Source organism: Anaerosporobacter mobilis DSM 15930, assembly GCF_900142955.1.
In the GTDB taxonomy this organism is placed as follows: domain Bacteria; phylum Bacillota; class Clostridia; order Lachnospirales; family Lachnospiraceae; genus Anaerosporobacter; species Anaerosporobacter mobilis.
This window is the reverse complement of sequence record NZ_FRCP01000024.1, coordinates 1-57671: the sequence shown is the minus strand read 5'-3', so window position 1 is coordinate 57671 and position 57671 is coordinate 1. Positions and strand designations below refer to the sequence as shown.

General features: G+C 34.1%; 45 protein-coding genes and 1 pseudogene. 3 read left to right on the top strand and 43 right to left on the bottom strand.

All coding sequences use genetic code 11. The annotated features are described in order from the left end of the window. Positions 1 to 6: 6 nt before the first annotated feature. The 30 genes and pseudogenes from BUB90_RS20565 to mgrA all read right to left on the bottom strand — a co-directional run bounded on the left by BUB90_RS20565 (position 7) and on the right by mgrA (position 38403). Positions 7 to 480 (bottom strand): zinc ribbon domain-containing protein, encoded by a 474-nt coding sequence (locus tag BUB90_RS20565; RefSeq protein ID WP_073290992.1) that lies wholly within the window; start codon positions 478 to 480, stop codon positions 7 to 9. A gap of 566 nt (positions 481 to 1046) precedes the next feature. Beyond that, complete coding sequence (locus BUB90_RS20560) at positions 1047 to 3626, bottom strand: DUF4268 domain-containing protein (RefSeq protein WP_073290990.1); 2580 nt, start codon at positions 3624 to 3626, stop codon at positions 1047 to 1049. A 521-nt stretch (positions 3627 to 4147) separates the two neighbouring features. Further along, a complete protein-coding gene (locus BUB90_RS20555) occupies positions 4148 to 6562 on the bottom strand; it encodes a dynamin family protein (RefSeq protein WP_073290988.1) in 2415 nt (804 codons plus the stop codon). A 168-nt stretch (positions 6563 to 6730) separates the two neighbouring features. Further along, positions 6731 to 7111, bottom strand: a complete 381-nt coding sequence (locus BUB90_RS20550) for an immunity protein YezG family protein (protein WP_073290986.1) — start codon at positions 7109 to 7111, stop codon at positions 6731 to 6733. Further along, a complete protein-coding gene (locus tag BUB90_RS20545) occupies positions 7111 to 7779 on the bottom strand; it encodes a DNA/RNA non-specific endonuclease (protein WP_073290984.1) in 669 nt (222 codons plus the stop codon). Before BUB90_RS20545 ends, BUB90_RS20550 begins: the two co-directional genes overlap by 1 nt. An 11-nt stretch (positions 7780 to 7790) precedes the next feature. Further along, positions 7791 to 10910: an ATP-binding protein gene (locus BUB90_RS20540; protein WP_084139406.1), complete on the bottom strand. Its 3120-nt coding sequence runs from the start codon at positions 10908 to 10910 to the stop codon at positions 7791 to 7793. Between the two features lie 85 nt (positions 10911 to 10995). Then, entirely contained in the window at positions 10996 to 11466 is a 471-nt protein-coding gene (locus BUB90_RS20535; protein WP_073290982.1) for a hypothetical protein, read from the bottom strand. 6 nt (positions 11467 to 11472) lie between these two features. Continuing rightward, the gene (locus BUB90_RS20530; protein ID WP_139241827.1) at positions 11473 to 11934 is read right to left on the bottom strand and encodes a hypothetical protein; all 462 of its coding nucleotides are present in this window, start codon (positions 11932 to 11934) and stop codon (positions 11473 to 11475) included. A gap of 13 nt (positions 11935 to 11947) precedes the next feature. Then, positions 11948 to 14218, bottom strand: coding sequence for a dynamin family protein (locus BUB90_RS20525; RefSeq protein WP_073290978.1), 2271 nt, complete (start codon positions 14216 to 14218; stop codon positions 11948 to 11950). A gap of 53 nt (positions 14219 to 14271) precedes the next feature. Next, entirely contained in the window at positions 14272 to 15195 is a 924-nt protein-coding gene (locus BUB90_RS20520) for a helix-turn-helix transcriptional regulator (protein ID WP_242952583.1), read from the bottom strand. A gap of 468 nt (positions 15196 to 15663) precedes the next feature. Further along, positions 15664 to 18702 (bottom strand): type I restriction endonuclease subunit R, encoded by a 3039-nt coding sequence (locus BUB90_RS20515; protein WP_073290976.1) that lies wholly within the window; start codon positions 18700 to 18702, stop codon positions 15664 to 15666. Positions 18703 to 18770: 68 nt separating this feature from the next. Beyond that, positions 18771 to 19337, bottom strand: coding sequence for a hypothetical protein (locus tag BUB90_RS20510; protein WP_073290974.1), 567 nt, complete (start codon positions 19335 to 19337; stop codon positions 18771 to 18773). Between the two features lie 53 nt (positions 19338 to 19390). After that, positions 19391 to 19786, bottom strand: coding sequence for a hypothetical protein (locus BUB90_RS20505; protein WP_073290972.1), 396 nt, complete (start codon positions 19784 to 19786; stop codon positions 19391 to 19393). A gap of 82 nt (positions 19787 to 19868) precedes the next feature. Beyond that, on the bottom strand, positions 19869 to 20975 hold the full coding sequence (locus BUB90_RS20500; RefSeq protein ID WP_073290970.1) for a DUF45 domain-containing protein: 1107 nt from the start codon (positions 20973 to 20975) through the stop codon (positions 19869 to 19871). Positions 20976 to 21156: 181 nt separating this feature from the next. Next, a complete protein-coding gene (locus tag BUB90_RS20495) occupies positions 21157 to 22095 on the bottom strand; it encodes a hypothetical protein (protein ID WP_073290968.1) in 939 nt (312 codons plus the stop codon). Positions 22096 to 22142: 47 nt separating this feature from the next. Beyond that, positions 22143 to 23309 carry a restriction endonuclease subunit S gene (locus BUB90_RS20490; RefSeq protein ID WP_073290966.1) on the bottom strand — a complete coding sequence of 389 codons (1167 nt, stop codon included), beginning with the start codon at positions 23307 to 23309 and terminating at the stop codon, positions 22143 to 22145. An 8-nt stretch (positions 23310 to 23317) separates the two neighbouring features. Further along, positions 23318 to 24283 (bottom strand): annotated as a pseudogene (xerA, locus tag BUB90_RS24365) (site-specific tyrosine recombinase/integron integrase). A gap of 97 nt (positions 24284 to 24380) precedes the next feature. Further along, the gene (locus BUB90_RS20480) at positions 24381 to 25895 is read right to left on the bottom strand and encodes a class I SAM-dependent DNA methyltransferase (protein ID WP_073290964.1); all 1515 of its coding nucleotides are present in this window, start codon (positions 25893 to 25895) and stop codon (positions 24381 to 24383) included. Between the two features lie 720 nt (positions 25896 to 26615). Continuing rightward, positions 26616 to 28730 carry an AAA family ATPase gene (locus BUB90_RS20475; RefSeq protein ID WP_084139405.1) on the bottom strand — a complete coding sequence of 705 codons (2115 nt, stop codon included), beginning with the start codon at positions 28728 to 28730 and terminating at the stop codon, positions 26616 to 26618. A 416-nt stretch (positions 28731 to 29146) separates the two neighbouring features. Continuing rightward, positions 29147 to 29626 carry a 23S rRNA (pseudouridine(1915)-N(3))-methyltransferase RlmH gene (rlmH, locus tag BUB90_RS20470; RefSeq protein ID WP_073290962.1) on the bottom strand — a complete coding sequence of 160 codons (480 nt, stop codon included), beginning with the start codon at positions 29624 to 29626 and terminating at the stop codon, positions 29147 to 29149. A 109-nt stretch (positions 29627 to 29735) separates the two neighbouring features. Further along, positions 29736 to 30275, bottom strand: coding sequence for a hypothetical protein (locus BUB90_RS20465; protein WP_073290959.1), 540 nt, complete (start codon positions 30273 to 30275; stop codon positions 29736 to 29738). 138 nt (positions 30276 to 30413) lie between these two features. Next, positions 30414 to 31346 (bottom strand): hypothetical protein, encoded by a 933-nt coding sequence (locus tag BUB90_RS20460; protein ID WP_073290957.1) that lies wholly within the window; start codon positions 31344 to 31346, stop codon positions 30414 to 30416. Between the two features lie 46 nt (positions 31347 to 31392). After that, positions 31393 to 31518 (bottom strand): hypothetical protein, encoded by a 126-nt coding sequence (locus BUB90_RS24165; protein WP_278277316.1) that lies wholly within the window; start codon positions 31516 to 31518, stop codon positions 31393 to 31395. Positions 31519 to 31756: 238 nt separating this feature from the next. Continuing rightward, positions 31757 to 32410, bottom strand: coding sequence for a GDSL-type esterase/lipase family protein (locus tag BUB90_RS20455; protein WP_330393817.1), 654 nt, complete (start codon positions 32408 to 32410; stop codon positions 31757 to 31759). 226 nt (positions 32411 to 32636) lie between these two features. Then, positions 32637 to 33074 carry a hypothetical protein gene (locus BUB90_RS20450; RefSeq protein ID WP_073290955.1) on the bottom strand — a complete coding sequence of 146 codons (438 nt, stop codon included), beginning with the start codon at positions 33072 to 33074 and terminating at the stop codon, positions 32637 to 32639. Beyond that, complete coding sequence (locus tag BUB90_RS20445) at positions 33071 to 33523, bottom strand: LytTR family DNA-binding domain-containing protein (protein WP_073290952.1); 453 nt, start codon at positions 33521 to 33523, stop codon at positions 33071 to 33073. Before BUB90_RS20445 ends, BUB90_RS20450 begins: the two co-directional genes overlap by 4 nt. 129 nt (positions 33524 to 33652) lie before the next feature. Continuing rightward, complete coding sequence (locus BUB90_RS20440; protein WP_084139404.1) at positions 33653 to 35047, bottom strand: alpha/beta hydrolase family protein; 1395 nt, start codon at positions 35045 to 35047, stop codon at positions 33653 to 33655. Between the two features lie 146 nt (positions 35048 to 35193). Next, a complete protein-coding gene (locus BUB90_RS20435) occupies positions 35194 to 36480 on the bottom strand; it encodes a condensation domain-containing protein (protein ID WP_073290949.1) in 1287 nt (428 codons plus the stop codon). A 96-nt stretch (positions 36481 to 36576) separates the two neighbouring features. After that, positions 36577 to 37095, bottom strand: coding sequence for a TetR/AcrR family transcriptional regulator (locus BUB90_RS20430; protein ID WP_073290946.1), 519 nt, complete (start codon positions 37093 to 37095; stop codon positions 36577 to 36579). Between the two features lie 318 nt (positions 37096 to 37413). Beyond that, positions 37414 to 38403 carry an L-glyceraldehyde 3-phosphate reductase gene (gene mgrA / locus BUB90_RS20425; RefSeq protein WP_073290944.1) on the bottom strand — a complete coding sequence of 330 codons (990 nt, stop codon included), beginning with the start codon at positions 38401 to 38403 and terminating at the stop codon, positions 37414 to 37416. Between the two features lie 231 nt (positions 38404 to 38634). Here mgrA and BUB90_RS20420 point away from each other — a divergent pair, with 231 nt between their 5' ends. Then, positions 38635 to 39555, top strand: coding sequence for an AraC family transcriptional regulator (locus tag BUB90_RS20420; RefSeq protein WP_073290942.1), 921 nt, complete (start codon positions 38635 to 38637; stop codon positions 39553 to 39555). Positions 39556 to 39646: 91 nt separating this feature from the next. Here the strand turns inward: BUB90_RS20420 and BUB90_RS20415 are convergent, their stop codons facing one another. After that, positions 39647 to 42463: a glycoside hydrolase family 3 protein gene (locus BUB90_RS20415; RefSeq protein WP_207650260.1), complete on the bottom strand. Its 2817-nt coding sequence runs from the start codon at positions 42461 to 42463 to the stop codon at positions 39647 to 39649. A 327-nt stretch (positions 42464 to 42790) separates the two neighbouring features. Between BUB90_RS20415 and BUB90_RS20410 the strand changes: the two genes are divergently transcribed. After that, positions 42791 to 43684 carry an AraC family transcriptional regulator gene (locus BUB90_RS20410; RefSeq protein WP_242952582.1) on the top strand — a complete coding sequence of 298 codons (894 nt, stop codon included), beginning with the start codon at positions 42791 to 42793 and terminating at the stop codon, positions 43682 to 43684. An 18-nt stretch (positions 43685 to 43702) separates the two neighbouring features. Here BUB90_RS20410 and BUB90_RS20405 read toward each other — a convergent pair whose 3' ends face one another. The 11 genes from BUB90_RS20405 to BUB90_RS20355 form a co-directional block, all read right to left on the bottom strand. After that, positions 43703 to 44647: an alpha/beta hydrolase gene (locus BUB90_RS20405; RefSeq protein ID WP_073290940.1), complete on the bottom strand. Its 945-nt coding sequence runs from the start codon at positions 44645 to 44647 to the stop codon at positions 43703 to 43705. A gap of 436 nt (positions 44648 to 45083) precedes the next feature. Continuing rightward, on the bottom strand, positions 45084 to 45518 hold the full coding sequence (locus BUB90_RS20400; RefSeq protein WP_073290938.1) for a threonine/serine exporter family protein: 435 nt from the start codon (positions 45516 to 45518) through the stop codon (positions 45084 to 45086). Beyond that, positions 45515 to 46375 (bottom strand): threonine/serine exporter family protein, encoded by an 861-nt coding sequence (locus BUB90_RS20395; RefSeq protein ID WP_084139403.1) that lies wholly within the window; start codon positions 46373 to 46375, stop codon positions 45515 to 45517. The genes BUB90_RS20400 and BUB90_RS20395 overlap by 4 nt, the downstream gene beginning before the upstream one ends. A 238-nt stretch (positions 46376 to 46613) precedes the next feature. Further along, positions 46614 to 47966, bottom strand: coding sequence for a hemolysin family protein (locus BUB90_RS20390; protein WP_073290936.1), 1353 nt, complete (start codon positions 47964 to 47966; stop codon positions 46614 to 46616). A gap of 50 nt (positions 47967 to 48016) precedes the next feature. Then, positions 48017 to 48364, bottom strand: a complete 348-nt coding sequence (locus BUB90_RS20385) for a type II toxin-antitoxin system PemK/MazF family toxin (RefSeq protein ID WP_073291039.1) — start codon at positions 48362 to 48364, stop codon at positions 48017 to 48019. A 286-nt stretch (positions 48365 to 48650) separates the two neighbouring features. Continuing rightward, positions 48651 to 49841 (bottom strand): alanine racemase, encoded by a 1191-nt coding sequence (gene alr / locus BUB90_RS20380; protein ID WP_073290934.1) that lies wholly within the window; start codon positions 49839 to 49841, stop codon positions 48651 to 48653. A gap of 37 nt (positions 49842 to 49878) precedes the next feature. Next, the gene (locus BUB90_RS20375) at positions 49879 to 51408 is read right to left on the bottom strand and encodes an NAD(P)H-hydrate dehydratase (protein WP_073290931.1); all 1530 of its coding nucleotides are present in this window, start codon (positions 51406 to 51408) and stop codon (positions 49879 to 49881) included. Next, the gene (gene acpS, locus BUB90_RS20370) at positions 51405 to 51773 is read right to left on the bottom strand and encodes a holo-ACP synthase (RefSeq protein ID WP_073290928.1); all 369 of its coding nucleotides are present in this window, start codon (positions 51771 to 51773) and stop codon (positions 51405 to 51407) included. Before acpS ends, BUB90_RS20375 begins: the two co-directional genes overlap by 4 nt. A 13-nt stretch (positions 51774 to 51786) precedes the next feature. Further along, the gene (locus BUB90_RS20365; protein WP_073290926.1) at positions 51787 to 52392 is read right to left on the bottom strand and encodes a hypothetical protein; all 606 of its coding nucleotides are present in this window, start codon (positions 52390 to 52392) and stop codon (positions 51787 to 51789) included. Positions 52393 to 52494: 102 nt separating this feature from the next. After that, positions 52495 to 53148 carry a redox-sensing transcriptional repressor Rex gene (locus tag BUB90_RS20360; RefSeq protein ID WP_073290924.1) on the bottom strand — a complete coding sequence of 218 codons (654 nt, stop codon included), beginning with the start codon at positions 53146 to 53148 and terminating at the stop codon, positions 52495 to 52497. Positions 53149 to 53215: 67 nt separating this feature from the next. Continuing rightward, positions 53216 to 53908: an MgtC/SapB family protein gene (locus BUB90_RS20355; RefSeq protein WP_073290922.1), complete on the bottom strand. Its 693-nt coding sequence runs from the start codon at positions 53906 to 53908 to the stop codon at positions 53216 to 53218. A 312-nt stretch (positions 53909 to 54220) separates the two neighbouring features. Here BUB90_RS20355 and BUB90_RS20350 point away from each other — a divergent pair, with 312 nt between their 5' ends. After that, positions 54221 to 56212 (top strand): ABC-F family ATP-binding cassette domain-containing protein, encoded by a 1992-nt coding sequence (locus BUB90_RS20350; RefSeq protein ID WP_073290920.1) that lies wholly within the window; start codon positions 54221 to 54223, stop codon positions 56210 to 56212. Positions 56213 to 56377: 165 nt separating this feature from the next. On the opposite strand, the gene BUB90_RS20345 is transcribed toward BUB90_RS20350, so the two are convergent. Beyond that, positions 56378 to 57550 (bottom strand): ISL3 family transposase, encoded by a 1173-nt coding sequence (locus BUB90_RS20345; RefSeq protein ID WP_073289584.1) that lies wholly within the window; start codon positions 57548 to 57550, stop codon positions 56378 to 56380. Positions 57551 to 57671 lie beyond the last annotated feature (121 nt).

Below are 57671 nucleotides of genomic sequence, written 5' to 3'. Positions count from 1 at the left end.
AACCCCTCAGTTTTCAACATTTGTACTAGTCAGTTTTCTCTTATTCTTCCAATAATTAAGCTTTGGAAGCTGCGATTCTAGAAAAACACGATCTTCCTCTGGTGACACTCCAGTATTGGTTCTATGCTCAACTAAAAAATCAATTAGCTCTGTAAGATTGGTATAAATGTATTCACCATCTTTATAGCACCACTTACAATAGTTCTCATCAACAATTCCTTCTTTATCTCTACTAAATGACAACTCGTCGAGTGGCATGCCACAACATTGACAAACGAGTCTCTTAGGCGAACCCAACAAGGTATTGATTGATACATTAAATAAAACTGATAAAAGCTTCAGTGTCTCAACATTTGGAACGGTCTCACCTAATTCCCAACGAGAAACAGCTTGTCTAGTAACAAAGACTTTTTGAGCAAGCTCATCCTGTGTCATTCCTCTCTCCGTTCTCAATCGAACAATAACATCTTTTGTCTGCATTCCCTTGCCTCATCTCCAATTATATATTTATTTCTACACAATTCAAGCAACTCGCTGTTGCTTAGTCCTTTTTATTATAACCTTACGCAAGAGAAAACAGAAGAAAATCTTTCGATTTAACGAAGAACCTTTCCATAGACTGAGCATTGTTATAACCCAAGTAGGTTTCCCCTAAGTTCTCTCCTTATTTATATAACCATATTTCAAAGATAAGTTCCACAACTCATTCTGACTTAGCAGATTTTGCACTGCCTGTGATGTGTCTTAATTTTTACCTTTCTATCCGTTTATTAATGATATAGCCGTATCATATGCTATAACTCCATTTTTGCACTAGACTCTATTAATTCAACTAAAAAACCAATATATCTCAATACTCAAGATATATCGGCTCATTATCAATCACTTCTTCCAATTACTTCACTTTTTACTTACTATAACTGTAAATCTCTCCTTATTTATGATAAGGTTCACCGTATCATAAATGACGGAGAGTTTTACTGTTTTTTACTTTATTATTTACCTCTTTACTATTATAATTCTCTACACTTAATTGACGGTACACCCTAAACTTCGTCTAGTTCTCCCGCCACCGTAAGCGCATAACAAAGTTCATCATATTTATCTATCATCCAAGAAAAAATTTCAGTTTGCTTCTTTGGATTAAATATCTCACATTCATATTTATATATAATTCTCTTTGCAACACTATCTTTCTTACTTGAGTACCAATCTAACTTGTTACCAAACACTTCCTCTATAGTTGCTTTCTTACTTTCAAGCCTCGTAAATGCTTCATGGTTATAAGCATAGATAACCAATGAAAGATACTTTCCTCTCGTAATTGTAAATGACAAATGGAAATCTGCATCACTAACAGAAATGTCATACCAATTCTGTGCAAGTGGTTTTCTCAATGCTATATCTTCTCCACGTCCTTCTTGTATGCAGTACTCTACAAATTTTGACCAGAACATCTGCTGCTGTGTTCCCAGTCCTTCTCCAGAATATGAAGCCGAATCACTTAAAGTTGATTCTTCATCTAAACTAGCACCAGATACTGGCTCAGGCAATTCAGCAGGGATTACTCTTCCATCAACTGCAAAAGAAACATAAATTAAATCCTCCATCTGCTCTTTAGTAAAACTAAACTGCCACCTGTTCTCCATAAACTCTAACAGCTTTTTGCTACGATTATAAATCCGTTCTGCTGTCCAATCTGTTTCCTTTGATACCTCTATCTCTGAATGAGATCCATTCTCATATCCTCTTCTTCCTTCAGCCTTAGATGTTTTTTTATCATAAAAACTATCATTCTGCAGTGAAGAATTAATACTTTGTGATAATGGTAAAAGGTTACCTAAGGCGCATGAAAGAGTTGCTATCTCATCATCATCAAACTGTCTAAACTGATTCCTCCAATAATACTTAGTAGGAGTCTGTGGAAGGATATGTTCAATTGTAATTTTATCCTTTTCTGTTTTTGTAAACATTCCCCAACTCACCTTGTCCAAGTTATTCTTCTTGGCCAATTGCAACTCATATTCAAATAGAAAATACTTGATGGAATTCCAATAATAAAAACCACCCATATCATCAAAATGTTTTTCTATCTTTGTCACAAAATTTTGCAGAGCATATTCAATATTAATGTTGGTAGATACTGTGATGTCCTCAATCAAATCATCAATATTCATCTGTCTCAGATAAATGCTACGTGCAGCACGATAGTATTCACTACTCTTGTATGTTGCATTCAGATAACCAAGTCGGAAACAAATAAATATAAATCTCTCGATTTCTTTGAAAATTTCTATTCTCTTTTCTGCTTCAAGATCCCTACGACTAATAATTACCATTACAAGTGGTCTAAAATGCCCAATACCAACCCTGTTCAATCTATCCACCCACAGTTTCTCTTCGGCATTTAGATTTTCACTTTGACTTGGAAAGAATGTGTCATACCAGTATTTAGCCATATCCTTTAAACTATTAACATACTCTGATATCTCATTCGGTTCCAATTTTAATACTTCCATTACTTCTGGTTCAGAAGAATCCAGTTCATTTTCATCATCTAAACTGTAATCGATACTAGTATCTAAAGACTGATTAATCTGTTCAACTGCTACTGTTTTCTTTTCAAAAATGTTTTTCGCAGAAAACTTATTTAACAAAAATTGAATGTAATCGTCACCTTTTTTACGAGAATACGAAAAGTAACTGATCCAATGTGCTCTCAAAAAATCATCATCCGATAGAGGAACATTCTCGTTTCTTCCCAACTGATAATAAACCTCTTTCCACGCATCATTTATCTGTCCTCTTAAATTAGCTTTATCTAATTCATCAAATTTTGTTTCCGAATAAAGAGTAGTTAAATAAATGAGTCTGTTTTTCAACAGTTCCAGATTTGTTAGTTTTTTTCCACGGTTGTTCATCGTCTCAAATGCTATAAATACATCGTAATCATCATCGATTTCATGAATATTGAACATCAGACTTAAGGTAAGTTTTAGATACAACTTATTAATGCCTTCCATATGTTCTTCCACATATAATGCTTCAAGATTTTCTCTAAAAAATACTTTTGCAAATTTAAGATTTTTTGTATAGTAGGTTTCATGTATGCTTCCTGAACATGGTTCATTAAAAATCTTATGACGGAGATATTCCGCACTTGGATTGTCGACTTCATAGCCAAATAAGTAAGTTATAATCTGGTTATTTGAAGGTCTATGTTTACAGATATATTTTGTAACAACTTCTGCCAGGGTATCATCACCAAGTATAATACTCTCATCTGTTTTACCTTTATTTTCTTCCAATGAACGAACAAACTCCACTATTTCATTCAAAAGAATAATAAATGTTGTCAATCTTTGTTGACCGTCAACAATGTGGCAAGGTTTAAACCCTTTCTTCACCAACCAGATATCCGTTCCCCAACTATCTACCTCGTTTTGCTTAAGTGGTTTTAACGAGAGCAGTCCTGTATAATGATATCTTCCTTCTTGTAGGTTTATTAAATCATCCCAAAAATCTGCCAGCTGTGATTGCTGCCAGGCATAGCCTCTCTGATAATCCGGAATACGAAATAATCTATTCTGAAATAATAACGACAATGGTTGTAGTTCACTTGCCATATGTAACACCTCAATTCCTTGTTTTTTTTTACAAATCTGTAACATCCATACAAATATATACTACTACATTACAAGTGTTTTTTCCAGTCAAAAAGGCACCCGACAAATGCCGAATACCTCTGTGATTGCTTATTAGATATCCACTTCCATTACAGAAGCTTCTTCACTACTATGGGTTCGGCTAACTTCTCACAGTTGTTGTTACTCGGCTAATGAAACCGCTGTGAGACCTCCACGCTTAAGGTGCACAAACCAAAAAAGATTGAATCTCTCGATTCAATCCTAATCATTATTGTTGTATCACAGGAACTTGCACCTTTTACTTTCTCATTAATCTGCCATTGATACATTTCCAAAATCAGTAACCCCTCCCCCTACTTATGATACAGTTCACCATAACGTAAGTTATTGACATATTACCAAATTGCTTTCCTTATTAACTTCACTATCACAGAATTAAGATAAAGTTATCTAAAATCTTTTATATTACCATGTATTCATTCACCAAACGATTATTACATTCAATCAATACATTGTGATAACCATGCTTCTAAGGCTGGTACACCAGTATTATGCAATGCTTTTATTATTTGTGCATAGGAGTATTCATCGTCATCAATAGTAATCACTCGATCATTTTTAATTTCCTTGCTTTCTAACACCTTTTTTAACATAGAAGTATTAACATTAAGAATCGCATCCATAGCATTCATTGAAGAAAAATATTCAAACAAATTCCTAAGATTTCTTTTTTCTCTTCTGGATAATTCTTTTCCCTTAATAACAAGCTTGAACAATCTTGCTGCATTTGCTGACATTGGGAATATGCTTGGATTAACAAAACCATAATCAACTAATTGTTCTTTTAATCGTTGCATAATGTCAATTAAAGATTCATCTCCACCGTCATCAAAACAATCTATTTTATTTAAAGCAAAAACAAACTGTGTCTTTCGATTCTTATGAATTTCTTGAATTTCCTTCAATAATATTTCAGAATCCTTTGCTGAGATATATTCTGCATTTATAAGGTAGATAATAAGATTAGAATCATTACTCTTTAAGAACTCTATTGTTTTATCATGATGGCTTGTATCTGCAGAATTATTCGTTCCCGGAGTATCATGCATTACTAATATCCCCTTATCACAACTAATTTCTTCCATATTACCCTCTAAAATCGTTTCTTCCACATCAGCATCCCCATTCCACTTTTCTAACACACTGCCATCAATAGAATTGGAATATACTTTACTACCATCCTTTCTAACATAATAACCAATTAATTTATTAATGTTATCATTATTTCTAATAGTCGTTACTTTTGCCGTACATGCCTCATTCTTAGCTGGTATAAAATCCATACCAAGTAATGCATTAATAAATGTTGATTTACCAGCACTCATAGTTGCACAAACTGCCACATGATACTGCGGTAAAATTACATATCTCTCATCATTCATGACATTATAGTGGACATATTCAAGAACTTCTCTACAATTAAACTTAATTGTACTATTAAACTCAATTGTGTTTTCTAATAGACATTCCGCCTTGTCAATTTCTCCTTCTAAATACATATGCTTTATGTATTTATAGATAAAATCTCGATGTATCCTCTTAATTCGTAATGTTTCAAAGTTATCTTCAATTTTTTGATATGAAAGTGGATTATTGCTAAGCAAGTTTTCAAAATAAACTGATTCCAATAGTAATAAGTAGCTATAGTCTTTTTTTACTATTTTCAACAATCCCTCCCTTTTCTTGATAACCTTAGAAAAAAATTCAACAGCTTCTTTTCCTTCATAAGCAATTGTTGGTGGTACAGCAAATACTTTACAAAACTCAGCAAGTTTCACATCCCATAATTCATTATTTATGTTATTATTCCTTACAAGATAGTTTAAAGCGGCAATATATTTCTCTCTAATTTCTTCATCTTCTAATAAAACAGGATGTTTTTCAATAGAATATCTCATATTAGAGAATTCAACTGTACTAACATCACCTTGTGCAATCTTTTTCGCTTTTACATCTTTATTTTCCTTAAAATCCATTTCAAATCCTTTAACCATATAAAACATTAGTTTATAAATATCATCAAATGAATATTGTTTTAAATCTATATTCATCCTATCTGCTATTTCTTTTGAAGTTTTATTAAGCGTTATAGATTTTTCAAAATATCTATATAAACTTCGATTCATATATAATCTATTCCCCATAGGTAATAAGTACATACATTTCTTTCTAATTAATAAATTAATGACGGATGTAATGTACTCTTCTTGATTATTAAGATAATCAAGTTGTTCACTTTTGCTAAAATCTTCATAATGAAAAAGTTGTGCTTTCTTCATATATTTTTTCAAAAACCAATATCCCCTGAACGTATGATAGTACCATTTTAATTCTTTAATAAGAATATATAGAATTATAACTTCTGTCACCCAGAAATATGGAATATGGGTATTAAAAAAGGAGTTGGCATTCTTAATAACGAATTGAGAAACACTAACTATCGTTAAGACTGCAACCTGTAAAGTATCTTTCTCTATATGTAAAAGTACTTCTTCTATTTCATCAACCAAACCAATCTTTTTTCTTATATTAATACAATATATCCGTAATATACTCACAGATAAGATCATTTCTAAAAACAAGCCAAAGGTTCCAAACTCATCTGTTCGCAATGCTAAAGCAGTTACTAATGCAACAATGGAACAAGCACTTGTAATTAACATTCTACTACTATTTCCAGTGAATATAGAGAATACCAAGGAGACAATAATCCATGTACAAAGCATAATAAGAAGATGTATCCATATACCATTAAAAATTGTATTCTCATATACAAATGACCAAATCCCATTTTTTATATTATTTACGCTATTACCCAAAAATGCAAGCGGCTGTTCAGCCTGCTTAAAATACATAAAGACTCCGCCTATAACTATAAGGGTAATTATAACGCCTATATTATCCCATAAGAATTTCAATATCCCCCGAATAATCGACAGTACAAAACTTATAATTCCTATAATGCATACTATTACAACAATACCTATGATCATCTGTATCATGTGTCTCACCTCAAGAAATATTTATATCAAATATCGTTCTTCCCATCTCTTCTTATGCTCATAGGCCTGTTCTGCTAAATCTGAATAATCGTAATCTGCTTTAATTTCGCCACTATTACTAATTCTAAGTGTCATATTAGACCATTTTTCTTTGTTGGCTAATTGATTTCTAATATGGTTAATGTATTTATCTATATTTAAAAATCGCTCAAGCATAATTTTTCTATCAATATTATCTAGCTGAAAACATTTCTTATAGCTACCTTTCTCTTGTTCAACGAAGTACTCCATAGAAAACGATTCTTGACCATATTCTGCATAGAAAACTACACTTTCCCATTTTGAAGGGATTAAATCGCTAATATTATCCCATATATATTGAAACATTTCATTATCATTCATTATGAATTACCTCCATTTCTATAAAACATCACTGATTCTACACCATCAATGGAATATGTAGCGAGGAATGTACTTGGGCGGTGTGAATCACCTTCATATATCGGCTCAACTTTGAGAGTAGTCTCTTTACCATCTTTAACCGCATCTGCCAATTTATTTTCCATTGCTTTATAATCACCATTATTCAGTGTTGCATCCATAGGAACAAGATTCTCAATTTTATTGCTTCCATCAAATCGGTCTGCAATTAAATGACCTCTCGCATCTGTTAAGCGTTCATCTCCTTTACCTATATTGGAGATTGATTCATTAATTGTTTTTCTATCCGTTCGATCTGTAAGATGTATTTCTCCTGAAGATGAAATAATTCTCCCAAGATGATCTGTTTTATATTCATATCCATTAACGAAATAGGTTGTATTCGGTAGAAGTCCATTCTGATCTTTAAACGGATTACCATTATCATCATAGCTAACCTTGTCCCCAAGGTTAGCATCTGCACTATTGTTTAATGGTTTGTCTAGTTCACTTAAAGAACTTTCAATGTTTTCATTGGAATCAATGTTTTCGACAGATTTCAATGGCTTATCCAAATTCTTTAGCATATTAAGAAACGATGTTTTTGTGCTTTCCATTGTCTCTCTTACTGTTGATAAAGCTTCAAGCATACTTCCACCCCCTATACCATTTTACGCTCTTGAATGACAAACTCTCTCCACCCAGCATAAAGTTCTACCTGATTCTCATGGCTCTGAACAAGGCTACGCATAATACACTGCGATATTGCTAACTGTACTTTCTTACTTAATTCATCGACATTTCTATTGATTTCTCGTATAAGTTCTTGTTGAAGTAAATCGAAATTATCACCGAACTGAGCAAATTTATCAATATGATTTACACAACCAAGGATTTCAGTAACGATGGCCGATAGTTTAACGAATGCTGTATCTTTACAAATTTCAGGTTCAATACCTATTTTTAAATCTTCAACTGTTTTTCTAAGAATAATTTTATATTGTGTAGCCATTTGTAACTCATCTAATGACTGTTCCACCTCATCAATTGAATAATCAATCATTTCATCTACGCGATTCTTCATTAACATTGATAATAACTGTTTCTTTAGATTACGAACCCTTGAGGTCTCTCTTTTCGTATTTGGTTGATATACATAATTATCTTCATCAACATTTGCTTTGTGTACTTTACAAAGAACCGGATCAAGCCAATTATTTTGGTATACAACAGCAACACCTCTTGGCAATTTAGCTAGTTCAGGAATTTGTTTTTCTTTTAGTGCTGATGCTTTACCTGCCTGCTGTCTATCAACTTCTTCAGGTAATCTCATTATAATCTTCGTATTGGTATTTCTAATGGCTGAAATATCAATGGCACTTGGTGACTGATCTACAATAATAAATCCTTCCCCATATGTTCTTACCTCTGCAATGGAATTGGATAACATCTCAACTGATTTACCAGATATATTACTACCTTCTGCTCCACCCATATTATTAGATGAATTCTTGAGTATATTATGTGCTTCTTCTAAAACAGTAATGTGCTTAAATGGTTGATTCATACGACCATTTGCTTCTGACATTCTATATTCATTCAGTTTCATTACTAAAATTCCCATAATTAAAGATTTTGTTTCCAAAGATCCAACTCTACTAAGATCAACAATCGTATTTTCATCAAATAACTTACTAGAAGGAATCTCTCTTTCAACAAACATTTGTCCATTAATACCATTTGTCAAAGACTTAATACGAGTCGCAAGTGACCCAATATAATTGCCCTTCACTTCTTCTGAGTATGCTGAATTATTAATTACAGCTACAAGTTCTAATTGTAAGTCCATAAATGTTGGATATGTACTATTTCCATATATATTCTCTGATCTTTCAAGATCCCACCCACAATTTTCATAAGCACGTAATACTGCATCTTTTAATACTGCCGGCATAGCTGCATACATTGGCCAACATACATTAAATATCTCGATCAGCCTATCTACATGTTCTAATACATGAATAAACTCTGGGAATGCAAATGGATTAATTCTCAATAATTCACTACACTTATCATTCGTTCCATACACATTAACGTTTGGCATATTACCAAATACATGTTTATATTCTCCTTTAGCAGGTTCGATTACTAAGAACTTAATACCTTCTTTTTGCAACTGCGTAAGCATCTGATATACTGTATTGGATTTTCCTGAGCCTGTGGAACCAGTAATTAATGTATGAGCAGATAAACTCTCAAGGTTTAACGAAACTGACGTATCTTCAACACTACCCATGTGATAAATGTTTCCCAGTTTTAATTGCTTACTATCTTCTTGTTCTTCCATATATATATTTCTTGAGAAGGAAACCATTTCACTTACCGGAACACCACTAATACTTTTTTGTGGCAATCCCGCTTCAATCACTAGCTCTTTACCATTTATTAATGAGGTTGGATTAATATCAAAATGAGAATTTCCCATATGCATTTCTAAAACTGGATGTGACATCTTCTTTAAATAACCAATGACATTACCTGCTTTATAATTATCACTCCATGTTCCAATTGCGAAACTTTCAATGCTGCTTTTTTCACCTCTACAAAGTGATTCCATTGATCCAGCTAACATTTTACTTGTTTGGGAATCGTCAGCAATACAGTAGGTAGCTGTGTTCCATAAGCCAACATCAACAGAATCTTCAATTCGTTCTATCTGTTTTTCAATCTTCTTTAATACATTCGATACTCGTCTGTTTTCTAAATTGATTTGCAATGTGCGTCCGCTTGTATTCGTATATGTATCAGTTTTTCCAGTAGTGCGTGAATCAGATAGTGATTCTGTTTTGGTGTCTCCTATAGAAGTTCCATTTTGTTTTGTATTACTTGAAGAAGTGCCTGTTGTTTTTCCAATTGATCCACCTATACCAAAAGGAGTTAAACTTAAAGTGGATGTCGTTGCTTCATTTGTACCATTAGTAGAACTAGATGAATTAGTAATTGTATTCGAAAGGCTGCTACCAACAGTCTTAGTAATTCCATCAGTTATTGTCTCTGCCACTGCATTACTATCAGATTCTGAATACGTTAAAGATGTGGTTGCAAATGGAGATAACTGTGAATATAGCACTTCATAATTTTCTCGTATTTCATTCATTCTCTCAATTGAAATTGGATCAGATATGGTAATTAAGGCAAATTTCTTTCCCTTCATAGAATCAATTACCTTTTCAATTCCTTGAATAAAACTTTCTTTAGTTCCATCCTCTCTTCTTAAGCTTGGAATCCCACTAACAACACTTACAACTCTATTTTTATTTTCGTAGGTGGAATCAAATGTATTCTTAATAACCTCATCCACTGCCGCTTTTTTTTGTAAAGTTAATTTTGAACCTGGAAAATTTCCTTCGAATGTTCCCACCATTGTCGCTTGACAAGTAGCAATTTCATTCAAAGAATTGCTTTTCGTACCAATGTAGTATTCAACTGTTTTACCATCAGAAACAATTGCATTAAATACTGAGCCCCCACATAAGGCAACTGAATTATATACATTCATTAATTTATCTTGATTATCTTCTTCTGAATCAAATACAAGCTTCTCAATTTTATTGAATCTGACAGTGCTATTGATATCCATCTTTGTAAAATCATCTTCCATCTTCTTAATAGGATAATTCGCAATATCATTCATATACTTCTTCATAACAATACTATCTGCGTTAGATAACGCTTCTAATAACTCATCATTTTTTCTTACTTCTAATGAGTCTTTCATCATACGTTTCCCTCCAAGTTCGATAAATTTTTTAAATTATTATAGAAATCATTATTCTTGTTCTCACCTTTTAACCTTGCTGAATTCTTTAATTGTTTTTTACGATCATTAAAATCACTAGTAGAACTATTACTAGAACTACTGCTCCCAGTAACACTGGTTGAATACTGGTATTCTTCTCCCCATTGGATGCCGTCGTCTTCTTTTTTTTTACGTTGTCATTCAATGTAGATTTATTAACATTTGAAGAATACACTGTCTTATATACCGTTTTTCCAACCCTTTCCAAGTGATTGATGCGCTCCTCACAAAAATTATCCATAAGCTCTGATGCAACGATTCCCCAATACTCTTCTGACCAATCTGTATCCTGTAATACTCCACCAGAATAAGGTTGCATAAACCCTGGAATATTAAGTGACTTTACATATTCTAATGTGTTCCTGAATTTTCCTGTTGAAAAGCTTGGATCGGCAAGCGCAATTGTATAAAAGGAACTATATATTCTACTTAAGTCTTTTGCTTCAATAGCATTTTCCAATGTTTTACTTATTTTCATTTTTACCTACTCCTTAAATATCCATCTGATAAATGCAATGATTCCTACAACAACTAATATTCCTTTAATCCACGCATATTTATCTGAATCATCAGTGTCTATATTTACCTTTTGATTCGTATCATTGTTTTTGAATGTCTCTTTATTAACAGGTGCTTCAGCCGTCTTAAACACCTGTTTACTGACTTTAATTAGATGTTCAATTCGTTCAAGGGAAAAATTTTCTTGTAATTCAGATGCAAGAAGAGAACAATACTCTTCATTCCAATCACTTTCTTCAAGAAAATCTTTATTATTATGTTCATCTATAAGCCCTTGAATATTTTTACTTTTGACGTATTCTAATGTTTTTTCAAATCTACCTGTTGCAAATCCTGGATCCGAAAGAACTATTGTATAGAATGAACTTCTAATACCAAAAATGTTATTACTACTTATCGCATCTTCCATTGTTTTACTAATATTCATATCCTTTTCCTCTCTAGATATATAATATCTCATCCAACCTTCTTATAAAATTATCAAGCCATTCCATTTTAACTTTATCTTCTTTAAGCTTTTGCTCAATACTACCATGATTACGAGTTAACTTTTCATTTTCTTCAACTTTCTTTTTCAAAATATCATCGAGTTTATCTAATTCCTTCAAGAAATACTTAACGAATCTATCTGACTCATTTTTAGCTGCTTTTCTTGCATTGTCTAAATTAGCAAAAAAAACTGCAATTACAGGATCAATAAAGTCGGAATAAACTTCATCCACTCTAACCATTTCTACTTCTTTATATACCTTCTTAGAAATATACGAAGGATCAAACCAAGTAAACGGATTCCACCAATGTTTATCCTCATTCTTTATCGTTTCCACTTCACCCGTATCTACAGAATCATTGTATTTGTATTGATTAATAATATCTTGTGCATTGGGAATATCTCCTTCTAAAAAGTTAATATTACTAGATCCTGAGTATTCATCTGATGATAAGTCACCACTAGAAATTAATTCATGCATATGTTGCCTATAATCATTCATAATAACCTGTCCACTTTGAATAATTACATCTTCAATAATACTTTCAAGTTCTGTTTTCACATCACTTTGTAATTCACGAATTCTACGGTCTAATTTCATCATCATCTGCTGAACTTCAAGAGTTGTCATTTCCTTTTTTCCCTCTTTATTACTAGCAATAGAGTTTATTTTAGTCCTTAACTGCTGAATTCTAGTATCTGCTTCCTGCATCATATCAAGATTTTTGATTTTTTTTCTAAAATTAACTCCTGATTTACCTTCCTCTAATTGTACTTTTACAGCATTCAATTGTGCATTAATTTGACGTCTTGCTTCCTCATTATCCTTAATTGACGTTAACATCTTTGCACGCATATCTTTTTCTTCTACTTTTCTCTTAAATGTATCAACAGCAGCTTTTACTTTCGTTGTATATGCATATTTTCGTAGGTATTCATCAATTGCCAATTCTATTGCCAGAATACCTGTATGTATAAGAGCTTGCTCATATTTGTCACCACCAGCATCTATTAGAGCATCTTCTACCTTTTTCAAATTATCACGACTTAAGCTTGCTTGTTGTGATAAATGTAACTGTTCTTCTTCAATGAATAAATCATAGTCTCTTAGTGTTCTACTTTGACCTTTCGTTAAGTCATACCCATTCTTATTCATTCTAATTACTTTGGCCATTTCTGCAGATATTGGGAATATATTAGGGTTTTCTATATCGAATTTACTCAAGTATTCTCTTACATTATCAAGTGCACCTTGTACTGATTCTTTGTCAGGATCAAACAAATCTATCTTATTAACAGCAAATAAGAAACGGTCCTTAGATTGTTTTCCACCTACTCTCATAGCCTCAGATACAGCAGTAAGTAATTCTCTATCATCATTAGTTTGTAACTGTGTTGCATTAAGCACATACAAAACCATCGGCTTTGTCTTTTCCTTAATCACTCTGTATGTGTGGTTTTTGTGCTCTTCTGTTCTTGAATTATTAGGTCCTGGCGTGTCAATTAATACTAATTGAACTGCAGATGAACCAATGTTAGGAATATCACCCTCTATATCAATGAATGCTGTATTTGGATTGTCATTCATTTCATTCATATTTTGCAAACATAAATCATCATATACTCCAAGCACATTATTTTGCTTGTCTCTGTATTCTGCTTTAAATCCAACCATGCCATCTACATCTTTAATCTTTGCTATTGTAGCTGTACATGCCTCATTTTTAGATGGCATTAACTCTTTACCTAGTAAGGAATTAATTAAAGTAGATTTACCTGAACTCATTGTAGCAATAACGCTAACTTCAAACTCTGAACTAATGGCAATCTGGAAATTTTCTTTAATTTGATCTGTTTTCAAATCTTCAAATGGACAATTCTTTTGCATATCGTCAAATAATTTAATTAAATCACTTAATCTTCCTTCTGAACCTTTTGCCTCAGTAAAATTGATTTTCACATCAACATCTGGATTTCTCTCACAGTAATCTTGTATTACAGCATGCATATCATCATAGTCTAAACATGTACCATAAAAATCTATTTCATATTCATTATCATTACAGATTTCATCTAGCATAGGAATTAGATTTTCAATCCATACTTGTATTCTTTCATTCTTTAAATCAAACAATTTATTAGGTGCTTGTACCACTTCTCCATTAATAGCAATCTCAGATTCTACAATATACGGATTGTATTTTAGATATATTTTTGTCATAAGTGCCTCCTCACATTTTTACATAAAATAATATATTGAAATAAAATCATTGCTTATAATATTTTCACATATTCCCCTTGACTTCTTAACCACATATCAATACCTTTACCATATGCCTCAGCTCTTATAGTATACACACCAGCCTCATAATGTATAATTTCAGCTGTTGGCAATCGGTCTAATACCGCTTCAATTGAAGGACCGCTATACTCAAACTTTACCCTTTTTAATTCTCCTGAATACATAAACTGAATGCGTTTACGGAATTCTCCTTCACTGAACTTATCTTTATACGGTACTCTATAATGTCTCCCTGTTGGCTTTAGCTGTTGAATTCGATCAATACGAAAAGTAATTGGTATTTCTTTTGTTGCATCTTCAATAAATGCTACCAAATAAAAATAGTATTCTGAGAACATGATGGCTAACGGTTTCACTGCTCTTTCTTTCTCTCCCCCATCCTGACGGGTATATTGAAATAGAATCACTTCATTTTGTTGTATGTATTGAGATAAGTCCCAAAGAAATTGTAATAATGGTTTATTGTGTCTAAGCGGAACATAGTGATATTGTTCACTTTTGATCATATTCTCGACTTTTTTTCTATCATTTGGTGCTACTTGAGCAAGTAGCTTACCAATCATTCCATTTAATTCAGCTTTACAAAACGCTCTACTTTCTAACAATATTTTGCATATAGCCATTACTTCTTCATTGGTAAGCAATTCTCGTTCCACTCGTACTAAGAAGTAGCCATTCTTGCTCTTATCATACTTAATTACATCGTCTTGTTCCGAATAATGAGTTTCAGTCAAATACGTCCTGAGGTCATCAATATCTCTTTGTACAGTCTTATATGAAACGCCATAGTTATTTGCTAATACTTCTTTGTATAGCATTTCACCTTTATTCAATCGCTCGTACATACTTAATAATCGAAATGATTTATTACCTTTGTAATCGATTAATATATTCAATTAAAAATCCCTCCCTAGAATTATTATAGTTATTGATATGGACAGATATTGGGGTTCAGGAATTCTTAGCTTATAAAATCTTATAACATGACATTTTATTCAATATATTGATCATTGTATACCAATATTGGTGAATAGTGTCAAGAATTTTGAATAGACACTTTCAAACAGTTAGACCGCTCCTAAGGTTGTGGTCACTGAAGAATTAACAAACATCATGTCCCAGAAAATCTTATTTAATTGTTCTTTATGTTTTATTCCAATCTTAATATTCTTATTAATTATACCAGGACAATACGTTGTACGTAGCCTTCAACTTGAACAGCTCTATTAATGAGCAGAAAAAGATAAATACATTTTACATTGAAGAGGCAGTAGCCACAATAGACTACTACCTCACAAACACAGGAAACTCTTCCCGATCATTATTACGACACAACGGCAAGCCTTTAGCAGTATTTACAACTACTAATATGCAGGGACCTCCATGTTTTGACTCATCAATTCTGCCTGTTTAATTACAATATCAAGTGCTCCTGCCGCTTGTTCTGGTGGATATTTGTATTTTCTAAGCAATCTCTTTACCTGAGTTCTCATATAGGCTCTTGCAGATTCTTTTTTATCCCAATCGACAGTCCTATTTTTTCGAATCAATTCAGTTAACTCATGCGCCATTTCTATAAGAACTTTATCTTCCATATTTTCTAAAACTTTAGGATCTGCAGCTAAGGCATCATAGAATGCCACTTCTTCTAACGTCAATCCTTTCTCATCTCCTGCATGATAAGAATCTGACATTTCTTTTGAAAGATTCAATAGTTCTTCAATTACTTCAGCACTGGTAATTAAACGATTGTTATATTTCTTCATCAATTCTTGCATCTTCTCTGAGAATAGTTTTGACTTTACTACACCCGTCCTAGCAAATACCTTAATATTATCTTCTAATAACTTACGTAATAATTCAGCAGCTATGTTCTTATGTTTCATACGACGAATCTGATCCATATATTCATCTGACAATATGGATATTTCAGGATTCTTCTTACCAGACTCTGCAAAAATATTATACATTCCATCATCAGTTATGGCTTGTTCTAGTATTTTAGTTATTCTAGAATTAATTTCATTGGTTGTGATTTTCCCATTTCCTGAAACTTTACAAAGCCCTGCCTTTATACTCTTAAAAAACTCAATTTCTTGTTTTACTTGCTCTGTCAACATACTTCTACATAAGGTTTCTGCTTGACTTAATGCCGTTGCTTCTCGAATATAGATTTTCTTTTCTTCCTCTTCAAAAGCAAATGCAAACTCCAGACCATCGGTTAATGTTTGATATCGTTCACGATCAGATGTTCCAAAAAATCTTGTATAATCAAAACCATAAAAGCAATCTCTCATGATTTCTAGTTTTTCTAAGACAATCCCATATGCTTGACTTAAATCAGGAATCTTATCTTGATCTCTCTTTGTATATTGATTCAGTGCATTTTTTAGATCGGCAGCCATACCGATATAATCAACAATTAATCCTGCTTCTTTATCTTTATATACTCGATTGACTCTTGCGATTGCCTGCATTAAGTTATGTCCCTTCATAGGCTTGTCTATGTACATCGTAGCCATGGACGGTACATCAAACCCAGTTAACCACATATCTACTACAATTACTATTTTTAACGGACTATTGATATCCTTAAACTCGTAACCCAATTGTTTTCTATATTCTTTTGTACCAGTTAACTCATTCCAATCATCATCATCTTTATTACTGTCAGTAAGAACAACTTTAATTTTATCATTCCACTCTGGACGTTTTTCCAGAATGATTCGATAAAGATTAATAGCAATTCGTCTTGTCATACAGACAATCATAGATTTTCCGGTTAGAACATACTGACGGTCTTCATAATGTGCTATGATATCATCAGCTAACATTGTAAGACGTTCCTTAGAACCAACAATTGACTCAAGTGTAGAAAGATCCTGCTTTGATTTTTCAATTGTTACATAATTTGCTTCTTCTCTAAGTAATTCATACTCGTTATCGATCTGTTTCAATAGCTTTTCATCTAGTCTTAATTTTGCAGTTCTATTTTCATAATAGATAGGAACAGTTGCACCATCTTCTACCGCCTGTGTCATATCATATACATCGATATACTCACCAAATACTTCTATGGTAGACTTATCATCAAAATTAATTGGTGTTCCAGTAAATCCGATAAATGTAGCGTTAGGAAGCGCATCTCTCATATACTTCGCCATTCCATACTTCCACTTTCCTGTTGTACGATCAAGGGTACCTTCTAAGCCATACTGCGAACGATGTGCCTCATCTGCCATGAATATAACATTACTACGTTCTGTTAATACTTCCGTTCCTTCTTCGAATTTTTGAATCGTTGTAAATATAATTCCTCCTGCTTTTACTTTCAACAATTCTTTCAAATGTTCCCTGCTTTGTGCCTGTTTTGGTTCTTGGCGTAATAACAATTTCGAACTAGCACAAAAAGTACCAAACAGCTGACTATCTAGGTCATTACGGTCAGTCAAGACAACAATAGTTGGATTTGAAAATTGAGGATTAGAAACAATTAATCCTGCATAGAACACCATGGAAAGACTCTTTCCACTTCCCTGTGTATGCCAAACAACACCAACCTTTTTATCATTATTCTCTATGGCCTTCTGTGTTCTTAGCGCTGCCTTACGTACTGCAAAATACTGATGATATCCAGCAAGAATCTTCACCGTCTTACCATTGATATCTTGAAAAACAATGAAATTACGAATAATATCTAATAAACGTTCTCTTGGAAAAACTCCATGTAATAATATATCTATATAATGTAACTCTTCATTCGCTGGTGATTCACCATTAATTGATTTCCACATCATGTATCTTGTAAAGTCAGATGTAATAGTTCCAAGTCTTGCATCAAATCCATCGGTTATGATATTAAATGCATTATATTGAAATAAGCTTGGGATATCTAATTGATAATTCTTAATTTGTTTATAGGCATCTTCAATGGTAGTATCCTCATTGACCATGTTTTTTAATTCAAATAGAACGATTGGAATACCATTTACAAACACCACTAAATCTGGTCTCTTATTCTTTCGTTCAATGACAGTAAATTGATTGATTACAGTAAAGGTATTTTTCAGTGGTTCATTAAAATCAATCAGTTTTACTTGATACGTCTTGTTTTCATCACCCTTACGATATGCAATCGGAACCCCTTCAATCAAATACTTATGAAACGTAGCATTTAACTCTTCTAGTTTAACCAAACCTAAATTCTTAATGGTCTGAAATGCCTGTCCTACAATATCATGAGTAATGGATGGATTAATACGAAACATTGCTTCTTCAAATAGCTCTGTTATTAGTACCTCATGATAATCCCTCTCTAGGTCAGGACCATACTGATAATCATAACCAAAACTTTGAAGTTCTTCTATAACAATTTGCTCTAGTGTATTTTCATTAAATGCCAACGTAGCACTTCCTTTCCCCTAATTATATGTTCAAAAAGTAATGAAACATCAAACCCATGTATAGTAGGCTATCTATACGTTCTTTTAAACGTATCTACCAGTTTGAAGTACTTAATTAATTGAGTTGTAAATTCAGAAGTGCTCATTGTCTCCTCATACTCAGATACCTTTATGTATTCCTTACTTTCTTCATCTATAAATATTAACGTTGGATCTACTCCTCTTATATAATCAAAAAAATCTTGTTTCTTTATACCACTGCGTCCAACCGTATATTTCCCATAACTCCTTATTTCATAAGAATTATTTTCAGTATATGCTCTGGTATTGTAGATACGCTTAAACTCATATGGAATTGTAATTTCAATTACTTGTCCCAATGTTTTATTGGTATTAGATGGGTATGTAGCCATGACTCCTTTTCTATTCTCAACTCCTGTACTGGCACTTGCCCAAGTTATACTAGTACACCAAATCTTATCCTCACCTAAATGTACTTCATATGTTGGTAAACTACCGCTTTGCCCCGCTGGGTTTCCCCATATCCAATCACCAACGTATTTTCCTTCTTGAAGACACTTAGCTACTATTTTACCAAAAGATTCTGCACAATCTTTTATATTGATCTGTTTCATAAGTTTCCCTTCTTTCATTAAATACTTGTGGCATGTCATTACATACAAAATTCTTAATCAACAACCCAAAATTTTCGTTCTACACCAAAAGAACCTTTTTCTCTAGGTTCAAATCCCAAAATTTCACAATACTTCATGTATTCATTATTTAGCTCAGCATTTTTTATCAACTTTTCACCTAGAATAAATGTTATTTGTGGATTAGTAACAGTTCCATTCTTAGATATATTACTGTCATGTTGTTCCATTGTATTATTCTTATAACCCATAAACCTACTTGGATAGAATCTGTAACCACTATCAGCCTTTACTGCTATAAAACAAGTTCCTTTCTTCAACAGATTAATAGCATATGTATATTCAGAATCTTTCTTGCTTCTTAGGTAATTATCAATTGTTTTCATATTAACTTTTAGTTCCTGATAATTCCTTATTAATTCAATACTCATGATTACCCTCCATATCAATGCATTAATAATAATTAAAATCAAAAGCCAGTATTTTATAAATTCTCTACTTACTAATAACTATTTATAATTTTCCAACAAATGTCTTAGCCAATAATGCTCCCTTTTTAGCTTCCTCATTGTCACTTTGAACCTTTAAGATTTCTTCAAAGGCAGAATACGCTTCTTCAAACAATAGCATATTTAACATGGCATTAGCCAAGAATAACCTTACCTCCATACAATCATTACTATCAATCGCAGAATTAGTAATCCAGATGGCACGCATAAAATTCTTTTCTTTTTTTGCTAACTTTATGAGTTTATTGTATTCTGTTTCAATCAATGGAGCTGTACAATATAAAGCTGACTTGTAAAATCCTATCTTATGTAAATCGCAATCATATGTATTTATATAAGAGAACACATCATCTACAGAAAAATCAGTAATATCAGTACTACTACATATTCCACTAAAATTATGTGGAAATAGATCTGTTGGTATGTTTAATCCAACATCCATAGTCCACGAAGTATTTTCACTAAAACAAGACGCTTGATAAAAAAATACATCATCGCACAATGGCTTAAGCGAGATGTTCTTTCTCTTAGTTTCAAATCGAACATCTATGCCCCAACCGATAACATAGTATATATCATCTTCTTTCACAAGCCATATAACATTCTGTGGGTTTTCTAAAAACCTTTTTTCTATTTTGATTTCTTTTCCTAAATCGATATAATGGTTAAAATTGCACGCATAGATAGCTAAAAGATAGTTCTTTAATTCTAATCCAGTTAATACACAAAATACTGTATCCTTTTTAGCATTTAACTGCCTATCAACCTTACATTGCGGTAAATCCTCAATATTTGAGAAATATTCTTCTAAAAACTTTTGATACTTTTTCACGTTAGGATATGTATTTTCCTTTTTTCGGAAAGTGGAATTATGATCTGCATAAATTTGGTGTAAATACTCATGATAAATAACAAATTTAATAACTTCCTTATCAATCTTACTATCATCGAGAAATTTACTAATCTCAATGTAATTATCCCAATAGAGATATTCACCATAAGACCACAATCTATTGAAGTTAGACCATCTTATTGATGGCCTTTTATACTCCTTATTTTCTCCATACTCTAAGATGATTTCATCCAATAACTTGTCCAAATCATAAGCCATTATATGATTCTCCTTCTCTTTTTTTATCATTGCCAACTCGTACTTATGGAACATACTTATATTTATTATATTAATAACTCACTTTTTATAACCACAATCATCCCTATCCGATCGTAGTGTCAACAAAGAAAAAGCGCAACTTTTTTAAGTCTGCTTGTATACTAAATTAATATTTATCGTACTAATTCATTTTTAGCGCAATATAATATACCGGAAAATCATATCCATCTCGAGTAAAAATCATAGTCGCAACACGAGTTGATGCATTTGGATGCGCCAATATATTTAATTTCTTCTTAATGCCCAAGGTAAAAGAATGCATCTCTATATGATTAACATATCTATTCCAAAAAGCTTCAAAGTCTGCTGTAGTAACATAAGCAACTATAAAGGTTGCTGTTCCAAGTGCATTATAATTAGTGATTGCTTTTTTTATATGTTCATCAATGTAATCCACACTTACACTATTTAATTTTAATCCTTCAAAAATAGCAATTTCCTTATTAGCTTTGGTCAATAATATATCTACTTCTCCGGCATCTTTACCACTTACCGATACTCCATGACGAGTTTGATCCTTAACCTCGTTATATCCCATACTAGACAGCATATCTCTGAAATAATCATTAATAATATTCTCAGAGCTTGCAGCATTGTACGTATTATTCAAACATACACGTTCACCAATTTTAATTAAATCATTTAGCACCATATTGGCAGTTGCAATATCAGCATTTAATCTTTCATCATTTGAAGAAAACAAAGAAGTTTCTCCTATCATCTTTGATGCAACAGATTTTATTTCAAGTGCTTTGTTCACATATTTATCTACAAATTCATCATCATATTCTTGTTTTCGAGAGATGCTATCTTCGCGAATTTCTAAAAGACTAAGTATTACTTTCCCAACAATAGAATCTTCCTCATTATTCCAAAATCTTCTTAGTTTCTTTGCCTTTGAGGATTCCTCGATATATCCAGGTTCTAGATAAACATCAATATCAGTTTGTTCTGCCATAAATGTACGAAAAGTATTATTTGAAAAGCCTAAAACATAGCCACTTTCCATTTCAAATAACTGTTCCATCATAGCTTTATGTTTAAATGTTAGATTTGACAATAAATTCCTCACTTTCTTATATTGCTTTAAAATTTATCATATTAAGTCTACAGGTTTGAGACATCAATTTCACCTGACATCAATCTCGGCAATAGAGCATCTCTCAGCTCAACCAACCTCATATTTTCAAATGAATTCTGTTTCATCATTTCAAAATTTGATTCAGATGCTTTCCTAAATCTATCCATCTCATCATTATTAAAATTTGGTACCTGATATTGCCCTACTGTTTCTCCCGATATTCTTTGTCTTCCACTACTTCCATTCATATTTTTCACTGCATAATCAACAAATTTTGAATATCTAGCTAAACAATATAGCATCTCAGGTGGCGTATTTCCCTTTGCTGCCAGAACAACATATTCTGTTGATCCAAAGGCAACCTCTTTATCATTGAGAAAATTGATATAGGCGGTTTTTCCATTTTCAAGACAAGGCGTTATTCTAGCCAACAAAGTATCACCATTTTGGAATTTCATACCACCAGTAAATAACTTGTACTCCCATCCATCCGGAAAAGCACCTGATGTAGATAACTTTGCCATATCTATACATCTAGCTTCTACATTCTTAGAAAGTATCCTTTTCGGATTAATATCAGATATTTCTGATAGATTACAAACATCTTCTGGATCGTGTTCCATCACCAATTGTTCAAACAATGCAAACGCTTGGTCCTGTAAATTCCTATTTATCGATCTGTTATTAGAAATTTTATCATCTAAACTAGCAAGTACACCACCAATTTTCTTCTGTGTAACCAATTCTGGACATAGAAATGTATAATCTGAAAATTGTGTTTTATTCACAATCGGAACTGCTGTAGATGTTTTACTGTGATGATTCATCACTTTGCCTAAACTCGTCATAATATAATATATAAAATCTAAATCATATTCATTTTCATTTAAAACTATAGAGTTTATTTGCTGATTTGTTACTGATGTTTCTGTTGAAATAACAACTTTTCCCAAATCCGAACCAATACAACTTACACAAATTGTATTTGGAGGTATTATACTATTTTTAACTGATTGGGCACCCTTATCAGTTAATTTTTTATTTGTTGCGAAGATATACTTTGTCGTCATATCATCAGATGGGGTTATAAATGGAATATCACCACCATAATTTTCATCAACACTAGTTTTAGGAGTTTTTCCCGTAATAACTTTTCCAATATCTCCAACTCTAGTTTCTTTCCAGTTAATCATTCAATCACCTACCCAATGTATTTTCTATGTGCATTCTTTACATTACTTTGCTTTACCATTGCATAATGCAAAGTCGTATCTATCTTCTCATGACCTAAGAGTTTCAGCACTTGTTCTATAGGCATTCCTTTGTCTATTGCCACTGTTGCCATCGTTCTTCTAAATTTGTGAGGATGGCATTTTTTGACACCAATATTTCTTCCAAGCTTGCGAATTCTAACCTCAACGCCACCAATTTCAAGTCTCTCATGCGGTGCTCTAAACCCTACAAATAACGCTGGATTATCATCTTTTCTGCTATTCAAATATTCTTGCAGATGTAGCTTGGTTCTTGCATCAAAATATACAATTCTTTCTTTATCACCTTTTCCGAGAACAATACATTCTCGTTCATTAAAGTCTATATCTTCTCGATTAAGTAATACTAATTCCCCTACACGCATACCTGTTGATGATAATAAATCAATCATAGCCAAATCTCTAATTTCAGTACAAGAATCCCTTAATCTTTCCATCTCATCATCTGAATATGTTTCATTAACCGGAATAGTTGTCTTAATCTTACGAATCCTTCTAACCGGACTTTTCATAATATAATTTTCATCTTCTAACTAAGTAAAGAAACTTGAAAGGTTACGCCTCACATTATCTACGCTTTGTTTACTAACAGTTGTTCTACTTTGATAATCTGTAAGATACGTTCTTAGATCATCCGTTGTAATAGCCTTAGCATTTTTATCTATTGCTATCAACATCTTGTTAACAGTGTTCCTATAGTATTTAAGCGTCTTATCTGAACGTCCCTCTAACTTTTTTGTTGCTATAAAACGATTCAAAAGTTCAAATGAATCATCTTCTGACTCATCATTATTATTTATGGCCTGCTCTAGAACTTGTTTTAATTTCATTTGCTGTTGGTTGTCCAAATGCCGGCTCATCTGATACATTATTGAATTAATAATCTCTTGGTTCATAGTAATAACCTCCTTTGTAGTAGGTATATTACCGTAACAACAGCTTATATCAAGTCTATTATTGAAATACTTTTAGTCCGATAAATCACAATTTATCTTATTTACTGTATCCAATAGCAGCAAGCTTTTTACAAATCTCAGCTTCTAGTTTATGTGATTCTTCAAACAAACCATATAGTTCTGTAGTAAGTCTTGTCATCTTTTCTTCGAATGGCTCGCCATCATCTTCTACTTCTTCAATTCCTACATAGCGTCCTGGAGTTAAAATGTAATCATTCTCTGATATTTCATCAATAGATGCAACTTTACAAAATCCCTGAACATCATCATATCCATCATCATTTCTCCATGAATGATAGGTATTGGCAATTTTCTTAATATCCTCTTCACTAAGTTCTTTAACTTTACGATCAATCATGTGTCCTAAATTTCTTGCATCAATGAAAAGAACTTTATCCTTTATTGACTCTGATTTTCCTTTTCTCATGATCCATAAACATACTGGAATGCCCGTAGAATAGAAAAGTTGTCCTGGCATAGCTACAATACATTCAACTACATCACCACGCAACATATTGGCTCTAATATTTCCCTCGTTAGATGTATTTGAACTAAGTGAACCATTAGCAAGAACTGTACCACATACACCACCTGCAGTATTCAGATGATGCAACATATGTTGTAACCATGCATAGTTTGCATTTCCAGTAGGTGGAGTCCCATATCTCCATCTTACATCTTCTTGTAATCTCTCCCCACCCCAATCTGAAATGTTAAATGGTGGATTTGCTAGGATAAAGTCTGCCTTTAAAGCCTTGTGTAAGTCTTCATGGAAGGCATCTGCATTATGAGTACCTAGATCAGCATCGATCTGTCTTAAAGCAAGATTCATCTTTGCCAATTTCCAAGTAGTTGGATTACTCTCCTGTCCATAAACCGATATGTTTCGAATATTTCCTTGATGCTCCTGTACAAACTTCGCAGATTGACAGAACATACCTCCACTACCACAAGCAGGATCGAATACCCTACCTTTGAATGGTTCAATGATTTCTACTAATGTACGTACAATACAAGAAGGTGTATAGAATTCACCACCTAATTTTCCTTCTACACTTGCAAACTTGCTTAGAAAATATTCATAAACTCTTCCTAAGACATCTCGTTCCTTTGCTATATCCGTACCAACTTCGATATTTGTAAAAAGAGTAACGAGCTCACCTAATCTAGTTTTATCAAGTTCAGGTCTTGAATAATTTTTATTTAATACTCCCTTTAGAGAGTTATTTTCTTTTTCTATTAACTCCATTGCATGGTCAATTATCTTGCCAATCTCAGGTGAAGTAGCATATGCTTCAATCGTACTCCATCTTGCCTCTAGTGGAACATAAAAAATATTTTTAGCAGTATATTCATCTTTGTCCTCTTCAAAACCTGAGCCTTCTTTCACCAGTTCCATATGCCTTTCATTATAAGAGTCTGACACATATTTTAGAAAGATAAGTCCAAGCACTACATGTTTATACTCAGATGCATCCATACTACCACGCAACTTATCTGCAGCTAACCATAATTTATCTTCAAATCCCACGTTTGTTGTTCCTGTTGCCATTTTGTTTCTCCTATCTATTATTTCACAATTTTTCTTCACAATCGAACTCTTAATGTAATTGTACCATTTATAATAAATATTAACAATTGATAAGTAAAATCTACATTTTTTATTTAGCCACTTGATGTCAATCAAATGACCAAACCTCTGTTACCACTCCCCCTCTTCGTTAACACATTCCTCCAATTTCCCATTCCAAATCATTGTATATTAAAATTACAATTCCGACACTTTGTTGACTTTCCTGCCACTTAACGACCATCGAGTGACAAAGAAAGACCCAAGTCCTACGACTTGAGCCTAATCACGCATATGTCTTCTACTAACAAGCGTAATAGAAAAAATCTTAATAAAATGCAATCTTATCATACTTAATTCCGTATAATTTCAATGTATCTTCAAAACTAAATATATCATTATTCTCACATAAGAATTTTCCGAATAACTTCTGTGTTTTTTCTAAGCTAGTGATTCCCAAAACTTTTTCTTGAAATTTCAGTCATTCATCAATAGATAATTCATAATGAAAATTATTCGACAATTCACAATTTACTGTAACCCCAACAACTTTATTACTTTTATCTGTCCAAACTTTATAGTCAACTACTTTGAAACTTTAAGCCGTTCACCATAAATATAGCCCAAACTTAACCAGTTGTCGCTGTACAAATATGTCACCCCTATTCAATAGAATTAAGTTCCAAATCATTAACTGTTTCGTTACTGTTGTAACAGTGAGTCAAAAATAGTCTTCCATCTGTATATCACAGTATCGTCATCATATTTATCCATCTGGTTCTGTAATATTTGTTTGAATTGACGTGCCAATTCAACTTTATAACCATTAGGTAGGCTAATTGCATTGTCACCTGCAAATTTCTCTAATTGTGGAATGATTGGTGTCTTAGGATTATATACTTCGCTAAAGTCCAATTCGATATTATTAAATATTCTATCAATGGGACGCTGTAATAGATGGAAAGGTATAATATCTTCGACTTCAGAATCTAAAACTTTATTAAAATCAAAAATCTCAAGAATTTTATGTGGCTCACTTGCATAAAGGTTACGACAAAGCTTATCCTTAAAATCCCGTCCACTTTTATCAGAATCAAGGATCACACTCGGCAAATCATTTTTTGCAGATAGTAAACTTGCCAAACTTCCAACAGCTTTGACTCCTCCAGAGGGAACAAAAATAATTTCTTGCTTAGGCTCTATTAGCTTTTTGCAAATCAGAAACAATTTAATTGCATTAAAGTAATATTGATCTGATGGTCCCTCAACAATTACAAGACGACATCCTTGCAATAATATGTCTGACACAGACAACCCAAGGGCTGCATGCACAGCATAAACCGAATTTGTTTTCAATCTACTTTCCGCCGCTCTCAAATCGTTAGATACTACTGTATAACCGTCTTTGTCAACAAATACGACTTTCGCTCTCTCCACATGGTTTATGTCGATAAGAAACGGTGAATGCGTAGTATTAACAATTTGATTTGTTTTCGCAAGATTGCTAAAGAATAATGATAAATCTTTTTGTGCAAGCGGGTGAAGAGACAGACCAGCCTCATCAAGAAGGAGAATTGCGCCGGCATGAGCTTCTTCACTTTCAACTAAGAAAACAAGATAAAAGCTCATGAACCACTGAAGTCCAGTACTACGATTTTCCAAAACAATTCGCTCAGGACGTACATCGTCAGAAACCCAGATTCTAAAGTGTTTTCCATCCGCTCTGAAATCAAAATTATAATTTCCCTGATTCCACCATTCACGAAAATCTCTTGTTAATTTAGTAGAGGCTGATTGTAAAAGGACATCTCTCTCTTTTTTCTTTTCTGCTCGCTGTTGTATCTCTTTTTCCGAAGGTGGCTCAATTTGATTACCGTTTCCATCAAGTCGTCCTTGGGCATCCCTACCCATTTCTAATATCTCTTTTGGGTCAAGATTAACGTACTCAAATAGGACCCTAAGCGTTCTTGCCTTCGCCTCTGCAATCCCAGTTAAGTCAGTCCGTTTCTGATTATCAATCACATGTGGTAAATAAATCTCTGAATCAAGGTTCCCATAATTCGAGTAATATACAAACTTGGGCATATTAGAAAATACAATCTCACGAACTTCTTCAATTAATGAGGGATTTGGCCGTTCAAAACCAGATTTCATTTCCGAGAAATATTCTTTAAGTTGAATCAGTACTGGCCGAATTTTTGATGTTTGCATAACTTTGCCGTGAATGTCATCGAACACATCATAGAGAGAAGTTGCATCACTATTAGAAATATAGTCTTTGCCCTCAACAATTTTTAAAGCTGTATTGATTTTTTCTATTGCTTCTGATTTAATTCCTTCTTCAGTTTTTCCCATTTCATCCAATTCTGTGGTGACTGACAATTCTTTTTGAAGCAATGTAACTGTTTCACTTACCGGCAATTTATCATATGCTTTAGCGTCGGGAAAAGAAACAAATCTAACTCCATCATAGTCACGAGAAATGCTAACGGTACGAACCGAGTCAGGACAAAAACCCGATAATTCTGAAATTTTTTCTAATACAAATTCAGATGTTATCTCAAATATCGCATGGATGAATTGGGGCTTTTTTTCAGCATTACGTAACTCAGAAAACAGCTTTACCGGCATATCATCAGAAAATACAATTTCCCCTCCCTTAGCTGGATTAAGTTTCCAAAGAGCTAATAGCAAATTGGACTTCCCAGCCTCGTTTACTCCGACTAACGTAGTAACATCATCACAATCAATCCAACCACTATCCATAACAGACTTGTACTTTTCTACTCGATATCTAACCAGACGCATATTACTCATATTCCCTTCCTCCTAAAGACAACTTATTTGCAATATAAATCTACCAAAATACTAATTACATATTATTACTATAATACACTGTATCATCTATCTTTTCGTCATTCCATTTTATACTATAATATATCATTTTCATCCTCTATTCAACTATATATATGTTAAATTTTTCTAGTATTATTTAAATGTCCTATATAATGCGATTTTAATTTATTTAATATAATACTCTTGAGTTAACTAGCAATATTCCCTTACAAGTATACTCGTTTGTCAAAGATAAATCTTCAACTATCAAATACCTTTCCACCAATAAAAAAGACCACCTCACAATGCTTTCACATCAAGAGATAGTCTTTTCACAGCTTTAAGACGGTTGAATCCAAATAATTCGTCTTCTTTTTCCAAATACAGTAAAACTCTACTTATTTATGATACGGTTCCCCCTTCATAATTCTAAACCCCCTATACACCTGCTCAAGTAACACCATTCGCATCATCTGATGCGGAAACGTCATCTTTGAAAAACTCAACTTATAATCCGCACGATCTAGAATTCTCTTATCTAAGCCAAGAGAACCACCAATAACAAACACAACATTACTATCGCCATTAATGCCTAGTTGTTCCATCTTCTCAGATAATTCTTCACTTGTTAACATCTTCCCTTCAATGGCAAGGGCAATGACAAACGCATTATCTTTGATGTATCTGAGAAGCTTGTCTCCTTCTTTCGCTTTGATTTGAAGTTCTTCGTTTTCAGACGCATTATCTGGAGTTTTCTCATCTGGTACTTCTATGATTTCTAATTTACAATAGCGACTAAGTCTCTTTGCATATTCGTCGATTCCTAACGTAAAGTATTTTTCTTTAATTTTTCCAACACATAAAACTGTAATTTTCAATGATTTCTCCTCTGATTCTTTAAATTATCTACACCATTCTATCATACTAATATTTCTTTTGTATAGGCAAATATCATTTATCAATTGTCTCCATCTTCTCTTTACTTTTTCACTTATTAACATCTTTCCCAATCTTATTCACCTGGTATATAATGTATATTCTAAGTGCTACCATGTAAACTCCAATTATTGCTCCCGTCATGCTACTAGAATTCAACCAGCAGATACACATAATCAATATCCCCATTATATAGAGTATTGTGTAACCACTTAACATTTTTTCATTATCACAAGCTTGCTTAATTTTACCTTTGGTCTTTAACATCTCAGTTATACCACGGAAGAAGTAATATATGAAGACTAGTTCCATTAAGGCCATTAGCGTTGACAACATATATGGACTTCTGAATGCGATAACTAGATTAACCTTTATGAGATCTAAGAATGTTAGAAGTATTAATACTACACTGATATTCTTTGCTTTAGTAAATAATTCATTCCCTTCGGCTTTTGCTATGGAATCAACGCCCATCGCTACAAGAATCCAACCGACAAAACTTGGGACGATCTGTAATGTACCTAGCTTTATATGAAAGGTTGCTAATATAAGTCCCAATACAATGTTTTTGAATCCTGTTTCCATCGTCATACCCTCACCTTCTCTATTTTATTCAATCTAAACAACTTCTTAATTTTATAGTCCGAAATATAATTAATACTCTTAATGCAACCATATATAATGCTAATACTATAATATAATAATCCTAACCATATTTTTTTATAATTCTTACTCATTCCTACTTTCTCTCTCTTCTAGATACTGATGAATTTGATTTTCCGTTGTAAGTTTATATTCTAGGCTTTCTCTCATATTATATAGTCGAGTATAGAATTGTTTACCGTCTTTATCTTTAAATATTAATCTAGGTTGTATATCTGTTAAATAATACGGATTATATTCTTGATTCATTATGCCTTGTGTGTTAATAGTAATCTCAATATAGTCATCTTTCTTGAATTCCAAATCTAAGTTATTAAGTTCTGACACCTGATACGTAGTTCTATTAATAGTAATCGTACATTTACCATCCACATAAGGTAACAAAGGTGATTCAATACTCTCTATGGTAATATCATTAAGAACCTCCATTCCTACTACCGATGTTCCATCTGTACTTGATGAAGAATAATTTGTTTCCAATGATGTTTGACCATAGTCATTATAATACAAAATAACTTTTCCAATATCCACTATTGTATGTTTATTATTATTCCATATCAATTCAGCCTGTGTCAGTATGATTTCTTCTTCAAGAGGTACTTGTTCCAATTCCACCATAATTTGATGCAGCCGATATCTACCATACTCTTTCCAAGACGAGGTATTGTATGGGAACACTGAATAATCCGTATTCTCATTTGCATAACAGTTTAGGTCTGGCCTCTCAGGAAAGGAAATTCCTCTAACTAAATTCTCATATTTATTATCTGTTATATAAAACAACTCAATTTGTATATTTTCCTCTTTTACATCAGGGCTAATCCGCTCAACCCCTACCTCCATACAAATAGGTAACATAACTGGTTCTTTCACTCTTCGGTTCCAATCACGAAGCAAGCAGAGTCCACTTGCAATCAAGATAAGAATTACACCAACAAGTATAATATAATGATTGCGCTTCTTTATCATATCAAGTTCTTTTATATTACTATCATCCATAATTTTCTCCTTTTTATTATTTTGCTATCAAGTAGCTATTCTTATCTTAATCATCATTCATACCAGTCCAGTCATCTCCATACTTAGCAAGTGGATAGTCACAAAATCCTTGATTCTCTAGCTCTTCCAAAACTGTTATATTACTGTAAGAAACATAAGATCTCTGATACATTCCTCTTTTATACTCCAAAACCCCTATACATTATTATATAACATCATTTCCTATATGTTAGTATATCTGTATATTTATGTCAACATTACAAGTAACTTCTCGTTTATCTCGAATTACACAAGATCCAATTTGACACATAGATTTTACTACCAAAAGAAAATAGAGATAATTCACTAACCTCTATTAGCAAATCATCTCTATTTTATAGTTAATATAGATTTCTTCCATATTTTTTCGATTATATAATCCCATAATAAAATCCTTCTGTTAGCTCTCTAATCCTATCAACTACTAGATTCGCCAATTGCTTATGTCCTTCTTCATCAAGATGTTCACGGTCGGTTTCACTAGGCTTTGCTACTGTGGAAGCATCAAGGAAGGAGCAACTATTACTCAGTGCAATCTTTCTAAGCTCTCTAGACAGCTGTAGAGACACCTCCACCGATTTTTCATCAAACTCAGGGTCAAATCCTTCTTCTCCTACTCCTCTTGCTAGATGAATTGGCGATACTATCACAATCCTTGTCTGGCTTCCTGCAAACTGACGAACAGTCTCTATAATTTGTTCAATTCCTTTTGCAATCGTGCCAGCAGACGCACCATATCTTGTCTTGCAATCATTCGTGCCTAACATAATGAAGATGATATCGATTGGATTATGGGATTCTATTACCATACGAATCGCATCAATTCCTTTACGGTTTGGACGTATCTCATCTTCAAAAACCGTCGTTCTTCCACATAATCCTTCCTCAATTATGGCATACTCTTCTCTACCAAGAATCTCCTGCACTCTCCCCGTCCAACGTACCTTTTCATCATATCTACCAAGTCCGTCCGGTCTATATCCATATGTATTGGAATCTCCAAAGCATAATATTCGTTTCATCATAACAGCACACTCCTTTCAATGTCGGGAACTTATGTATACTATCACACCAGTTGAAATAGTTGCTACTTATTCCTCATTTTGTTTTCATATTATTTAAATAGGAATTATATGAATTAATTCTACATCGAGTGAGTAGGAATGTCAAGGGAAAAATCGCCATTCTATAAAACTATAGAATGGCGATTTTTCATACTCCTCAAATGTACACTTGTATAGTGCGTTTTTTCTAATTAGTTCTCCTATACTGCTTCTGAAAGGCCTTTAACTCATTTGTAATCGTATTCGCCCTTTGTAGCCCTATTAGCCATAAGAATACTTGGACCAAAACTGCTACAATGAGAATGGATACCACGAACGGAAGACCGATTACTTTATTCCATATACCCATAATTTTAGAGAATGCAATTAGTTCGATCTCTAATAAGCATAGATGAAGCACTTTACGGATTACTATTTGGCGTAATGTTAGCTCTATCTTTGAATACATTACAATAGATGGTAGAACGGAGATAAAGCCTATAATCACAGGTGAAAACATGACTTCATAGGTAAGTAATCGATCACGCTCCCAGAGTAGCCCCATGACTCCCATTACAATGGTAATTATTGTTGTTACTATAAAAAACATATTTAGTAATTTAATTGCAAAATCTTTTTTTGTCATGATGCACTACCTGCCTTCTTAATCTTCTTTCGAAAACTACTTGCATACTGTCTTGATATAATTACCTCTTCGCCATTGATTAAACGTGCAGTAAATCGGCTATTCAACGCTGGCTTTAGATGGTCAATCTTTAGTAGATTTACGATTGACGATTTGGAACAACGAACGAATTCATATCTCCCATACAGTTCTTCGAATTCATATAGTTTCATCTTCAACTCATAAACATTCTTTTTCAGATATACATATACATGATTATCTACGGACTCAAGATAATAGATGTCTTGTACTGGTACTTTATATTCTTTATCCTCTTCGTAAACAGGCAATGTATTTCCTTTGGATTTAATATAGGTAACAATGTCAGCAATCTCTGTTCGTACCTCATGGCATTCTATTACGACTTGTTCCTCGAATTCCCTGTCAATCTTATGTACACGTACTCGCATGCTCTAACTCCTTGCTAATTGTATTTTCTGATTTTGAAATAACTTCCTTAATTATATCATATTTTCTATATACAGTTAGAAAGAATGTTAAGCTATATGATTCTAAAGCATTCTCTTATCAAATTTACTCTATTCATACTGACTTGCTATCTCACAATTGCCTTCTCCTTTGAGATAGTAATCAAAATATGTTAACACAATTTCATTCATTTTCTTTATACAATGTCTTACATCAATCTTTCCGGTACCCAACTGTTTTGCCAAGAACGGCGAAAACAGCGGCAAGTCTGTGAAATTCATATGTTCAGAATCTCTGATTACGGTATACCGAGCATCTTTGGCATAGTCAGTTGCTACCATGTTGGCATATGTATCTTTCACTGTTAAAGCCTCGGTGTAATGACTTTCATTGTAGATATTCAATATCGGAACTGGATATGGAGTCTGATTAAGTCGCTCTTTTCCCTCTACAACCCCAATAACTTCCCCAAACATAGTTCCATCAATTACAATTACCGCATCAATGTCCTTTCTCTCTCTTCCAATTGCAGCTGCGGTAGCTCCTCCTAATGAATGGCCGAAAACACCAATTTTATTCTTATCAATTAATGAATAAACAATCTGCATCTGTTCCGTCGTACTTTTTGAATCCGATGAATTGGCTTCCTTATCCTGCACGCTTTTCATAGTTTTAGCATCTACTTGATTCACACCTGCAAGAATGGTATCCAATGCGAAATTCATATCTCCCGTACGGATTTTCAACCATTTTTGCGTAATCTCATAGTTTTCTTCTTCGGAATACTCTCCATTACTTGCATTCACAGCCTCTTTTAGGAATGCAAAGTTTACATATACATTTTTGCCATTCGTTTGTTTTGTCACAAACGAATGATAGGGATGTTCCAAGCTACATACAACGTATCCATGACTAGCCAACTCTTCATATGTGGAACGATTGCTGTTTCCAATTCCAAATGCCCCATGTGAAAATACCACTAACGGAAATTGTTGATTTTCTTCTCCAACTTCTACATCTGGATACCAAAAATTCATTGTTACATTACGTTTTACCTCAGCCTTAGCATATGTTTCCTCACGACTTTCATCTATTACGGTATATCTTGCCGTTGCTACTTCATACGAACCAGTCGGCTCAATGGGCTGATAACTTGGGAATATAAGCATAGGAATGAATGCGATTAAAATTATTAATGTTCTATGGACAAATCGCATTACAGTCTTACTTACACGAAAATTATTTATTTCCTCAAAATTATTTTTCCTTTTATATTTGATCAATATATAGATTGCCCATACTACTTGTATACTCATAATTAGATATAGTACTTTCACCCGAAAGGTCCACTCCACACATCCAGTGAAGATAAGTAATGTATCAATCACCATGCATACACAATACGCAATTGCTCGATATAATTTATACTCTTTCTTTGTCCCTATGCTCAATACCATCGCCGCTACTTCTATTAAAACCGCTACTACTACAAATATTCCTATCATTATACTCTCTCCCTCATCTATTTATTTGACCAATTTGATAAATAACTTTTTCTATTTACCTCCATCTTGTGGTCAAGATTTCTTGATAAGTAGAGAATACTCGAATGGCAATATTCTTTCAATATTAGGTGTGGTAAGTTACAGTTTTACTTTGTAAGTTGCATTACAGAATCGCACAGAACTTCCATAGCTTCCTTAAAGAAACGTAGATTTTCTTGTTCCTTTTCGTCCTTCTTAATTTGGAGAGTAACCGTCATCGATTCTCCAATCGTAGCGATACCGATTATTCTCTGGGAATTCAGCACAAGAGGTGGAACGAACGTGAAATCAAGTAATTGTAAATCACCATAGATATCTTGAATTGGTAATTTCGTCAAATTGGTTATACTAATTCCCTTAGGATTACCTAGATAGCCAAACATAGAAGCCAGTTGCTTTGCAGTTTTATTCTCATATCCGTCGCACGCAGCAAAATAAATTGCATCTTGTAAACTTCCTGTGATGCCTCCCATGAACTGAAGTAGAAAGTATTTTTTCTTTTCATTACGTAATTTCTTATATAATGCGTCTTGCACCATATGAGCATTTTCAATAAAACTCTTGCCACAATCATATTTGTTTTGTGTTGAAACACCTGTGGCGAAGTTTCCCATACCTTCATAAGCTGGCTTTCGAATACTAACGGCATGCCCAATGTCTGACTTCTTATTCGCAGCTTTTAACAATGCCGTTATGATTATTGTGTTTAGAGTTACATTATTCTTCTTTGATAACTCCTTTATATGTACATATTCTTCTTTTGAAAATGTTTTGGTTACTATATGGGTATCTACATTTTCGTGATATCGTTTTGCCATGTTATAGTATTCATCTGAGGTAAACACTTTACCCGTCTTACTAAACTTCTTGTTCAGCCCTTTCATCATAACTCGCATTAAAAAAGTTAATCTACTCTTCCTTGGTAGGTCCTCCATTGGAAATAATTCAATCGGTTTAGTCTCAATATCTTTCCCTGTTAATGCACACATTATATCTTGTACAAGGTAGGCATATGATATCCCATCTCCCATAAGATGGTGTGCAACCAAAAGCAGCTCCGTTTTACCCTCTTTATAAGAATAGAAAAATCGAATCAAATTACCTTGTTCCGGTCTGAAAGGTTCTTTTGCCTCATTTAATGCAACTTCTTGCCACGGCTCCACATACCCTTCCATGCAATATCTACCATAGGTTTGAGGTTTGTAATACGCCTCATGATTCGAATCGAACTCAATGCAACAACTGAGTATCTCATTGGCCTTCGCTGCCTTATTAATAGCCTCTTCAAACTCTAGCTTAGGTACTATATCGTTAATGGTTGTCTGAATTACTATATTAGGTGTTGGTGAATACACCCATGTTCTTTCTTTATTAATCTTTAATAGAGCATTCATATGAATTACCTCCCTTTCTTTCTCAAAACATGCGTACTTTAGCTCACAAGCCAAAGTTACGTGAAAAAATTTATCCTTCACATTTATCCCATTCTCCTAAGAATACACCTTTTCAAATCCTTGCTCCGCCTTTAATAATAATTCTCTTATATTCTCTTCCTTCACTTCCACATCGTTACTTGCTACAATGGTGGCAATACCATGGGCATAAATCCACATGTTTAAGAATAGATAAGACTCCTTGTTAGGTAGATTAGCCCCTTTCACAAGCTCCTCAACTCCCTGTAAGGAATAGTTATTTCCCATAGTAATAAATCGGAATAGATTCCTCTCGCCCTTCGCTGTCATTATATACGATACTCCTACTGCTAAGAATTCAATCTCGTTAGTATTTCTTCTCTTGTATACTTCTTGTTCAAAAAACTTACATGCTTTTACGTAGACTTCCTTCTTTAAGTCCTCCATATTCTTGAATATGTAATAGATTGGTTGTGTGGAACACTGAAGAATATCGGCAAGCCTCCTCGTTGTAATAGCTTCAAAGCCCTCCTTCCTCATTATGTCAAATGCTGCTTCAATAATTTGTTCTTTATCTACTTTGTTTTTCGGTGGCATAATATAAACATACTCCTTCTTTTAATTTAGATACGTGATCTGTTATCAAAATCATTATTGGTAATACATTGTTATTCTATAGTTCATAATAGTATTATAACATTGTTATATAACAATGTTATAATACTATTTACTAAATATGTCAAGTTAAACCATATTGTATAAACACCCTCTGTCGTAAACAAAAATAAAGTCCTAAAAAGCATACATGCTTAACAGGACCTTATCTTTATCTTGATTATTTCTATTGTTACTTATATTAATTTCCTACTGTTGAAAATCTTTAAGTACGAAGTTTGAGTTACTTATATTAACTACTTATTTATTTGCTAAAATCTCTTCAATTAATTGAAGTTCTGCTTCTGTAAATTCTAATTTATCTACGATGCCGATATTATCTTTAATTTGCTCTACTCTACTTGCACCGATTAATACTGTTGTAACTCGATCACGTAATACCCAAGAAAGTGCCATCTGTGCTAATGTCTGTCCTCTATCTCCAGCCACTTCATTTAACTTAGTAACTTTGGCTACAACTTCTGGAGTTATACTATCTTCATGTAAGAAGAAGTTCCTTGTAGCACGACTTCCTTCTGGAATTCCATGTAGATATTTGTTCGTTAATACTCCTTGCGCAAGAGGACTAAAGCAAATACTACCTGCTCCAACTTCATCTAATGTATCTAGTAAATGGTCTTCTTCCACCCAACGATTCAACATACTATAAGATACTTGATTAATAAGCAATGGTGTTCCATTGGCTTTTAAAATCTCTGCTGCTCTTCTTGTCTGTTCTGAATTATAGTTCGAGATACCTACATAAAGTGCTTTTCCTTGACGAACAATATCGGATAAAGCACCCATTGTTTCTTCTAATGGAGTTTCTGGATCAAATCTATGATGATAGAAGATATCAACATAATCTAGTTTCATTCTCTTTAAACTTTGGTCTAAACTCGACATAAGATACTTTCTTGACCCACCATCTCCATAAGGGCCTTCCCACATTCCATATCCAGCCTTCGTTGAGATAATCATCTCATCTCTATATGGACGTAAATCACTTTCCATAATTCGTCCAAAATTATCTTCTGCTGAGCCAGGAGTTGGACCATAGTTATTGGCTAAATCAATATGTGTGATACCTTGATTGAATGCTTCGAAAATCATCGCTCTTTGATTTTCATAAGGATCTACAGATCCAAAATTATGCCATAATCCAAGGGCAACTCGAGGTAATTTCACCCCGCTGTTTCCACATTTTTTATATTTCATATGTTCATATCTGTTATTATTTGCTTGATACATCTTATATCTCCTTTCAATCTTTGAACTTTACTAGGTTATTGTAAAACTCTTTGTAATGGTGCCAAACAGTATCTACTATAATTTATTGGTTGATTTGTTGATTTTATTTTAACCCTTATTGTTTTAATTTAAAATGTAGCAGACCGTCCATCTCTTGTACTATAACGACTTATAATTGTATTTACATAATACATCATATGTGGTACAGTACTTTCAAAGGAGTGATGAACCGTGTATTTTTGTTTACAGACAGACAACCTACCTAAGGTATCCTATATGAGTCGTAATATTACACCCGAACACTGGACTCATCTTAGCCGTGTAACCGACGAGTATATTCTATATATCATTAATTCTGGAACCTTGTACCTCAAGGAAGGTGATTATGAATATGAGCTGCATGCTGGAGATATACTTTTGCTAGAACCTGGTTATCCCCACGAAGGATATAAGGAAAGTTCCTGTGACTATTATTACATACAGTTCTCCGAGAATACATTTACCACCTTTGACTGTAGCAAGTTTGATACCATTGAAAGTATCCTACTTGCAAATAAGCGTCTTTTCTACAACTGCGATCCTCTTAGTTACGAGCCTTATACCCAATCCAAATTATTTATTCCCAAGGACCTTTGTATTACTGATTCCAGTGTTTTAACTCGGATTGATCAATATATGCAAGAAGCATTGTTTGCATTTAATGGGCAAAATGAACATTTCAAACTCATTTGTTCCTGTAAATTAATCGAGATACTTACTATTCTTTCTTCTTATTTTTCAGAAAAAGTGTTTCATGAAACAAATAGTCGCGGTACTATTTCTGGACAGATGAATAAGACTAGGGAACTTCTTTTGCTACTACGTAGCTCCTATGGTGAGAAATTAACGGGTGATATGATTTCAAATAAATTAAATATAAATTTTGATTATCTAAACCGAGTATTCAAAAAACAAACTGGTTTTACCATCTTCGGATATCTGAATACTATTCGTATTAACAAGGCAAAGGAACTTCTGCTGACTGGTACCATGAAATCCTATGAAATTGCGCAAATGGTTGGATTTAATGATGAATATCATTTTAGTAAAGCCTTCAAAAAAAGCGTTGGCCAAACTCCAACGCAATTTTTACATCAGACAAGCAAGCAGTAATGCAAAACTCCCCCACATTGTTATGATTCTAAACAATGTGAGGGAGTTTTCTATCTTAATTCATCTTCTTTATATTTGCAATATATCCAGATTATTCAATGTCTCTAAACTCAATATGTTCAATTTTCATGTCATCTGTCATTCCAGATAGACCGATTTCATATTGTCCATCACCAAGTTCTACACGTGTAAGACGAATTAAAGTCCATTTATCATCTGTTCCATTCACTTGCATTACTAAAGCAGTCTCTCCATTAATCAATAATTTACATGCAGATTGTGCCTCATTTCCCTTATTGTTACGTACTTTACCTACTAACAGGTAAGTTCCTGCTTTTGCTTCAATAATACTATTACCATTTTCCTTCATTGGAACTTGATTATTCTTCGCAATATTCACAACTTCCCCATCTTCCACTTTCTTCTCCATAGGGGAGTAGAACTGTACTGAAGAACTGAAATCTTGCTTTCTTCCGAACACAGGTGCATGCATCAAAAACTCACAGATATTCATAGCACAACGTTGTAATTCACCAATTGTTAAGCTACCGTTCTTAACTGATTCAACGGTATTATCATTCCAAGTATTAATCTCAGCTCCATCATTAGCAACAACCATGTACAAATCATTCTGAGAACGAACCATAGCGGCTGTATTCGTTGCAGTACCTTCTCCGCCTTCGATCGGATCATTCATCTTAGCCCACCAGTCAGTCATAACGATACCATTAAATCCCCATTCGTTACGAAGTACTGTTGTATTCAAGTCGTAATTCGATGCATTCCAAAAACCATTAAGAGGATTGTATGTTGTCATGATCGAATTGGCTCCGCCCTCTTTCACGGCAACTTCAAAACCTTTTAGGTAGATTTCTCTAAGTGCACGTTCTGATACCACCGCATCTACAAAACTACGACGATATTCTTGATTATTACATGCAAAATGTTTTAATGTTCCTGTAGATCCTCCAGCTAGAATACCTTTTACTTGAGCTGTAGCAAATTTTGCTGTAATAATAGGATCTTCTGAGAAATATTCGAAGTTACGGCCATTTAATGGGTGTCTACGGATATTCATACCTGGTCCTAATAGCGTATCTACTTCATTACGAAGTAATTCTTTTCCTTCAAATACATACATCTCTTCAATTAATTCTGCATCCCAAGTAGCTGCTAACAAAGTTCCGATTGGTACTTGTGTTGCCTTGTATCCACCTTCCATACGAATACCAGATGGTCCATCTGCTGCACAACCTAGTGGTATTCCATATCCGAATAAGGAATCACCAACTCCACCAAATGCTGCCGCAGTTCCAGGTGTTACCTTAACATTACACATACCTTCTCCACGTACAATGGTTGCTAATTCAGCAGTTGTTAACTGCGCGATGAATTCCTCCATGGTAGCTTTCTTATCTGCAACATCACGAAGGGTAATTCCCTTGTTTCCTGTTTGAGGATATGTTGGTGGTAAGTTTTTCTCGATTCTATCTTTCATGGAATACGATCTTGTTGGAACAGCTTCATAAGTAAGCTCATAGGCTCCATTATCAAGACGTTTACCTGGTTTCATTCTTGTGAACTCTTTAATTGGTGACAACGCTTCTTGTAACTGTGCTACTACTTCCAACTCGTCTACTACATATCCTGTCTTATCTCCAGTAGATGTCTTAAATGCCACACGCACGCAATTTCTTACACTAGAACCAACATAGATTCCATATTCACCTGCTTCAAGAACCATGCATGATTTATGTCCAGTAACACCGCTATCATCATAAGAAGCCAAATCAGCTACCTTGAACTCAATTACTAGATTTTGTTCTTCACTAGGAGCAAGTACTTTTGTCTTAGCGAAAGTAACTAATTTCTTAGCTGGTTGACCAAGTTTACCTTGTGGTGCTTCAACATACACTTGTACGGATTCTTTTCCTGCGTAAGTAGCGCCTGTATTCTTAACAGCAACCTGTAACTTGATTGTCGATTGGGAATCTTTATCAACAATAACCTGTGCATTTGTACTTGTCTCAAATGTTGTATAAGATAAACCAAATCCAAATTCATACTGAACCTTCTCTGGTGCAAATGTTTCAAAATAGCGATATCCTACATACACATCTTCTCTATAAAGATTTACATCTGCATCTCCGTAATTTTCATGAGATGGATAATCTTCCAATTGGTATGCAATCGTATCTGTTAATTTACCACATGGAGTCACATCACCAACTAATACATCAGCTACTGCGTTTCCTCCTTCGATACCGCCTTCCCATACATAGATAATACTTTGAATTCTGTCTTTGAAACGTTCGTCTTCCGCCCAGCTCATATTGATAATATTTGATACGTTTAGCATAACTACAACTTTATCAAAATATTTTGTTACAGTTTCAAGAGTATTAATCTCTTCTTGTTGTAAAAGGAAGCTTCCTTCTCCTGGTGTATTATCTTTGTCTTCCCCAGCATTTCTTCCTATAATAACGATTGCCTTATCCGAATGTTTTGCTGCTTCTTTGGCTAACTCATCCGTTACTGGCATTTCTTTTTGGCAATGTGGTTCTGCTGCCCAAGCTCTTCCACCGTCATCAAATGGATTTTCTTTAATCCATTCTTCATATACACTCACTAGATTTTCATTAAGTTCAACATCTTTCTTAGTACGTAAACCTTCTACGATGTTTGATGTATATAATACATTAACGGAACCACCTGAACCTGTTCCTGTACGATAATAATTAATCTGTGCTCTACCAAAAAGTGAAACTTTCTCTCCTTTTTGAAGTGGTAACACGTTCTTATCGTTCTTTAATAATACCACACCTTCTGCTGCTACTTTTCTCGTAAATTCTGCAAACCCTTCATAAGGTACACCGATTTTATGTTCTTTTATATATTGTTGATCCATATTTGCCTCCTTGTTTAATCCTAAGCTCTAGAACTTCGTTCTATGGCTTACTTATCGGGTGAAATTAAATTAGATTGTTAACTTATGACTCCAACGAGCCAAGTTTTTTACTTTGTTCGGGCTTTGTTACGGGCTTCACTACGTTCTTCCCTAAGCTCTAGAACTTAGTCCTATCGCTTACTTATCGGGTGAAATCAAATACTCACTTCGTGAGTGCTTGATTTCCTTCCGATAAGTAACATTATAGCCAAACCGGTTTAGATATGATATAATTTTCCTATCAAAAAGTATAACTATTTTGTCGTATTTTATTGGAAAGGAGATTATATGATTGAATATCTAGAACAAAAAAAGGAGTTAATTAACGGGATTCCCTCCAATTATATCTGTGACATCCATACGGTGCATAGTGCAGGTATCTCCTTTCCTGCTCATTTTCACAGTTATATTGAATTGCTGTATGGGTTAGAAGGTCGTTTCAATGTATTACTTAATGGAAAATACCATTATTTTGCTAAGGGTGATCTTATTTTAATTAACTCCAAGGAGGTTCATCAAGTCAATGCACTTGATGAGTTCGGTGGTAACTATATTGTTCTTCGTTTTGAGCCTGAAGTAATCTATAATAATATGTTTCAGAATTATTCAGAATTGAAATACACCTTACCATTCTTGATTGAGAATCCCAAACAACAAAAGGTAATAACAAAAGACTTACTGATAAATACAAGTATACCTGAATTACTATGGGATATTCATAAGGAGATGGAAGAACAAAATTATGGTTATGAACTGGCTGTTCGTAATCATATTGGCCGAATCTTTTTATGGATCTTACGCTATTTTCATACCAATAATCCAAACGGTATATTCCAGTTCAGCGAAGATGAATTATATCTAAGGAGATTACAACCCGCACTTGATTATGTACCAGACAATTATATGAATGAAATAAAGACGCCTGATATGGCGTCTCTATGTAATATGAGTTCTAGCTATTTTTCACGACTCTTTAACCGGATTATGAACATGACCTTTAATGATTACGTAAATCATATTCGTCTAAAGGAAGCGGAGAAACTTCTTGTATCAACCGACTTGAATATCACAGAGATATCAAATCAAGTAGGTTTTAACACAACAAGTTATTTCATCAAAATCTTCAAAGAAAATAAAGGTACTTCTCCGAAACAATATCAGAAGGAATACCTTAATGATTAGTATATTTAACGTATTGATTTAGACTGCTCTGCTACATCGCTCGAAGAATTCCTTGATCTTTTCCTGACAATGCTCTGTCTGAACAAGATAGCTTTGTCCGTGACCTGCACCCGGTACCGTTTCAATATATCGGTCTGCTTTACAAACTGTATAGTTTTCCTTACTCATGTAAGAAGGAACGAATCGATCGGACTCACCATGAACGAATAGCACTGGTCTTGTATTCTTCTCCAGTGCTTCCTTTGTGTTCATCTCACCCATATTAAATCCAGCAATCCCACGACACAACAGACCAAAAATCGGAATAAGGGGGAACGCTGGCAGATGATAGTATTCCTTTGCAACATGTTTATATATCTCCCTTGGTGAGGTATATCCACAATCAGCTATAATTCCCCTAACGTTAGAGGGCAATTCAAGTCCACTTACCATCAGTACCGTAGCTGCTCCCATAGATACTCCATCTAATATAATTGGTAGTTCAGACCCTAGTTTATCATTCAAGAATAAAATCCATTGTTCAATATCATATCGTTCCTTGATTCCAAATGTAATGTATTTGCCTTCACTAGCACCATGTGCTCGTTGATCAATAATTAGTAAATTACAATCCTCTTCATAATAGAAACTACAGATTGCTCCAAAATCATTACAACCATTTCCACGAAAACCATGTACACAAAGCACGGTTCTTTTCGGGTTTTTCGCACGAATCAAATATCCCTTTAACTGCAACCCATCTTTGCTAGTAATAGAAACTTGCTCTGGATTTTGTTTATTTACCCAAGCCGTACCATCTCGAATAGTTTTCTCAAACTTCTTCCAGCTCCCCGTATACATATGCTCATCATCTGGCACTTTCACTCCATAGCGATAAATTGCATAACGAAAAAATCCCACTTCTATTAGACAAATTATAAGTATAAGAAGCAGAATTAGAACCCCAAGAATTTTTATTATCATGCTCCATACCTTCTTTCATTTATTAAATCTAGGCAATAAATCAGAATTAAACTAAACTCTAAAACTCTAATTTTCTCTACTCTATTCTCTATAGATAAACTAAGATCAATTTAACTCCTCCACTACATACCAATACATAGTAAAAGCAAAACTCTCAACATATTACATTAGCTCCTTAGTTTGCGTATTATGACTAAGAAACGATAGCGTAATACCTGTAGTTTATCTTAGTGTGTGCTGGATAGTATAGGAAGACGAGGCAAGGAGGCCGAGGCAGCCTGAACCGCGACAGGATGTCGCGTTGAAGGCGTTTCCGACTCCTCTACAGAAAATGTAATGCACACACTTAGAAAAACTAAGGTATGTAACGTGTTTCGTGTCATAATACGTAAACTAAGAAGCCTGTTACACCTATACTGAGTTTTGCCCTCACAACCTACCTCCATTGTTTCTTCAATTGTATAATTTTGAATATAGAATCAATTATAAAGATTGCTAACGCAATTACCCCTGCAATCTGTACCGTTTGAGATAGATAGTAAGAAGACAAATCCATATTTCCTTTGAAGGCATAGTAAGCAGTACGATACATCCCAGCTCCTGGCACCATTGGCATGATTCCTGGTATTAAGAAAACCGTTCCAGGTGCCTTTAATAACCTTGCAAATATATGAGAAATCAAAGCAACTACCATCGTAGCTGCAAAGGCTTGCAAAACACTTAATGTTGGATAACTGGCCTCCATTAATAAGTAAACCCACCAACCAATCGCTCCAACAGCTCCTGAATACAGTATTAATTTCTTTGGAACGCCAATAACGATTGACATTCCTACTACTCCAAGGAATGCACCAATTATTTGTAAAATCATATCATCCTACCTCCAACTACTGCTACCCCGAACGCCAAACCTATACCAATTCCAACTGCAACACATGCCGCTATAACGAATGCTTCGATTGCACGACTACCGCCTGAAAGGTAGTCCCCCTGTAAAGTATCACGAATGGCATTGGTAATTGCAACTCCAGGTACTAATGGCATAATAGAACCAACAATTATAATCTCTACAATAACTGAATTATCTAATACATGTGCATATAACATCGTCGCTACCGCTATAATAAAAGAGGATAACATATCCGTGATGAAATTATTCAATTTCACTCTTCCTGCAATGTGTCTACAGGCTACAATCCACAATCCGTTAATCGCTGCTAAGGCAGAGGCTAAAATTCCACCTCCAAGTAATAAGGTAAAGAAAGATGAAGTCATGATAATTCCTACATAGACCATACTATTTGGATATTCTTTTTTGTCCTTAATGCGTAACAATTCTTGATACGCTTCTTCAACTGATATCGCACCACAACACAGCCTACGTGACACACCATTTACTTCGTATACCTGACTAAGATTCGATTGTTTTTCACTTACTCTTGTTATCTTCGTAATTGCATCAATACTTGGATCTGCAAGTGTAACAAACAAGCCCGTTACTGTTGCGAATGTTTCCGCAGTTTCTAGACCTGAAGTATGAAGAATTCTACAAATTGTATCTTCTACACGATACGTTTCTGCACCGCTCTGTAACATAATCTTCCCTGCCAACAATGCTGTATCCATTAATAACCTATACCTGGCTTGTCTCTCTTTTTGGGAGATGTGTTCTCTCTCCATACTTTCTTTCATATCCATACTCTCAGGTTCAAAAACATCTTCGTTCATAAATTACCTTACCTGCCTCCTAACGTAAACTTAACTGTGAATTGTTATACAAACTAACATACTTTTTTCATGATTATTTCACAAAATGAACACAATTGCAATCTATAATTATATTCAGATAGTAAAACAACTATCTACTCCCACCCTATTATACGAGTGGTAATACTTTACACTATGAAGTATTACCCACAGTAAAAGAACGCCTACCTTAAGCGTTCTTTTACTGTTTATACCTATTTTATTCTAGCTCTAATTCACCTAACTCTATAGGCTCATCCTCAAGTTCTTTTGTAACTCGCACAAAACGAATCATCTTGTACTTAACATCCAAGATTTCGAATAGATATCCCGCATAAGAAACAGAGATATGTTCTCCTTCACTTGGTATTCTATTCAGTAATGATGTTAATAATCCATTCAATGTATCAAAATCTTCTTCCTCAATTTCTATACCTAATGTATCCTCAATATCATCAAGGCTAGCCAATCCTTTCATTAAGTATCGACCCTCACCTTGTTTGATAATTAATTTCTCATCTTCATCATATTCATCTAGGATATTACCCACGATTTCTTCAAGTATATCTTCCATGGCCACTAAACCTGCAGTTTGTCCATATTCATCAACTGCGATTGCCATATGTATTTTCTTTAATTGCATGTCATTAAATAATACATCAATATTCTGTGTATCAGGAACAAAATATGGTTTTCTTGCAATCAGTTTAAGTGGCTTATTCTTAAACTTGGAGGACATGTAACATCTCGTTACATCTTTCACATGAAGGATACCGATAATATTATTAATGTCATCTTCAAACAATGGAAATCTAGAGTAGCTCTTCTCTAACATAAACCGTAACGTCTGTTCTACCGTTAGATTACAATCAATTGCTACAATCTTTTTTCGATGAGTCATAATGTCTTTAACTTCCTTTTCATCGAATTCAATAATATTCGATATCATTTCCGCTTCATTTGACGCAAGAACACCCTGTTCTTGGCCTTCATTAACCATCGACATGATTTCATCTTCCGTAACATTTTCTTCCAAATCTTCTGGTTTAATATGGCACAAACGCAAAATTAGATTCGTAGTCTTCTCAATTAAGAATGCAATTGGTGTTACCAATCGAATAAAGAATAGAACCACATTCGCAATTCCATACGCAGCCTTATTAGAATCCTTAAGGGCAAGTTTCTTTGGAAAAACATCACCAAAAAGAATACTTATGAACAAAACTAAGAATACGAAGGCAACTGTCCATGCCTCTTTTGTTATCTCAACTGGCAAACCAAATTGCTCTGGAAATCCAATATCTCTAAAAGTATATGCAATATCTCCAGCACAGATATATCCCACTAATACGCTTGAGGTTGTCAATATGACTTCTACTGCATTCATGTATTTATCTGGCTTTTCAATAAAACCTAATAGTACTTTAGACTTATCATCTCCATCTTCTGCTCTTTTTCGTACTGTTACTTCATTAATGTGTTCAATTGCTCTCGCTCCATATGATATAATGGCTTTTAATACTAGAAGTAACAAAACTACAACGATACCTAATATCGGATAACCATCCTCCATGTAAAATCTTATCTCCTTTATAATGTACTACAATTGACTCATACCAGACCTTATGTATCTAGAGAGAAACTAATAAGCAATGCTTTATCAATCTTTTTCAGTACATCTTGATCCAAATGACAAACTTTCTCCTTAAGTCTAGTTTTATCAATTGTTCTAATCTGTTCCAGTAAGATAACAGAATCCTTAACAATACCATATTTCTCTGCATCAAGCTCTACATGCGTAGGAAGCTTCGCTTTATTCATCTTTGATGTAATTGCTGCACAGATTACTGTTGGACTATGTTTATTTCCTGTATCATTCTGAATGATTAACACTGGGCGAACGCCGCCCTGTTCTGATCCCACTACGGGTCTCAAATCTGCATAAAAAATGTCACCGCGCTTAATTATCACTTTATTCACACTCCATTTATTGGCTTTAGCTTTATTATTGCCAGTTTTGACCTGTGTATTCCTAAAGTGTACTATTTTTCTACGGTTATTATTTGGTAAATTACTTCTAACTAACAACAAGCCTCCTAATAGCAGGGCATACCTTACTTCTAATCCTAAAAAAATTCACTTAGTTACTGCTTTGAACCATTCACTACACATTACAGTCCAAAATGAATATCCTTTCATCTTGTGTGCATCCAACTTCAATAAGTTGGTAAAGTGAACAATTACTTTGTCTTTAAACTTAAATTAACAATTCTAAAACTTGATGCAGACAATTATAATAATCTGCTGTACCAACTTTCTTTCCTTCTTTATAGTATACTCTCGGTACACGCTTTCCTATGTCACAAACAAGTTCATAATTAAATGATCCAACCAGATTTGCAACTTCTTCTATTGAAATAGATTCGTCCCCATCTTGGCCAATCAACGTTACCATATCCCCTTCTTTTACATCTGGGATATTCGTAACATCTACCATAAACTGATCCATACATACTCTACCAACGATTGGAACAGATTTACCATGTATTAAGACTCTTCCTTTTGAAGAAAGTTGTCTTGGATAACCATCTGCATAGCCAACTGGTATTGTAGCAATAACGCTATCATGTTCTGTAATATACGTACTATTATAACTAATTCCCGTACCAGCCTCAACCTCTTTCACATAAACTACATTACTTTTTAATGTTAAAGCTGGTTGTAGCATTAAACTGTTCTTGTTTACTTCATCTGAAGGATACATACCGTAAGTAACTATACCACTACGTACCATATCTAAGTTTGCTTCTGGTAAATCAATAATAGAAGCACTATTCGATACATGTTTTACTGGTATATGTATACCTTCCTTTTCCAATTTATCAGCAAATACTAAAAAACGACTTAACTGCTTCCTAACAGATGTCTTATCTGATTCATCTGCACACGCAAAATGTGTAAATAACCCCTCAATAATGAGGTTTGGTAGCTTACTGATTTCTTTAATAATCTGAATACTTTCATCCGTATCTTTGAATCCAATACGAGTCATTCCTGTATCAATTTTAATATGAATCTTAGCTTGCTTTCCAAGTGAAACTGCTATATCAGAGAGCCTTTTTGCCATATCATATTGAAAAACCGTCTGGCTAATATCATATTTTAATAAGTCTTCATATTGTTGATGTGGTGTAAATCCCAAGATTAATATTGGCTTTTCAAACCCCGCCAGACGAAGCTCAATACCTTCTTCGATAATAGCAATTCCATAAGCATCTACTTTATCTTTCAAAGCAGTTGCTAATGCGACAGCACCATGACCATAACCATCGGCTTTAATAACTGCCATAATTTTTGTATTATCGTTGATATTCCTTCTTACTTCATCGATATTGTTACAGATTGCATCGAGGTTAATCCGAGCCTCAACTCTGTAGTATTCATTCATGAAAACTGCCTCCTTACACTGTTAGCTATACATTCATTCACTCATGAAGTACTAATGGAAGTGCTTCAATTATATCACTTGCAATCAAAGAATACACGCTCTTTGATTCAATTGCTTTATCTCCCGCAAGTCCATGCACATACACACTTAGAGCTGTAGCATCAAAACGATCCATACCTTGTGCTAACATTGCTGCTATAATTCCTGTTAATACGTCTCCCGCTCCCGCAGTAGCCATTCCATTGTTTCCGGATAGATTAATGTAACTATGAACTCCATCTGAAACGATTGTCCTCGCATCCTTTAATGCCAACACATACCGTTTACCCTTTACTGCATTCACAGTAACTGGTAACAGATTTTCCTTAACATTGAATACTTCACAATCTAATAACCTAGACATTTCCTTAAGATGTGGCGTAACAACTACATTCTCTGGTAAATCAATGTCACAATAACATTCTTTCTCATTATCTTTGGAAATATACTGGCTTTTACCTGCCAACATCGTAATAGCATCCGCATCGATAACAATCGGTACGTTTGTATGATTCAAAACGATATCTAGCAAATGATCCGATGCTGCAGATATTCCAATACCTGGGCCGATAACAATTGAGGTAGCCCATTTTAACTCTTGAATAATACGGTCAACTTCTAATTTGTTCTTCAAATTGCTTGGATCGTATGTAGATAGAATCGCCTCCGGTAAAAGGCTTTGAATAATACTACGATTATCTTCCACCGTTAGTACTTTCACAAGTCCTGCTCCAGTACGACAGGCTGCTTTAGCAGATAAATAGCAAGCGCCTGACATATTACGAGAACCAGCTATGATTAGCACCTTACCAAAGGTACCCTTATTCGAGTAGTTCTTTCGTAATGGTAATCTGGTTAAATCTTCTTTCTCATAATAAAAAACAGATGGTTTCACATATTCGATTGCCTTTTTAGGGAAACCAATGTCAGCAACTAGTATTTCACCAGCATACTCACAGCCTGGATATAATACTAATCCAATCTTATTAACACCAAATGTTATCGTATAATCTGCTTTCACTGCAATATTCATAACCTTCCCGTTATCCGCATGGATGCCAGAAGGAATATCAACAGAGAAAACTTTATTATCACACGTATTAATTGATTCTATTATTTGTTCAAACACACCTACCACTGGTTTCGACAGACCAATTCCAAAGATAGCATCTATTATAACAGTATATTCTGATACTTTCACATTGTTATAGACTTTCACATCCAAATTACGTGCAATAAATAGCTGTTGCTTTGTCTGGTCAGTGGCACGCTTTTCATCACCGATAATAAGTACATCAGCATTGTATCCAAGTCCCTTCAACATGCGAACGGTAGCGATACCATCACCACCATTGTTACCAGTCCCACATACAGCTAGGATTCGATCATTCCTAGTTATCTTTGATCGTATTAACTCAACAATTGCCATTGCTGCCTTTTCCATCAACACAAGGCTTGGTATACCAAGCATATTACTGGTATACTCATCTATCGCCTTCATCTTGGCAGCATCAACTAAATATTTCATGATTCTTTCCCTTCTGCTACTACAAAAGCATTCGAATATATCTTCGTATTTGTTATAGAAACATGGATTTTTGTAATACCACGTTCCTTTGCTATCTTAAAAGCGTTCCCATATAGGATTACATAAGGACAACCAAGTTCATCTCGAAGCACTTCCATTTCATTCAGCTCAAAACCATGAATCCCTGTCCCAAATGCCTTAGAAATTGCTTCTTTCACTGCAAAATTATCCGAAGCCTTTCTTTTATCCTCTCGTATAAGATCAATCTCACGTTCCGTAAAACATCTCGTAAGGAAATGTTCCTTCTCGCAAGCTTTCTCTACACGTTTGACTTCTATCAAATCGATACCAATCCCAATAATCAACGCTACTCCATCCTTACTCTTTGTCGTCCAATATATCTAGTACTGTGTTTCCTAGTATATCATGCATATAAGAATAAAGAGAGCTATTTTCTATTTCTTTATCCTGTTTTTGAATAATTCTTACTTTTAATGCTTCACGTGTCTGTCGAATCCACTGGTCTAATTCTTTAATATCCTTCTGATTATGTTTCAATTTCGCATAGCAAACTTTCATACTCTCAATCATAAGTTCTTCGTTTGCACGCTTAATTTCATATGGCATATCAAGAAGCGTATTATCTGCACTTTGCATCTTTGAATTGATTTCCTCTATAAATTGATGGCTTTTCTCCAGCTTTTTAGCCTTCAGCCTACCAGCTGGAGAACTATCAGGTTCCATATTGGCTACAATTTCACTCATTAACTTCTTCTTGAGTTTTTTCATATCTTTTATATCGTTAATCATCTTCCCTTGCTTCTTAAGCAGATTATTCAGATTATTCTCAAGTTGCTTAATAGCAACAGTCTTCTCATGTTCTGGAATAAGTTGATACCAGCGATCATCTAGAGTTAGTATTGGTAATTTCTTGCCATGTAATGCTTCCTTGAATTCAATACTCTTGTCCTTTTTTCTCGCCATAAGCTCTCCTCTTTTACAACTTTCAGTTCCAAATTTTTTCTTTAGATTTCTTAGTCGTTACCCCTTTTTGATCGTCAAGTAGTATTCTCATTCATAATCCAGTTACTGGTTTTCTTCTCTCTCTTGCTCTTCTCGCGCTTTTAAGTTGTACGATAAACGCATCAAACTTTCAGCAAGATGAACATTCTCTACCATAATATCCTTAGGTAAATTCAAATCTGTTGGTGCAAAATTCCATATTGCTTTCACGCCCCAACTTACTAAATCAGCCGCAACTTGAGGAGCTTTTGCTTTAGGAATCGTTAATGCCGCAATATGAACACTATTATTCTTAACAAAGTCTTCTAGTGTCTCCATCATTCGAATCTCATTGCCACGTATGGAGATTCCTTCAAGTCTTGGGTTCACGTCAAAAATACCTTTGATCAAAAAGCCTCTTCTTTCAAAATCTGTATAATTTGCTAATGCCTGTCCGAGATTACCTGCTCCGATAATTATTACGTTGTACTTCCTGTCGAGTCCAAGAATTTTCCCTATCTCTGTGAATAGATACTCCACGTTATATCCGTAGCCCTGTTGTCCGAAACCTCCGAAGTTGTTAAGATCCTGTCTAATTTGTGAAGCTGTTACTTGCATCTTCTCACTAAGTTCTTTTGATGAAATACGAACGACATCGTTTTCCAACAATTCACCTAAATAACGATAGTATCTTGGAAGTCTTTTGATAACTGCTAATGATATTTCTTTTTCGTACACAATGCACCCTCCTTATATCATAAACCCTTATTCTTCATTATAACTACTCGCTAATTACTTGTCAATTTTAGATATGATATGCCGTTGCTACCATTTCATGGCTTTTTATAACTTCTATGATTTCCTCAGTCGATTTATCTTTTATTTTGGTTGCACTAACGAATAGACCAATGGTAGAGTTACCCTCTTTATTACTCACTGTTTCAAAATGTATAATAGACATCTGATTTTCTTTCATAAACCCAATCATGGAACCAATTCCTTCTACACAAGTAACTTCTATGTAGAGTTCAACAATGTCTGATTTTGATAGTAAGAACACTTCAAATCCTTGTAAGATCTTCATACTAGCAAGTATGAAGACACAACCTAGAATAGCTCCTTCATAGAAACCTATCCCAATCGCTAGCCCCATACTAGAACAAGCCCATAAACCTGCTGCAGTCGTTAACCCTTTGACATGTTGCTTTGATGTGGTAAGAATTGTTCCCGCTCCCAAGAAACCAATTCCGCTAATTACTTGTGCTCCCATTCTTGTGGGGTCCGTATCAATCTTTAGTACTGCTATAATAAATTGACTAGTAATCATAACTAAGGCAGAACCGATACACACTAATATATGAGTTCGAAATCCCGCTGGTCTACCTTTTTTCTCTCGGTCAAAACCGATGATTCCACCGCACAAAAGTGCTAGAATCAATCGCACCATAATTGACAGATAGTTGAGCTCCCTCAAATTCCCAAACACTTCAATTCCCATAAATCCTCCGAATACTTCATGGTAAATATAGTCTCACGAAATTAATATTTAATTCCACAAAGATCCTATACTATTAAGAAACTTTATAAGAGCTTCTTATATATTATAGTATCTTTCCTAAAGAATTGCACCTATTTTCTACATAAAGAGTGAAAGAAATTGCGTAAATGTCTAGCATTCATTCCTTAAGTATGATAAAATAACTGATGATTTTCAAGAAGCACTTATCTAGGTCGACGGCGCCAATTCATAAAGGATTGCAATTAGCATCGTCGAGCTTCGAAAAAATGCGAAGAAAGGATGACCATAATCATGATTTTATCATGTAATAATATAAATAAATCCTTCGTTGGAAAACAAGTACTTACAAATGTTTCCTTTCACGTCAACGAAGGTGAAAAAACTGCAATTATCGGCGTGAATGGAGCCGGTAAATCTACACTCCTTAAAATAATAATCGGTGAAATGAGTGCTGATTCTGGTGATATTACATTTGCCAAAGGTGCTACTATGGGCTATCTAGCGCAACATCAAGCATTAACCTCACATCATTCCATCTACGAAGAACTTCTCGAAGTAAAAAAAGACGTTATTGAATTATATGATCGTATGCGTGCGTTAGAACTTGATATGAAGGAAGCTACTGGTGATGAATTAGAATCCATGCTTTCTACTTATGCCAGATTAAATCACGAATTCGAATTACAAAACGGTTATGCTTACCAAAGTGAAATCACCGGTATTCTAAAAGGTCTTGGATTTACAGAAGAAGAATTTAGCAAATCAATCGACAAATTATCAGGTGGTCAAAAAACTCGTGTTGCCCTTGGTAAATTACTTCTTACTGCACCTGATATTATCTTCTTAGATGAACCTACCAACCATCTGGATATGGAATCCATTGCATGGTTAGAAAACTATCTTCTTAACTATCGTGGAGCTGTTGTTATTGTTGCCCATGACCGTTATTTTCTAGACAAAATCGTTACGAAAGTTGTTGAAATCGAATATACGAAGTCGCAGATGTATCTTGGTAATTATACTGATTTTGCTAATAAGAAAGCTCTTGTAAGAGAAGCACAATTAAAGAATTATCTGAACCAGCAAAAAGAAATCAAACACCAAGAAGAAGTTATTGCAAAACTCCGTTCTTTCAATCGTGAAAAATCCATTAAGCGTGCGGAAAGCCGTGAGAAGATGTTAGATAAGATTGATCGTATTGAAAAACCAATTATGGAGCAACATCAAATATCGATTAAACTAGAACCCCATAATATAAGTGGCAATGACGTTCTTTCTGTTAAAGGATTATCGAAAGCTTTTGGTCCCAAACAGCTTTTCACTGATTTAGATTTCGAAATCAAACGAGAAGAAAAAGTTGCAATTATTGGTAACAACGGAACAGGTAAAACTACTATATTAAAGATATTAAATGGCTTGATAGATGCAGATTCTGGAGAGTTGCGTCTAGGATCAAAAGTTAAGATTGGTTATTATGATCAGGAACATCAAGTATTATCACCTGAGAAAACAATCTTTGATGAATTACAAGACACTTATCCAAATATGACGAATACGGAAGTTCGCAATATACTTGCTGCTTTCTTATTCACTAATGATGATGTCTTCAAACGTATCAAAGAATTAAGTGGTGGAGAACGTGGACGTGTTTCTCTTGCCAAATTAATGCTTTCCGAAGCAAATCTTCTAATTCTAGATGAGCCTACGAACCATCTTGATATTGCTTCTAAAGAAATACTAGAAGATGCTATTAACAATTATTCCGGTACCGTATTATATGTATCCCATGACCGTTACTTCATTAATAGAACGGCTACTCGTATTCTTGACCTAACGAACAATCAATTGCTTAACTACATTGGTAATTATGATTATTACCTAGAGAAAAAGCCAGAAGTAGAACGCATGTATCTGGGTAGCAACTCCTTTAAAGCAGGTTCCTCTAAGACTACTTCTTCTACTACCGGTACTACAACTGCTTCAGCAAGTACAACCTCTTCGTCTATTCAAACTGAAACAGTAACGGATTCTTCCGATACTAAGTTAGATTGGAAGCAACAAAAAGAACAGCAAGCGAAGGAAAGAAAACGTCAGAATGAACTCAAGAAGGTAGAGGACGAAATCACTGCTTGTGAAACTAGGAATGAAGAGATTGATTCTCTCCTTGCTCTTGAAGAAGTATATACCGATGTATCAAGATTACTGGAATTGAATAATGAAAAGAAATCCATTGAAGAACGTCTCGAAGAGCTTTTGGAACAATGGGAAGAACTGTCTATGTAAATATTGAGTATATTTGTATGTAATAAAGGCTCTTTGTCAAGTGTTGGGGTGCGAGGTGCGTTGCACCCGCACCAATACTGGATAGAGAGCTGTTTTTATGTTTTGTTCTATAGTATCTATTTCAGAGCATGCAAAAAAAGCCAAGTGCCAGTCTGTTAAATTATGTTAGTTGCTATGCAAGATTCTAGTACGGAATCTTTTGAAATTGCGTATTCCATAAGATGTACGTTTTATTACTTTGATTTTGTTATTAAAACCTTCCGTAGGTCCATTGGTGATTCTATATTTAAACGCATTTAGTATTCCTTCGGACCAATGTCTATAAGTAGCAGCACACTTTTCAAATTCAGGAATGTCGCACTTTTCAGCCATCTTAATCCAATCCCAAAAGTCAAGTCTTTGCTTTTTGTACTGATTGCATTGGCAAATGTCATAAAAATCTTCTTTTAGTCGATGAGCTAAACGTAAGTCATCACTGTATTGAAGCATTAAGTCACATGCTTTTTTACTTTCATCCTTTAATGTATAATATCTAGCAAGAATCAACTTATGGCTACGTTTGTAGTATTTACGTAGAGATGGAATCATTGATGTCTGTAATCTCTTTCTTACATTCTCAATTGCCCAAGTAACCTGTCTGATAAAATGATATTTATCAATAATAACCTTAGCATTCGGAAAATATGTATGCGCGATATCTACATAAGGTTGCCACATATCACATACAAAATATTTTACACGATAACGTTCTGAACGATTTATTTTTCTGAAGTATTCTGAAAGGTGAGGCTGCGTACGATCAGGAAGAATATCAAGGATAGTTCGTTTCTTAGGATTTACAAGAATACATTGATATTTACCTGTTTCAGCGTTACCTTTGAATTCATCAATTGAAATAGAATCACCTAATTTGGGGCAATCATAGCCTATGGTATCAAGTATACGAATCACAGTATTGATTGATAAATTTGTGATTTCAGCAACTTTTTTGATAGAAACGGTATTTCTAAGTAAATCAACAGTTTTCATAGTGAGTCTTCTGGTTCTTTGCTGGTATCTGGACAAGAATGAATACGATTCAAAAAAGCGTTTCCCACAAGAACAAATATACCTGCGTTTTCTTAAAACAAGATAGCAATCCTTCAACTGAAAAGGTAAATCCTTTATTTTTTGCATACGGTAGTCGTGAATTCGTTTTGTCTCGTTTCCACAAGCGGGGCATGTGTGTAAAGTAGGTTTTGTTTCAATGTGAATTTCAATAAAATGATCTGCTTGGGTAATTTTTTTTACTTTAACATCTTTTAAATCTAGTAATTTATTGATATAATTAGATAGCATTTATATGCACCTCCGAGTGATTGTTGGCTAGACTGGCACTTGGAGGTCTTTTTTATTATAAAATAAAATATTGGAGTTTACGAGTCTAAATCGTATACCCCAACATTTATTATAGAGCCGT

What these genes read in the sequence shown, in the direction of transcription:
- BUB90_RS20490 (WP_073290966.1), bottom strand. Translation starts at nt 23,309, where the DNA reads ATGATTAACTGGAAAGAAACTAGAGTTGGAGATATTGGAAAAGTTATT.
- BUB90_RS20415 (WP_207650260.1), bottom strand. Translation starts at nt 42,463, where the DNA reads ATGGATCAACAATATATAAAAGAACATAAAATCGGTGTACCTTATGAA.
- alr (WP_073290934.1), bottom strand. Translation starts at nt 49,841, where the DNA reads ATGAATGAATACTACAGAGTTGAGGCTCGGATTAACCTCGATGCAATC.
- BUB90_RS20565 (WP_073290992.1), bottom strand. Translation starts at nt 480, where the DNA reads ATGCAGACAAAAGATGTTATTGTTCGATTGAGAACGGAGAGAGGAATG.
- BUB90_RS20540 (WP_084139406.1), bottom strand. Translation starts at nt 10,910, where the DNA reads ATGATGAAAGACTCATTAGAAGTAAGAAAAAATGATGAGTTATTAGAA.
- BUB90_RS20375 (WP_073290931.1), bottom strand. Translation starts at nt 51,408, where the DNA reads ATGAAATATTTAGTTGATGCTGCCAAGATGAAGGCGATAGATGAGTAT.
- BUB90_RS20480 (WP_073290964.1), bottom strand. Translation starts at nt 25,895, where the DNA reads ATGGCAACAGGAACAACAAACGTGGGATTTGAAGATAAATTATGGTTA.
- BUB90_RS20350 (WP_073290920.1), top strand. Translation starts at nt 54,221, where the DNA reads ATGATTTTATCATGTAATAATATAAATAAATCCTTCGTTGGAAAACAA.
- BUB90_RS20505 (WP_073290972.1), bottom strand. Translation starts at nt 19,786, where the DNA reads ATGAGTATTGAATTAATAAGGAATTATCAGGAACTAAAAGTTAATATG.
- BUB90_RS20435 (WP_073290949.1), bottom strand. Translation starts at nt 36,480, where the DNA reads ATGAATGCTCTATTAAAGATTAATAAAGAAAGAACATGGGTGTATTCA.
- BUB90_RS20475 (WP_084139405.1), bottom strand. Translation starts at nt 28,730, where the DNA reads ATGAGTAATATGCGTCTGGTTAGATATCGAGTAGAAAAGTACAAGTCT.
- BUB90_RS20405 (WP_073290940.1), bottom strand. Translation starts at nt 44,647, where the DNA reads ATGATAATAAAAATTCTTGGGGTTCTAATTCTGCTTCTTATACTTATA.
- BUB90_RS20510 (WP_073290974.1), bottom strand. Translation starts at nt 19,337, where the DNA reads ATGAAACAGATCAATATAAAAGATTGTGCAGAATCTTTTGGTAAAATA.
- BUB90_RS20500 (WP_073290970.1), bottom strand. Translation starts at nt 20,975, where the DNA reads ATGGCTTATGATTTGGACAAGTTATTGGATGAAATCATCTTAGAGTAT.
- BUB90_RS20440 (WP_084139404.1), bottom strand. Translation starts at nt 35,047, where the DNA reads ATGATAGGAATATTTGTAGTAGTAGCGGTTTTAATAGAAGTAGCGGCG.
- BUB90_RS20525 (WP_073290978.1), bottom strand. Translation starts at nt 14,218, where the DNA reads ATGACAAAAATATATCTAAAATACAATCCGTATATTGTAGAATCTGAG.
- BUB90_RS20465 (WP_073290959.1), bottom strand. Translation starts at nt 30,275, where the DNA reads ATGACGATGGAAACAGGATTCAAAAACATTGTATTGGGACTTATATTA.
- BUB90_RS20430 (WP_073290946.1), bottom strand. Translation starts at nt 37,095, where the DNA reads ATGCCACCGAAAAACAAAGTAGATAAAGAACAAATTATTGAAGCAGCA.
- BUB90_RS20395 (WP_084139403.1), bottom strand. Translation starts at nt 46,375, where the DNA reads ATGAACGAAGATGTTTTTGAACCTGAGAGTATGGATATGAAAGAAAGT.
- BUB90_RS20355 (WP_073290922.1), bottom strand. Translation starts at nt 53,908, where the DNA reads ATGGGAATTGAAGTGTTTGGGAATTTGAGGGAGCTCAACTATCTGTCA.
- BUB90_RS20455 (WP_330393817.1), bottom strand. Translation starts at nt 32,410, where the DNA reads ATGATGAAACGAATATTATGCTTTGGAGATTCCAATACATATGGATAT.
- BUB90_RS20550 (WP_073290986.1), bottom strand. Translation starts at nt 7,111, where the DNA reads ATGAATGATAATGAAATGTTTCAATATATATGGGATAATATTAGCGAT.
- BUB90_RS20555 (WP_073290988.1), bottom strand. Translation starts at nt 6,562, where the DNA reads ATGTATTTTAAGCAGGCTGAACAGCCGCTTGCATTTTTGGGTAATAGC.
- BUB90_RS20560 (WP_073290990.1), bottom strand. Translation starts at nt 3,626, where the DNA reads ATGGCAAGTGAACTACAACCATTGTCGTTATTATTTCAGAATAGATTA.
- BUB90_RS20445 (WP_073290952.1), bottom strand. Translation starts at nt 33,523, where the DNA reads ATGCGAGTACGTGTACATAAGATTGACAGGGAATTCGAGGAACAAGTC.
- BUB90_RS20450 (WP_073290955.1), bottom strand. Translation starts at nt 33,074, where the DNA reads ATGACAAAAAAAGATTTTGCAATTAAATTACTAAATATGTTTTTTATA.
- BUB90_RS20460 (WP_073290957.1), bottom strand. Translation starts at nt 31,346, where the DNA reads ATGGATGATAGTAATATAAAAGAACTTGATATGATAAAGAAGCGCAAT.
- BUB90_RS20410 (WP_242952582.1), top strand. Translation starts at nt 42,791, where the DNA reads ATGATTGAATATCTAGAACAAAAAAAGGAGTTAATTAACGGGATTCCC.
- BUB90_RS20530 (WP_139241827.1), bottom strand. Translation starts at nt 11,934, where the DNA reads ATGAATATTAGTAAAACAATGGAAGATGCGATAAGTAGTAATAACATT.
- BUB90_RS20535 (WP_073290982.1), bottom strand. Translation starts at nt 11,466, where the DNA reads ATGAAAATAAGTAAAACATTGGAAAATGCTATTGAAGCAAAAGACTTA.
- BUB90_RS20365 (WP_073290926.1), bottom strand. Translation starts at nt 52,392, where the DNA reads ATGGCGAGAAAAAAGGACAAGAGTATTGAATTCAAGGAAGCATTACAT.
- BUB90_RS20400 (WP_073290938.1), bottom strand. Translation starts at nt 45,518, where the DNA reads ATGATTTTACAAATAATTGGTGCATTCCTTGGAGTAGTAGGAATGTCA.
- BUB90_RS20545 (WP_073290984.1), bottom strand. Translation starts at nt 7,779, where the DNA reads ATGCTTGAAGCTTTATCAACAGTAAGAGAGACAATGGAAAGCACAAAA.
- BUB90_RS20390 (WP_073290936.1), bottom strand. Translation starts at nt 47,966, where the DNA reads ATGGAGGATGGTTATCCGATATTAGGTATCGTTGTAGTTTTGTTACTT.
- BUB90_RS20345 (WP_073289584.1), bottom strand. Translation starts at nt 57,550, where the DNA reads ATGCTATCTAATTATATCAATAAATTACTAGATTTAAAAGATGTTAAA.
- mgrA (WP_073290944.1), bottom strand. Translation starts at nt 38,403, where the DNA reads ATGTATCAAGCAAATAATAACAGATATGAACATATGAAATATAAAAAA.
- BUB90_RS24165 (WP_278277316.1), bottom strand. Translation starts at nt 31,518, where the DNA reads ATGTATCAGAGATCTTATGTTTCTTACAGTAATATAACAGTTTTGGAA.